Origin of the sequence: Gillisella vitis, from assembly GCF_001541345.2 — a bacterium.
In the GTDB taxonomy this organism is placed as follows: Bacteria; Pseudomonadota; Alphaproteobacteria; order Rhizobiales; family Rhizobiaceae; genus Allorhizobium; species Allorhizobium vitis.
The window spans coordinates 1-56544 of sequence record NZ_LMVL02000012.1; the positions used below are offsets into that span (position 1 = coordinate 1).

The following is a 56544-nucleotide window of genomic DNA, read 5'->3' on the forward strand; positions in this document are numbered from 1 at the left end:
ACAATACATGCATATAATTTTCTCCAATCACTATCGGCTGACAGCATCTCTTGCCGCAGTATTTGGTGATGAGCCGAAAGAGAAATATGTCGGTGACATCATTCTGTCCGTCAACGATTGTGGCGAAGGCATGCTCATCCGCTTCCTGCGCCGCTGGCCTCTGCTGATCGGCGCTCCTGACGAGGCAACAGCAAACCCGGCCATCATGACGCTGCGCCACGGATCACAAATGCTGACCTGGCAATTCGAACACCAGGATGCCGAAATTTAAGACGGACGGTCATTGAAAATGCCAGTCCGTCTTGTGGTGCATGGACGTTATCTTTCAGTCGAACGCGACATGCGATAGTATAAATCGCTCTATCGAAATAATTTTCGCAAAAACGGAAATAGCACCGGCGGCTCCTGCCCTATGGCTCCATAGCCTGACCTCGTCAGCGAAAACAGCTTATCGTCTCCCCGCTCCGACCGCGTCATATAAAGCATGTTCAATGCTTGCAGGATCGCAGGCGTCATCCCTGTCGACCAAGGCAAATCCTTCGCATTCACGTCTCGGCCTCCGGCATCGTAAAGCGTCTGCAAGATATAGTGGAGATCACCGTGCGTCATACGCCATTGTTACATGCCAGCGCTGATTTGAACAGTCGCCGGTCCCAACAGATACGCGGACAGATGGTTTGTTACAGCACTTGAACACCACCAATCCACACGCCTTGTGAAATCCGATTGCTTCTCGCCGACAGTTGATACTCACGATCCAAACCGCCTGATGCAGCATCGCAGTGATGCTACGAAAGCCATACCGGCCATGCTGGAGGATGAGTACCGTGAGATCGGAGGTCAAGGCCGCTTTATCATGTGGGGACGCTGTGTTTTATGTTGCAAGGAAGGGCGGGCGGGGCTTAGACGTCCCCCAGTTACCTCCGCAGCCGCCTCATCCAGAAGCGGCTTCCATTCAATCAACTTCACTTCCTATGACAAACCGTTATCGGTTTTATGATCAAGAATCCTTCGCGCTTTAAACTTCACGTCATCCTTTGGACTCGAATCCTTCACTTTCTGCATCACAGCACAGACAATTAACGTAAAATAAAAAAATTGAATAAATAGCGAAAAGAATATGACTTTAAGAAAATTGTCGAAAGTGAATTGCAACGACGAAAATGTGTAGACGGCGAACGAAATTATTAATAAAAACATTATAAAAAAAGCCCGAGGTGCATAGATCAATTTTTGAAAATCAAAATGCCTCTTCTCAAACTTAAATAATGAATTTATTGCATTTTTCATTTCAACCCTCTTGGCGAGATAAGCTCGAGTATTTCAATTCAAAATTGAATTACTATTTTCATTCAATTTTTAATTACATAGCTTTTACAAAACTTAACAAAACAATCCTGACAAAACGCCTCACTCGAGCTGATAAATCGAGTCTTTACATGAAAAATATACTTGATCCGCAGAGGAGACCTGGTGAAATACCGGTTCTCATCCTGCAAATGCGCCTAATCTCGCCTGGAATCGGCATCATCTCTTTGAACCCCAAAGAGGCGCTCGTACTACCAACGAGCCTTTTCCTACATTTCAGCGCGCAGCGGTCGGAATCGTAATCGACACCAAGCGTTTTGAGCGATTGACAGAAACTATTGGGAAGCCATCGATTTATTCACTTGGGAACTAAATCTGCCGCACGTTCAAAAACGTTTGGCGGAACAGGAAACAAACCAATTGCCGCACGTCAAAAATAACGGCGGAAAATCAAATATTTATATATGGGAGAAGAAGGGAATGGAGGCCTCGCCCGGAAGGCCAGAACCTCCATTAATTTAAGATTTTACCGGTCATCGGGCCACACTTTCCGGGAAAATTTTTCCGTGAAAAATCAATGCCGCTTGCCACACCCGGCCACACTAGTCAAAGCCGTAAACGGACATCGCCGAATCCTGCTTGACTTAAAAACGATCAATGCGTGTGGCGGCATTTAGGGACCGTCAGAATTATGTGCCAAGGCATTCGGCGGCACTATTTTTCGTGTACTTTTATTCTTGCCCATTCATGATTTTACGTGTACGGAAAAGCCATGAAGATAATTTGGGATGAGCCGAAGCGATTGGCCAATCTACACAAGCACGGCTTTGATTTTGCAAACGTGGTCGATTTCAGATGGGAAACAGCGATTATCGATGCAAGCCATTCTAGGCGCATGAAAGCTATTGGTTACTATGCGGACGGAACTGCTGTGGTGATTTTCGCCACGCTTGGCACGGAAGCAATGTCAATCATCAGCTTTCGTCCCGCCAGCTCCAAAGAAAGGAAGGCTCTGCATGGGCACTAAACATCCAACCAAGACTAACTTCGAGCCGGGCAATGGCTATACGCAAGAGGATTGGGAAGCAGTTGATAGTTCTGAGCTGACGGTCGAAGAAATTGCCAATATGCGGCCTGCAAAGGAGGTCCTTCCAGCCTCATTCTTTGAAGGGCTGGCTGAAGCCCGCAAAACCCGTGGACGCCCCAAAGTGGAAAAGCCCTTGGTGCCTGTCACGTTGCGGCTGGAACCGGATGTGCTGGAAGCTTTCAAGGCATCCGGCAAAGACTGGCGCGGCAAGATGAAAGAAGCCTTGCGCAAGGCGTCCGGCATCTAAAGCCTTTTCTATTTGAGCGATGGCCGCGATATGTCCCGGCCATTTATCTTTCCTATCTATGCAAGAGGCAGATCCTTCCCACCCATAACAACCACCACCCCGACATCTTTCCCATGCAACCCCGCACCATATAAGGTCGGCTCAACCGTCGCGAACTGGAAATCCTTGAACACTTCGCGGACACCCTCGCAGTCATTGAGGGAGATCAGAAACCGGCCTTTGACCGTCTTCAGGTGTTCGGCCATTTCGGTAAAGCGCTGGCGATTGAAGGCATCCCTGCCGTAGTCGCCCTTGTTTCGGAAATTGATGCGGATCGAGGTAAAACAGGGGCCGGGTCGGTCATAGAGACCGATAAACTTTGTTCAGTATGGGCACTAAACATCCAGTCAAGACCAACTTCGAGCCGAAGCAATGGCTATTTCTATTTCTGAAAGTAACCACCCAAAAAAAGTTACATCTTCCCACCGGATAAAGTTATTAATTATACATAAATATCTAACTCACAAATTGACGTCCAGGCCCAAATTATGGCAAAAATATGTCATGGCCGAAGAAGACTTAACTTAGCCCGGCCTATTGGGCCGGGGGGCCGAAACAATGAAAACCGCATCTTGGATTTTCGTGTCTTTTTTGTTTGGCTTATCTTCTTGCGGCATGGCAGTACCTGAAATTCAAGAGTTTTGGGGAGGGCCAGCCGACGCGGCGTTCAAGGTCAACGCGATTGCTGGCCAGGTTAAATGTGAATTAGGTCGCGCAGTTTCAAAAAAACTGGTTGCAGACCGAAAGCTGGAGCACAGTAAACGAAAATACGAGTGGCTGGAAAACTGGGCCGCCGCAGTCTCAATGCAATTTACCATAAATGAGAGATCGGCGATTAATCCGAGCCTTAACCTGATAAATTTGAGGTCGACCACTGAGACGTTCACTGGCGGTCTGGGAGCTGGCCTGTCATCGGAGGCCACTCGAACCGACAAACTCAGTACGACATTCTATTTCAATGAACTTGTCGACCACAACACAATAGATCTCATCTGCATTCCACCCCGAACTTGGAAGGGTGATCTCTTTGTGACGAGCGATCTCAAGATCGAACAATGGCTAGAGATCGCCTTATTTCCGCAGGAAACGAATATTATTTCCTATAAAAAGAATACTAGAGCCGATGCTATCTCACACGAGATTAAGTATGAGATAATATCAAACGGTTCAGCAAACCCATCATGGAAGCTTGTCGACATTTCGAACAACACCGGGCAAAGTTCGGTGTTTGATTTCAAGCGCGGTCGCATCCAGACCCTCACCATTACCATGGGGCCAACAGAAGGTAAGGGAGAAAACCGGACTCTAAAGCAACCGGCAAGAGACCTTCTACAATCGAATACTCTTGGTGCAGGTATAGCCGCCGCAATCGCTAACACACGCTGAAAAGGAATACAATATGTCACATTCAATGTCCGAGAAGGAAGTGAAGGCGATGGGTTGGAGTAAGATGACCAATAAGGAAATAATGAAAGACCTTGCAACAAAAGGTATCAACGGACATATAAAAACGCTTTTTGGAAAGAGGGTCATTTGCTTCAGAGACCCTGGGACCAACGAAGATACAGTCTGTTACGAATTGGAATGACAGGTGTGCCTCTCAACGGAAATTGATACCTCTCCATAGACACATGAGCGATGCGCAAGGGAATGGTATAGACTCACCTATTCCCAGAGTCGCAAGACCGCACCCACCCGTTGCCAGGTGCTATAAAAAAAGGCCGGAAGATTGATCTCCCGGCCTTTTTCTAAGTTTCGGAGCGAGGCGCTGCTCGATCTTTTAACTCGCGGTCGGCCTCTTCAATTGCCCGAGACAAGAGATAGGCCAGCATCGCTTTGCCCTCTGCCTCGGCGATGGCCAGAACCCTTCTTAACTCGGCAGCGACAAATTCAAGGTCTTCCGAGCCTCGCAAATTTTTGTTTCCCGCAATCGTTCGCCTGGATCGTTTTCCATTTGAGCCATACTTATCAGGTACGTTAGGAATATTTCACCCTCCTTTTCCGCCAACAGTTTTGCCACGTTCAAATGCTCAGCAATAATTTTGTTCATATTTATATCCCCAACCAATGGTCGAAGGATAACAAAACGATTGATGAAAACATCCCTAAATCAATAGTGGTATTGGTCACATACTAATTGAACTTAGTCACACCGCATCAGGATACACGGCAATATACTTCTTAAAAATTGCAATTTAAATTCAATATGTATTTCTAGGTTGTTTCTGAAAAATTATTATCGTACCTAATCCGGCAAAAGCACATGTTGTGATCTTCAAGCCCTACACAAACCGGGAAAACCCCACGCCGCCCCTTCCACTTATCCGCGATAAGTGATTACTCATACACGGGGATTAAATTAGGGGGCTGCCATGAGAGTTCAATATGTTGCCTTGGTCGCTTTGGCGGCCATTTCTAGCTGTGCAAAACGGCCTGATGCAATTGTTCCTGTAGACATTCCGATGGCCGCCTATACGAACATGGACTGTCAGGCGATTGCCCAGGAAATGGTGAAAGAGCAGGGCCATCTCGCTGCTATATCGAAACAACAAAATGATGCTGCAAATGGCGATGCTCTCGGCGTATTCCTTCTCGGCGTACCCGTATCAAGCACCTTCGGCGGGGACAAAGAAGGGCAAGTTGCAGTCACCAAGGGCAAGATAAACGCTATGGAATCGGCCATGCGAAGCAAGGGCTGCAACGCTCCTCCGGCCGAAAAAATTCCAACCAAACCAGTTGCCGGAAGTAAGCCGACTCCCAAGGCACCCTAACGCAGCGATTGCGTCGCCAATGGTCTATCGTTTAAATCTACACAAAGGTGGGGTTGCTATTTTGCGAGCCCCATCCCCTTTCCTTTTGAAATAACAGCATTATGTTCCACCGCACGGCGCAATCAAGCGTCTTTAAGGAGTGGGGCTTTGGGTACTTCAATTCTCATAAGCACCCTGATCACCTTCCTAGTGATCGTGCTGATTCTCTATCTCATTGGCATGCTGCCGATTGATGGCCGGGCAAAACAGATAGCCCGTCTCGTCGTAATCATCATCGGTATCCTTTCGCTGCTGAAGTACATTGCCGTGTTCTAATTTACAAAAACCCCGTCAGGATGCTGCCGGGGTTTTTTGCTTGCTCATCGCCCATAGGATGGCAGAGGCGGAACGCCGCGTTGCGCCGCCTCGATCCGCTGTAAGATTTCCCGCATAACCCGCAGATCGCCGCTTTGCCCGCTGGCCGTTATTTGCAGTTCCTTGATGGCCTGTGAGATCGAGGTGGCAGATTGTTCGGCAACTGTGACGCGGTAGGATAGATTATCCAGCTTGCGCAGCTCAACCTCGTTGACTTTGAAGCGCTCCTCGATTTTGCCATCGGAATTACCCAGGCGACCTTCAACGGCAACCCGCCAGCGCTTTAACTCGTCAATGTCACTGTTGGTTTGCGCCCAGGCATAGCCGCCGCCTGCAATGATGCTGACCAGCGTCGTGAGATTGATCCAGGTGTTGATATTGTATTTCGGCGGCTTTGCCGCTGGTTCGTCCGTCACGTCCCGCCCCCTTGCAGTGCATTGATGGTGTCGGCCTTCGCGGCATTTGTGGCGCGGCAATCGGCAAGCGCCTTTCGGTCCTGTCCCCAGAGCCGATATTCAGCTGTTCGATCTGTGCCAGCAGGAATAAACACAGGCGCATCGCAATCAGCCATGATGCTGGCCGAAGGCCGTCGCGAACATGTAAGCCAGCCACCGCAGATCGGTCATCGTGCTGGCCTGCCATGCGTCGAGAATGGCCGTGATACCATTCACCTGATTTTGCGTGAGCGCACCGCCGAACAGCGACGAGCGTATACTGGTCGGCGCCAATCTCTGTCGGTTCGAACTTTGCGCAGATCTCGGCCAAGGCTTCTGCCAGCCAGGGATATTTGAGCCGCTGGCCGGGTACCGCCTCGATAAAGCCCTGGTCGCGCCAGAGATCATAGGGCGCCTGGTCGGTATTGGCCCTATCTTCCAGCGTATCGGCAGGCGTCCAGAACCAGGTCTTTGACGCAAACCGTTCGGCATCCTTGGTACTGTCAAGCACCCAGATCAGGGTCAGCGCGGTAAAGTCCCGGGTGCGCGACAGGTCGAGGCCGCCATAGCAGGGAAAGCCCTCGGCGATCAGCCAGTCAAGATCGAGATCCTTCTGGCAGGCCATCCAGGCTTCACGCTTGATCGCCGCATTGACCGATTGCGTCCATTCGCAAAAGTGCAGCCGAGCAATGCCGTTTCGTTTGCCCGGCATCATCCGCGCCTGGTCAACGACCCCATGCAGATAGTCCGTGGTGATCGTCACATCCAGCAGCGGGTTTGCCTTCACCCAGCAGGACGGATCATTCTCCCAATCATCGCCCTCATCGAGCGAGCAGACAAAGGCGAATGTGGTATCGTCTTGGACGATGCCCGCCGCGACGTTGACCGCATGCTGATGCTCTTCCCAGCAGATCGATTTGCGGTCCGACCCGGAATTGGTTGCCATCACCAGCAACGGCTGTTTGCGGAATTTAAAACCGCGCTCCAGCATTTCGATGACATCGCGGTTGGGATGTTCATGCACCTCATCACACAGAGCACAGGACGGACGCGGACCCGATTGCGCCTTATCGGCTGAGATCGGTTTGAAGAACCGCTTGTCGCCGCCCTTGCTAATGTAAGTAAGCTGCCAGACCGGGTTCTCGCCTGATGTCGTGATCCGTTGCATAAGCTCTGGCGACTGGTCGCGCATGGCAACCGCATCACGAAACAGCACCTGCGCCTGGTCTTTTTTGGCCGCCGCCGCATAGATCTCGGCACGGGGTTCGCCATCGGCCACCATCATGCAGATGCCAATGCCTGCCAGCAATGGCGATTTGCCGTTGCCCTTGCCCTCTTCGTCATAGAAGCGCCGGAACCGCCGCAAGCCGGTATCGGCCCATTTCCAGCCGAACAGCGAACCGACCCGGAAGGCTTGGCTCGGATGCAGCCGAAACCGCCGCCCCTCGAATTGCCCGCCATTCAGGCGCAGCTTAGCGCCGAACCACTTGATCCGCTTGTTCGATGTCTCCAGATCCCAGACCAGGCCACGGGCCGGGCCGTCGATCAAATCGCGCAGGTGACGGCGGCAGGCATTGCGAACATGAGGACCGGCAATGATATCGCCACGCATCACATCCGCCGCCCAGGCGGTCACCGGATCGTCGTCATAGCTGACATCCGGGATCTCGACATCAATCGAATCCATCATCGGTCGGGAACTCAAATCCTAGCTGGCCGGTCGCCTGCAAGCCGCGTTCGGCAGACGGTGTCATGCCAAAATCACTCGCCAGCGCCCGGATCTGCCGCCACGTCTCATTCAACTGGCTGACTTCCGGGCGGCTCTTCAACTGGGTGCCGTTGCGCGTCTGGCTCTCATAGGTTTCCCCGCCTTCCCGCACATCAAGCCGCAACCGCTCATGGCGGGCTATCGTCCAGCAAAGCTGTTCGAACATGTAGACGTTGACTTCATTCAGCCGGTTCTTCCGGGGATCACACAGCGGCGGTGCGATCCGGTCCCAGATGGCCCGCACGTCAAACGGCAGGTCATCCGGCCGCAGCTCCCGCGCCTTGGCCGCCGCCCGCGCCTCGAAGTTCGCGCCCGGGCCGTCCTCGGTTTTAAGGGGCACGACGTTTTCGGAGGAGGGCTTGCGGCCTTTCATGGTGCACTCCCATTATTAACTAGCAAGAAAGCTACAGTTTAAAGCGTAATGCTAGTGGTCCTTTTAGCGTTTCTCTGCATCTTAAATGTTTCGTTAAGAATGCGATGCCTTCCCCGGGCGATATCGAGCTTATCGACAATCTAGATAAGCGATTTCATTTGAAATTCATTTCCCGCAAAGATAGTATTTAAATTGGGGGTGTATCATGATTGAAAATTTACTGATTGGCTGCTCTGCTTATTTTTTTGAGCGTAAAAAGGCTCTCACAGATAGTGCGGTGGAAAACTGGTTCGCAGAACTTCAAAGAGATGCTCAAAATGCGATGACACCTCTTTTTAAAGAAATCCGAAAGATGCATGGCGAGGTAAGATACTCTACCATCTGCTTCGCATATGATCGGCCTACGGCGTTCCTCAACAAGGATGCAGGCGTTGTAGATAGAATTCACGGTTACATGCTTATTGTCGAGCATCAAAATCATGTAGCGGTCCACAGCATTGGACTTAAATTGTCTCTTAACATCAAAAAAGATTGGCTAAAACCAGTCGCTAACAATGCGGTTAATGCAGCAATTGCTAAGGCAGGTTCCAAATTCGAGTCTATGCAGTTGCGATCAATGTCTACCTCCAACCGAGTACTTCGAAAGAAGACAATGGAAGCGGACGATTTAGAGAATGCTATGCCAATGGCGGGTGCTAGCCGTTATGTAGGACAACGATACCGACTTCGACGCGGAACTCAACGCTATACAGCGACACCATCGACAGGACGCATATCACTCAGTACTGATCGCTCTGGATTCAAGACTGCTATAAGTTGGTCTGTCGATGTAATGGCCGAGCTGGAAGTTAGTACTGGAGCATTATCTCCGTTTATTGAAAACTTTGCCCGCCCGGTAAGCCTTACCTCTATTCCACTTACGGCTAAGCCTACGAATTTTGCAATAGACGTTGCCGAATTAACGGATCGAATTTTCTCTGAATATTCTACGATTAAACTAGTCAAGAAAGATCTAAAGGGCCAATTTCGGGAGCTCAACGAAACTGAATGCCGAAAAATATTACAGATACTTGACGGAGAATTTAAGGTCGCCGGATCGCGTGACTCACTCAATATCCTCAATTTAACTGACAATTCTAAAGTAGGTACTCTCAGGTGGGGAAAAGACCGCATTGGTTTATCGACTTTCGCTCTTCAAGAAACAAAAGGGATTTACGTCGCCTCAGCTGATGATATTGATCACGGGAAAAATCGCTTGTCTCTCAAAATATATCTAGACAGCGAGAACCTGTTCATCATTCTCTTTGACACGATTAACCTAGCCTACATCAATGGAAATTTGTTCGAAGATTCAGCCATACGAGACGGTGGTCTGTTCTTCTTAAGCCACTTAATTCCATATGATTGCTTGGCGAGTGCCTCAAGTGAAAAGGGAAAATTTAAAAAAAATCAACGTAGCTTCTCGTCGAATTCTGTATTTAGTCAACTCGAAAAGGTAATTGCCGGACAGGATGACGTGCTTATTTGTGACGATTTAGGCGACGAATGGGCAGATTTTATCGGACTGAACACCCAAAGCAAACCATCTACTGTAACATTTTACCACGCCAAACACGGCGCTCTATCACTGGGAGCGTCATCGTTTCATATAAGCGTGAGCCAAGCAGAAAAAAACCTCGGCCGCCTCACTCTTGCCCAAGAGGCGCTTAGCAGCAAATTTGACAATTGGGAAAATAATCCGTACAAGAGCAATAAAAAAACCACAAAAATCGATCGTTTAATGCGTGGTGGTACCAGAGCAAAGATCGAGAATGACATCCTGAGTTTACGCTACTCGCCTGACTTAGTCAGAAGGGTCGCGATAGTGACATCCTCTTTAAGCCGCAAAGCTGTAGAAAAAGAATTTCAAGATATAAAAAACGATAGCAGTAAGCGCCCTAGCGCTCACTTCGTTCAACTTTACTGGCTCCTCACATCATTTTTCTCTGCTTGTGCTGAAGTTGGCGCTATCGGATATGTATTCTGTCAGCCATGATTGGATTTGGACCAAGCACCATCCTTTATGGATAGTCGATTATCCCTTTGGCTTTTTCCCTCCAATTTCCGCTCGCTACACAGAAATGACCAACGCCGGTGCGGGAGGCGGATCGGGTTCAAGGCTGACCCACCCCCTGCCCTCGACCATCGTCCGAGGGGTCACGTCCGGTTCGCCGGGTGTCTGGGATCGGTGGGCCAGCCATTCGCGCCAATGGCTGTCGAGAAGCCGCGATGTTCTTCCCGCTGTTTGGTCGCGTCGTGATGCTTCTTGCACAAGGTCTGGAAAGGTCCGTTCCAGAACTTCTCCGCATTGCCGCTATGACGTTCAATGTGATCGCAGATGAAGCCCTTCTTGAGCCTCCCTTGCTGCCGGCACATGCGGCAATAGGGTTCCCGCTTCAGCTGGATTGCCCGGATGGCTCGCCACCTAGTAGTGTAGTACCAAGAGCGCCAGCCCTTGGCCTCATCTGATCTCTGATCTATCGCCATATCCTAGAACGCAAAAAGGCGACCCATAGGCCGCCTTGTCATCGTTTATCTGGTCATAGCTCACGCACTGGCCCTGAATCGCATCACCTATTGGCTTGGATCAGAGCGAGGCCGGGGGAGAACATCAATCCCTTGGGAGCATCATACGCCCCGGTCATCTCGGTTGGAAAGGCGCTGTTCGCCTCTCCACGTTTCAAGCGATAATCTCAGGCCGAAATGAAGTCAATCCCCATCGTGATTTCGCTCATACCGCCGAACATCGGCACGTCAACGACCACCTGGCCACGCTTCGACAGCACCTTGCGCACTGTCACCACGAAGTCGGCAAACGGGCCAGAGCGGATCGTCACCTGCTTGCCCAGCACATCCGGCATCGGTGGAACGTCACGCCCATCCATATGTTTTCTTTCCGCTTTCTTGGCAGACAGCATCAGTTGGCGCATCAATGGTTCGGGCATCAGATGCGGCTTGCCATCCGTGCCCATCAGCCCACGAAGCTTCGATGCAAGCATGAGACCGACGAAGGCTTCATTGTTGGGAATGACCTGCACGAACAGGTAGCCTCGAAACAGCGCCCGCTGGATATCCACAGCTTGCTTGCCGCGTCTGGGAGGTAATCTCAACCGCTCGAAGGGGCACCAGCACTCGATTTCCTGCTGTTCGAGCGAATCGCGGATCGCCTCTTCCATGTCGCTCTTGCAGCTCGCCACCACCCACCGGGCTAGGCGCTCGAACTCAGGCCGGTCGCGCCGGGCCATGGCAACCTGTCGCTGGCGCTTGGCCTCGATAGCGTTGATGTAAGCCAAGCGTGAAAGCCCCTCGCCCGAGACGCCATCCAGAAGTTTCCCGTTATTCTGCATCATGGGTGCGTCCCTCGCTCAAGCTGGTTTGGAAATGGTCGAGTGCCGCCTCGACCGCCGCGTCGAGATCGGGCTGATCGGGGTCAATGGGCGGGAAATAGTTCCAGTCACGTAGGCCCTCGACGAACATCCAGCCACGGCGTTCATGCAGGCGCTTCCAGGCCGCAAACAGCGTACTGCTGCTTTCGACTTTTTCGAAGTCAGAGACCAGCGGCAGCAGGTCCACCGAGGTGACGAACGGCTCATTGCGCCGAGCAAGGTCGCGCATCCGGCTCACCAGCGGCCAGCCGTGTTCACGACGCTTTTCCCACACCAGGGCTTCTCGGCTGATCGTGCCAGAGGCCAGCCGCCGATTATCAAACGCCGTGAACACGAACTGGCCCGTCGGCTCGCAAAGCAACGTTTCCAAGCGTCTGCCCATCCAGAGCTTGCCGCAAACCTTGGCCGTAGCGTGGGTTTGGACCGCCTGGGCAACCTCAGGCATTTTTTCCCAAGCCCGGTCTCGCAGGAACACAGCGGCGAAGGTGAACGTGCCTTTGCCGATCCACTGGATGTAGGCCGGTGTTTTCTCGATGCAGGCCGCTCGCTGATCAGCCGTCAGGGCAAACCACGCCTTCCTCGCTGCCGTGTCGCTGCTCTTGTCGTAATTCGGCCACGTCGGATACCAGCGCTTGAAGGCGAGATCGATCTTTCGCAATTCCTCTCTCGAAAATTCCCCCCGCCCCGCGCCTGCGGTGGGAGAGTTGTTTGGAGAGTTAGCTGGAAGAATCTTATCTTGGTGGAGCTGCTCCACCACCTTTGTGGAACCATTTCCACCACCTTCGGGCGCCATTTCCACCACCTTTTCTGCGTAAGGCGGTGGAGCTGCTCCACCACCTTCCGGCAAAATCTCGCCCTCAAAAGGTGGTGTATCTCCTCCACCAGCTTGCGCATTTGCGACAGAACCCACAGCAGAATGGCCAGCAAGATCGCGGCCCGGCCAGCGGGCGATATACTCGTTTCGCTTCCATTTTTGACCGCGAAAGCCGTGCTGGGTGACTTCGATCCAGCCCGCCTGTTCGGCAACGTCGAGGTGCTTCAGGATTGTTTTCTTATCAAGGCCGGACAGCTCGACCAGTTCTGAGACGGGTGGATAGCAGGAACCACCCGTGGCATCCATCTTCAGGCCGAGCGTATGCAGCACCAGCCGCGTGATCGGCGGAAGGCCAGATTTGGCAACGGCATGACGCCAGGACCATGCCCGCGAGGTTGCTCCGTGATCAGGCTCCATCATGCCGCACCGCCTTTTCGCGCCACGTCCAGCATCGCCGCTCTAGCCGCACCAATGGTCAGCAACACGCTATCGCGCCAGCAGCCCTGCAGCCACGATCACAAGGGAAAGTGGTTCCTCCCAAACGAAGTACACGAGACGCCGCAACGGCCCAGCCCACCGGCTAAAAAGCCAGCACTCAACACCAGTAGGAGCGTGCTACAAGAACAATTTCCATTTATTCGCACCCACGTCACAATCAAGGATGATGGCAGCCGCATCACCCTTCCCGACCTTTCTATGCTTGCCTCCGCCCGTGCAGAGCGAGATAGAAGGGAACGCCGGAAATGATAAAGACCGAACAAATTCGTTCAGGCCCGCCTTTTTCGCCTATCGCCAGCGTCCCTCGACTCGGCCTTAACCGCGTGGAAGTAGCTGCCGCCATTGGCGTCAGTGTCGGCACTGTAGATCTGATGGTGACCGAGGGCTTCTTGCCACCGCCACGCCGTTGGCACAGCCGCAAGGTTTGGCTGGTGCAGGAAATTGCCATCGCAATGTTGGACTGGCCGGAAGACAGCAACCCTTTGACAAAGAAAGACAGTAACGCCGATGAATGGCGGGCATCTGTGTGATGGACATGACCAATATCGAATTGCCCTACATCGAGAGAAACAAGACCCGTCACGGTTCCATGCGCTATTACCTGCGCATCGCTGGCAAGCGCATCTGCCGCCTGCCCGATGACATCGAGTCAGAAGCCTTCGCAAAGGCCTACTGGAAGGCAAGGAACGCCGCTCGCCCTCCAGAGGAGGATACAGGACCAAAACCGATTTCTCGCCTTGTGAAGCCCGGTACGTTCCGATGGCTCTGCATGGAATACATGCGCAGCCATGAATTCACGACCTTGGACAACACCACGCAGACGAGGCGCCGGCACATCATCGAAGCCATGTGGCACGAACCCTTGAAAGCAGGCGACGAACGCACTTTCGCAGACATGCCCCTCCAGCACATGGACGTCAGCAATCTAGAGGTTCTGCGAGATCGCAAGAAGGAAACGCCGTTTGCGGCAGATGAGAGGCTGAAAGTGCTTCGGCAGGTGTTTGACACCACCCAGAACGGAAAACCGATCACGGCCAATATCGCGCGTATGGTGAAGCCGTTTCGCGCTCAGACCGATGGCCACCAAACGGCAACACCCGGCGACCTGGAGCGCTTCATCGCACACCATGGCACCGGGTCAAAAGCGACACTCTATCTCGCTATCCAAATGTATACGGGCTTGCGCGTCTCCGATCTCGCCGCGCTTGGGCCGACTCATCGACAAAAAGACGCCTTCCGGTTTCGGCTGTTCAAAAACCGCAACAGGACGCCAGTAGATATCAACATCACCATTCATCCGATCCTCGAAGCCGTCCTGGCAACACACAAGACAACAGGCCCCACCTATCTGGTGACGGAATTCGGAAAGCCGTTTAGCGTAAAGGGTCTGGGAAACAGGATCTCAGATTGGTGGTCGCAGGCGGGCATGCCGCACTTGACCTCCCATTCTGTTCGCAAAGGCCTGGCGACAGACGTTGCACACAACGAAGCGACCGACAGCATGTTAGAAGCAATGTTCGGCTGGCGCGACAGCAAGACATCAAAAATCTATACCCGCGACGCGGAGCGCTCTCGACTTGCTCGCCAGACCGTAGAGCGGATCAACTGGGATGGAATTGGCCCACAGTTGCTAGAGCAGAAACAAGGGAAAAGCGAATAAAACTCGCGCACACTGTTTAAAAAATGTTGTGTATCGTGACTAATCAGAATCAGTAGACTAAAAAAAGTTATCCAATAATATACAGACAGGAAAATTAGAAAATCAATACGAGAATAATACATATATTCTCGTTTTCAAAAAAATAGGGGATAAACAATGACAGACGCCTCTCAATTGACTGCAGCCGGTAAAATTGCAATGGAATATCTAAAAAAATACGATCCGAAAGTGGAAGACGTCAACTTTTTTGACGAAATACACGATTTTGGCGGCGGAACAATGGTTTTAGCTGAAGTTAAATACCCCGCGGTCGGCGCCTCAAAAGAAAAGCACGCTAGCGAGTACTTTATCTTAGTTCGAAACGGACGCGGATTCGTGTTTCAAGATTACGCCATGGCGTTGCGGGAAGGATCAAAGCCAGCAGAAATCATATCTAAAATCGCCTCACCGGACGTGGTAACGGCACTATTGACCTTCTTTCTCGTTGGGGCCTTCGTCTTTCTAACGTTCACAGAAACTGAACAGACGGACCAGACAAAAGCTCTAAGCGCGGCATTGACTACCGTACTCGGCTTCTGGTTTGGCCGACAGACGAAATAAGTTCTCGCAGACTCAAGGAAAGCGAGACTGCGCAGGAGGCGCTAAATCAGGACCACATTGCCACACCGACAAAATAACGTGGCGGAACAAATGACAAACAAGTTGCCACACTCAAGAAAACGAGGCGCAAAATCAAACACTTAATAAATCTAGAAAGAAGGTAATGGAGGCCTCGCCCGGAATCGAACCGGGGTGCAAGGATTTGCAGTCCTCTGCGTAACCACTCCGCCACGAGGCCATTCCATAACTTAAAAGCGTGTGGTGACGGGCATTTAGAACGGATCGAAAAGAAGCGCAAGAGGAATTTCCGAAAAACCCCGTTCTAAAATTTCTGAAATTATATTCGAGCCGGATTTCGCGGAAATGATGAGACGGAAAGTCTAAAATTTGTCTCCAGTTCGGTATGCTCTGTGCAGAAACGATGGAGCCACACATCATCCTTGACTCCTTACAGGCAAGAACATAACAAGAACGATATGGCGTTCCGATACGCTGAAAGTCTGCTTTCACAGGAGATCTTCGATATGTGTTCAAAGCCTGAATCGCCAGAAGCCGACCGGATTGCTCATCTTATTGAATGGCATGACGGCGATGCAAGAGCCGCCATTGCCACGCTCTTGGACGATGTGCATCATTTGCGTCAGCAATTGGCAATTGCGTCGAATGCAATCAGTCTTGGCTATACGAGAGGATGGATACCCATCGAGGAGGTGAACTGTATGAGGAATATCATCGGCGGCGCCATACCGCCCATCCCAATGGCAGATCATGAGGCGACTGCATAATTCCTTAAGCCAGTTGCGGCTTAAGGAGAAAACTATGCAGCGGATACGGAGAGTTACAGCATCCTTGTGCTTTTGCCTCAGGAAAGCCGGGCTCCGCTTTTCCCAAGTAAAATTCTAGGCCTTCAGCTTGTAACCCGTGCGGAACATCCACGTCAGTACAGCAAGGCAGAGGGTCAGGAACAGGCCGATCATCGCCAGACTGATCAGTGGATTGATATCCGCCTCCCCGAAGAAGCTCCAGCGGAAGCCGCTCACCAAGTAGAATACCGGGTTTAAGTGGCTGATCATCTGCCAGACAGGCGGCAGAGCGTTGATCGAGTAGAATGTCCCACCCAGAAAGGTCAGCGGCGGAATGACCAGCATCGGCACCATGCTCAGTTGTTCGAAATTCTTTGCCCATATGCCGATGATGAAACCCGCCATACTGAAGGACATCGCCGTTAAAGCCATGAACAGCAGCATCAAGACCGGATGATCCACCCGGATATCGACGAACAGTGTCGATGTGGCCAGAATGATCAGGCCGACAATCATCCCCTTGGTGGTCGCTGCCCCGACATAGCCCAAAAGGACCTCGCCCAAGGCAATCGGCGCAGAGAGGATTTCATAAATGGTGCCGGTGAATTTGGGAAAATAGATGCCGTTGGCACCATTGGATATGCATTGCGAAATCAACGTCAGCATGATCAGTCCCGGCGTAATGAACCCGCCATAGCCCACCTCAGTTCCGGTCTGCATTTTCGTGCCGATCGCCGCACCGAACACGATGAAATAAAGCGCGGTCGATACGACAGGAGAAATCAGGCTCTGCATCAGGGTGCGGCGCATACGCTGCATTTCGGCCCGGTAGATAGCCCAGACTGCGGTATAATTCATGATTTCCCCCCGGTCAGCGAAACGAAAATATCCTCGAGCGAAGTTTGCCTAGTGGAGATGTCGACCACAGCGATGCTGGAGGTTTCCAACGCCGTCAAAAGCGCCATCAAGGCGCCGGGCGTTGCCTGCGGCTCATAATCGTAGACGATCTGGCGACCTTCGCCAGCGAGGCTGAGGCGCCATTCGTCCAGCCGCCCCGGCAGGCTTTTCAACGGCTCGGCCAAGTCAAGGATCATCTGCTTGCGGCCAAGCTTGCGCATCAGCGCCACCTTGTCCTCCACCAGCAGCACCTCGCCCTGGTTGATGATGCCGATCCGGTCGGCGATCTCCTCGGCCTCCTCGATGTAATGGGTGGTGAGAATGATGGTGACGCCCCGGCTGCGCAGATCGCGCACCAGGTTCCACATATCGCGGCGGAGCGCGACATCGACCCCCGCCGTCGGTTCATCCAGAAACAGCACGCGCGGTTCATGGGACAGCGCCTTGGCAATCAGCACCCGGCGCTTCATGCCGCCGGAGAGCTCCCGCAGCACCGCATCGCGCTTTTCCCAGAGCGACAGGGATTTCAATATTCCCTCAAGATAGGCTGGATCGGCCTTGCGCCCATGCAGACCGCGCGAGAAGGCCACGGTATTCCACACGGTCTCGAACTGATCCGTGGTCAGTTCCTGCGGCACGAGGCCAATCAGCGCCCTGGTCTGGCGAAAATCCTGAACGACGTCATGACCATCGACAACAACCGTTCCTGATGTGGGATTGACGATGCCGCATATGATGGAAATCAGCGTGGTCTTGCCCGCGCCATTGGGGCCGAGCAGAGCGAGGATCTCGCCCTCCTCGATCTCCAGCGACACATCCTTCAATGCCGAAAAACCGGTGGAATAGGTCTTGGTGAGGGACTTGATCGATACGATAGACGCCATTCGTGCAGACATTCCTGAACGTCCGCCTCCTTGACTGTCGAGACAATGCGACAACACGGACCTTCCCATGCGCCCCACCGGTCTCCACTCCCGGAAACGGACTGTGAGCAACAGAGGCGCCTATATAGCACGCCTCCTTGCACCGGCCACCGCTATAGGAGAAATCTTTTGTAAAAGAACAAATTCACACACGTGAAAATGGTCACGTCACGCTTCAGAGGGGAGCGATACGGCCTTTGAAGGCGCAACGGAATGGTCGCAATAGACACGGTTTCGTCCGCATTGCTTGGCCAGATAGAGATATTGATCAGCCGCATGCAGATAGTTGTCGAAAACTTCGCGCCCACCCACTTCCGCCACCCCGATGGAAACCGTGACCGTCACGTTACTGGTGTTCAGCATCACCGGTCTGTGTGAGAGATCGACACGCAATCCATCGCAAAAGGCCGCAGCCTGCTGGTTGTTAAATCCCGGCAAGAGAATCCCGAATTCCTCACCGCCGAGCCGCCCCAGCAGCGTCTGAGATCCATGGGCATAGACTGTCATGCGATCCGCAATCTGTTTGAGCACCCGGTCGCCCGCTTCGTGACCATAGGTATCATTCAGCTTCTTGAAATGATCGACATCGAGGATCGCTACACTACAGGGCCGCGCATTCAGCAGGCATTGCTCAATCAGAGATGGTCCTTCACTGAAAAAATAGCGCCTATTGAAAAGGCCTGTCAGGTAGTCCTTGAAGGCGGCGGTGCGCAATTGGCGGATCTGTAACAACGCCCGCACATGCAGGTTGATCCGGCATTGCAATTCTTCGGTGACATAGGGACGGTAGACGAAATCGCTGGCCCCAGCCTTCAGGAAACTGGCCGAAAGCAGCCGATCCGCCGAGGACGAAATACCGATAACCCGCAGATCGTCACTGGAATAGATTTGCCGGATCGATCGGGTCAGATTGTAGCCGTCCATATCCGGCATATGGTAGTCGGTCAGGACAAGCGAAATGTCTTTCTCCGCTGCCAGAAGATCAAGGGCCTGCCTGCCGGTTCTGGCCTGAAATACTTGGAACCCCTGGAGTAGCAGGATATCGACCAGGCCTTGCCGTGCATAGGCGACATCATCGACCACCAGGACCTTGAAATTCCGGTTGTCGAGCAGGCGCTCGACCGATTCAAGCACCATATCCAGGGCACGCTCATTGTCCTTGACGATATAATCGGCCACGCCACGCGCCACAATCTTCTCGCGCAAGTCGAGACTGAAGGTGGCGGTAAACACCACGGCGGGAATGCCGAGAGCAACGACCCGGTCCAGCAATTCGCCATCCATCGCCCCAGGCAGATTGAGATCGACGATCGCGACATCGAAATCGCAGTTGTCCTGCGATAACACCTCATGGCATTCCCCAGCGGTGAGACAACAGATCACCTCAACCCCAAGGGAAGTGATCATCCGATGCTGCAAAAGCCGGGAAATCGACCGGGAATCCTCGATCAACAACACCCGCAGTTTTGCGGCTGCCCCAAAGGCTTCGCTCATCCCGGTGGCGATTGACTGCGCGCAAAACACCATTTGCTGCTCCATACCTTCTCCAGGATTGTCGCCTCTCCAGACGGCGGCATTCCTGCCTCCTTCACCCTGCCTGAGCTCCCTTGGAGCACGAACGTGCATTCTCTAAATTTGGGGGAGAAAAATCGATGGCACCGCAGCACACGGCGAAAATCAAAATACAGGTGGCACTCTCAGGCCACCGATAGGAAAAGGGTCGGCAAACCAAGCAGGCCGATAGCAGCGGGCAAGAAGGTGTAAAAAACCGTGTTTGCCCGAGTGCATACACTCATACGATTACGTTCAACTCTCAGAATGCCATTCTGATGCAAAGACGCGATATAAGGGTTAGAAATTTCCGCGTCATTTTAACTTCTGTCCATTCTAGCGGACCGCCCTCAACGCTCGGTTTATCAAACCAGCCATCCGTCGCGTCTAATCAGCCAAGCCCGGTCTTAATCATGTTTTGAGGGCTGGACGGTGGACGCATTCTCCCCTGCCCGGACAGCATCGCGGTTTTCCGCGATGCTGGAACACGTCAACTCTTCGGGATATTTTTCGTGAAATCTGGCGGGATTTAAGGAGCCATGCAGGAAGATCAGGCTGCGGCCTGGTTTCTCTTGCGCCCGGCGCGGATCTGCACCAGCGTATCGAGGTTTTGATTGACCCGGCAGTAGAATTCTTCGTCGATGAACGGACGCAGCATGAAATCATTGCCGCCGACCTTGAGGAAACGTGCAGATAGCAAACGGTCCGACGAGGACGACACGCCGATGATCCGCAGTTCATGCGAGCCACGCACAGCACGGATGCGCCGCGTCAGTTCAAATCCATCGATGTCAGGCATGTTGTAGTCGGTCACGACCAGACCGATATCGGCATTGCTCTTCAGGAGTTGCAGGGCAGTGGCACCGTTGTCCGCCGTGCTGACCCGGAAATTGTACCGCTTCAGGCGGCTCGACAGCAAAGCGCGCGCCGTCGGGCTATCATCGACGATCAGCACGTGGTGATTGTGATTGGTGAGAAAGCGGCAGACGGACTCGATCAGCATTTCAACCGCAAAGATATTGTCCTTGAGGATATAGTCGACGATATCCTTGGCCAAAAGCTTTTCACGGGTTTTTTCATGAAATGTGCTGGTAAAAACGATCGTCGGAATGTTCAGATCGGTCAGATATTCCAATGCTTCGCCATTTTCGGCACCTGGCAGGTTGATATTGGAGATTGCCAAGGTAACGGGCTCGTCAGAAAGCTCGTTTGCGGCCATCAGATCTTCATAGGTACGGCAGATTTCCGCATCAATATTGAAAATCTCCTTCAAACGCTGCGTGATCATAGATGTAAAGACGTTGGAGTCTTCTGCGACGATAATACGTGCGTCCGGAAATTTTTCGCCGGAATATTGCATTCCTGAAACGCCAAGATAGGTCATGACACGCCTTTGAACAAGAGATCTTGCCGCAATATAGACATGACCGATTGCTGAAATATTAATCGAAACGGGGCGTTATACCTTCTATGCTTAATAAGAACAAAAAGGCGGCCCAGAGGTGGCCGCCTTTTTGGATAGATTCAGCACGCCGTTTATCGACGGCCAGTTTCAAGCATTGCAATATGCCTAGTGTTCAGAAAACAGCAAATATTTCCAAACACCGGACCAAGCAATATTTGGCTCCAGTTTACCGCTCTCAAGCCCTGAGAGCGGCATTATCAGGATCGAAGGGGCTTTCGCCTACAACCAACGCATCATAGAGATCGCCAAGGATCTTGATCTTCAGCCTGGTGCCTTCAGTGGCATAGCCGGGTTGCAGCATGGCGAGAGCAATGGATTTGCCGATGCGCCAGCCATAGGTGCCATTGGTTGCACGCCCGACCAGATCGCCCGCTTCATTATAGATCGCCTCCGAGCCGCGCGCATCGACATCCGCGACCCCTTCGACAACCAGCGTGGCGAAATTCCATTTCAGCCCCTTCTCCTTATAGGCAACCAGAGCCTCCTTGCCGATAAAGTCCTTATCGAGCTTGATGAAACGGTCGAGCGCCGATTCATAGGCGTTGTATTCGATCGACATTTCGCGCGGGATCAGGCGGTAAGATTTTTCGACCGACATCGACAGCATGGCGCGGATGCCGAAAGGCTTGATGTCGAATTCGGCACCGGCCTCCATCAGCCTGTCGAAAATATAGGCCTGCATCTCGATGGGGTGATGCAATTCCCAGCCAAGTTCCCCGACAAAGTTGACGCGCAATGCATGGGCGCTCGCCACGCCAACCGAGATTTCCTTGCCGGTCAGCCAGGGGAAATCCTTGTTCTCAAGGCTGGTACGGGTCAGTTTCTGCAAGACCTGCCGCGACTTTGGCCCGGCCAGAACCAAGACGCCGAGCTTCTGGGTGATCTGTTGAAGCTTGACCGACCCATCGGTGGGCGCCAGCTTGCGCAGATAATCATGATCATGGGCCTCATACGCGCCAGCCGACACCAGATAGAAACGGTTCGGAGCCCATTCATAGACCGTGAATTCGGCACGGACCCCACCATGCTGGGTCAGCATGTGGCAAAGCGCGATGCGTCCACGCTTCTTCGGTATGGCATTGGCAAAAAGACTGTTCAGCCAGGCCCGGGCGCCGGGACCGGACACTTCCATCTTTGCGAAGGCCGACATGTCGAGCACGCCGACATGCTCATTGACATGCTTCACCTCGTTGCCGACATGTTCGAAATAATTCGAGCGGCGGAACGACCATTTCTCCACCACCCGGCCATCTTCGGTCGGGGCTGCGTAATTGTGGTTGGTGATGACATCGACGCCAACGCCAAGCTCGTTCTTGGGTACTTCATAGCCCTCAGGCGCAAACCAGTTGGCGCGCTCCCAGCCATAGACGGAACCGAAAACGGCACCCATCTTCTTCAGCCGGTCATAGACCGGTGTGGTTTTCAGCGGACGGGCGGCCGCGCGCTCCTCATCCGGGTAGTGCATGGTGAAGACATTGGCATAGGCTTCTTCGTTCTTGGCGATCAAATAACCTTCTGTCGCATAAGGACCGAAGCGGCGCGGATCTGCACCCATCATGTCGAGGGTCGATTCGCCATCGACGATCCATTCCGCCAATTGCCATCCAGCACCGCCAGCCGCGGTGATGCCGAAGGAATGGCCCTCGTTCAGCCAGAAATTCCTCAATCCCGGCGCCGGACCGACAATCGGATTACCGTCCGGCGTATAGGCGATGGCACCGTTATAGACTTTCTTGATGCCGACCTCGCCAAAGGCTGGCACCCGCACCATGGCCGTCTCGATATGCGGCATCAGCCGGTCCAGCTCTTCCTGGAACAGTTCGTATTCACTCTCGTCGGACGGGCCATCGACATAACAGACCGGCGCGCCCACTTCGTAAGGCCCAAGCAACAGACCACCATTTTCCTCGCGCATGTACCAGGCGCTGTCGGCCTCGCGCAGCACGCCCATTTCCGGCAGGCCCTTGGCCTTGCGTTCAACAATGGCTGGATGCGGTTCGGTAACGATATACTGGTGCTCGACCGGAATGACCGGAATATTGATGCCCACCATTTCGCCGGTCTTGCGGGCAAAATTACCGGTACAGGAGATCACGTGTTCGGCGGTGATCTCCCCCTTGTCGGTGGTGATTTTCCACAAGCCGTCTGGCTGACACTCGATGGCAGTCACCGTCGTGTTGCGATAGATGGTCGCGCCACGGTCACGGGCGCCCTTGGCCAGCGCCTGGGTCAGGTCGGCTGGCTGGATATAGCCGTCATCAGGGTGCTGGATCGCGCCAAGCAAGCCTTCCGTTTCACACAGCGGCCAGATTTCCTTGACCTGTTCAGGCGTCAGGATGTTGACCTTGACGCCAATGGTTTCGGCAATCCCGGCATAATACATAAACTCATCCCAGCGGTCCTTGCTGCGGGCGAGACGGATATTGGAGACCTTGCTGAAACCGACATTCATGCCGGTTTCTTCCTGGAGTTCCTGATAGAATTTCACCGAGTATTTGTGGATCTGGCCGACCGAATAGCTCATGTTGAACAGCGGCAGCAAACCGGCAGCATGCCATGTCGAGCCTGAGGTCAGCTCCTTGCGCTCGATCAGCACGCTATCGCTCCAGCCCTTCCTGGCCAAGTGATAGAGCGTGGAAACGCCGACGACGCCGCCACCGATCACCACAGCCCGTGCATGAGATTTGATCGACATGGAATTTCCCCTGTTCTGCTGCGAGCGCAAGGCGCAAACGACCGGATGACGCCGCAAGATTGATCCCGCGACTATGATAAAGACCCGCTCCCCTGTGCCGCCCGTTTGCGACATGGGCATGGGCTGGCGCGACCTGCGGATAAAAACTGCTGATGTCGCGATCTCTTGATCAATCGCAAATCGCCAAACGCAGAGCAAGGCCTCCTCATAAGCCCTATCACAGACACGCTTTATTGGGGGATCAGAAAGACCAGTTTGCAATCCGGGCGATCACATGGGCGGTAGTTGAACTGGCGAAATCGCAGCCTGCCCCGATCCGGGGAAAGCAGTTCACGCTCTCCGCCTTCGCGATCCAGCACCGTCTGCTCCCGCCACCCCTGGGCAAACAGCGGACTGTCGCGCTGTAGCTGTTCGATCAGTGAGCGTACGGTCGAATCGCGCAGCGAATGACTGTAATCGGCGCGAAATTCGGCCAGGAGCCGTAGTGCGCGTGTTTCCCAATCGATGATGATTTCTCGCGCGCCGGGATGAAGGAACACGTAGCGCAGCAGGTTTTTATCCTTGCTGTTGTCTCCAAGCCAGTCAGGAAACAGCGATGCCGCCGCGGAATTGAAACAGCACGCGTTCCAGTTGCGGTCAAGCGCATAGGCTGGATGCTGCACCATGCTGACAGCCGTCACCAGGGACGCCGGCACATCGTCAATGGCGTCTCCGTCTTCCTCGTCGGGGTCGCGACGGGCTGCCAGTTCAAACAGATAAGCGCGTTCGGCCCGGGTCAATTCCAAGGCGCGCGCCAGTCTCGCCAAGGCCTGCGGCGAAGCCTGCACCTGACGCCCCTGCTCTATCCAGGCGCACCATGTGGCGCTGATACCCGCTCGCTCAGCCAGCTCCTCGCGCCTCAGGCCCGGCGTGCGGCGGCGTCCGATCCGGTCCGGCACCAGTTTTTCACGGTGGGTCCGCACGAACTCACCCAGCAAACGTCTCTGTTCAACATCCAGCATGGCAGCATTTATAACAGGATAACTGCTCCTCTTGTAACAGCATATTGTTGGCGTCATGCTGTTTACACCAAGCGACATCACCATGCCCCTTGGTCTTTTTACTACAACGATCTCAAGCCCTTGGCCTATTCGGGAGACACACAATTCCACACACCGAGGATGCCTCCACATCTTCGATGCCTTGATACGATGCGGACAGCCCATGCAACGGGACCTGAGCGGATTGCCAGGCACAAAGGAAGGATGCGCTACACTCCAGACATGGAGTTGCAACGCTGAATTTCAAGCGTTTCATGATCTGAACCGGGATAAACCAGCTTAACAGGAACAGTCACATGCCAACAGCAACCAGCGAGAAAAATACAGTGAACGAAAATCACGACCACCACGTGCAGCAGAATTTCGGCCCAAAGGCCAGTGCCTATGTGGAAAGCGCCGTCCACGCTTCCGGCGCCGATCTGGTTCGCCTGGGCGACATCGCCCGCACTGCCAATGCCAGCAACGGTATTGATCTGGGCTGTGGTGGCGGCCATGTCGCCTATGCGATCGCACCGCATATGACAACCGTGACCGCCATTGATCTCTCCGCCGATATGCTGGCCGCCGTCTCGCAAACCGCAACGGAGCGCGGCTTGACGAATATTGCAACACTCAGGGCTTCAGCCGAACATTTGCCCTGTGACGATGGTCAGTTCGACTTTCTCGCCTGCCGTTTTTCCGCCCACCACTGGCACGACGTCCATGCCGGACTGCGGCAGGCACAGCGCGTGCTGAAACCGGGCGCACCGGCAATCTTCATCGATGTGGTCTCGCCGCCATCGCCATTGCTGAACACGCATCTGCAAGCAGTCGAGTTGCTGCGCGACACCTCGCATGTCAGGAACTATATGCTGAGCGAATGGACGCACATGCTGGGACAGGCTGGCTTTGCGATAACAACCTGTCAGACCAGCCGACTGCGGATGGATTTCAAGGTTTGGACGGACCGCATGAAGACACCGGATGCCATGCGCACCGCCATCCGCCTGTTGCAACAGGATGCCGCCACGGAGACAAAAGCGCATTTCAAAATCGAATCCGACGGCTCCTTCATGCTCGACGTGGCGCTATTTGAAACCCACCGGATATAACGAAACCGGCTCGTCGCAAGCTGTCTTGCCTGCGACGAGCCGGTACCTATTACGAAGCGGGTGATGGTGGCAGCGGCGCCGCTGCTGCCACGACATCTTCCGCATCAGCGGCTTCTTCCTTCAGAATCACGCCTTCAGCCTTGAATCTTTCGAAAATCCCCAGTCTCAACTCGTTGCGCACGGCAAGCCCGTTCAAGACATCGCCGACAAACACCCGGACTTCAAATTCAAGGTCCGCTCCATCAAATTTCTTGAAGACGACGACCGGTTCGGGGGTGCGCAACACGCCGGGTACATCGCTTGCCACCTCTCTCAGCATGCCCATCACATGGCGCGGATCATTGACCGCCTTGGCGGCAATCTCCATATCGATCCGACCCAGCTTGTTGCGATGCGTCCAGTTACCGACCGAGGCATTGATCAGCTGCGAATTCGGCACAATGATCGACTGGCGCTGAAAGGTTTCGATTTCCGTGGCGCGCACCGAAATACGCCGCACAAAACCTTCACTCGTGCCCGTCGCCACCCAGTCGCCGACCTTGAAGGGCCGCTCGAAGAGCAGGATCAGGCCGGAGACGAAGTTGGAAATGATATTCTGCAAGCCAAAACCGATACCGACCGACAAGGCACCGGCAACCAGCGCCAGGCTGGACAGGTTGATACCGGCCGCCGACAGCCCCATGAAACCGGCGACAATCGCACCGAAATAGCCGACGGAGGTTTTGACCGAGTTGCGCACGCCCGGATCGACCTGCGACCGCGCCATGACATTACCGTCCAGCCATTTCTCGAACCAGCGGGTCAGCACCACGCCAATCAGGAAAATGGCGATCCCGCTGAAGATGCCGACGATGGAAATACTGATGCCACCGACATTGATCTGGATGAACAGGTTATAGAACCAGGTCTGGATATCCGGCGGCTGGAACCCCCAGGACATCATGATCAAGGGAACACCGATCACGAAAACAAAGCCGTAGATCAGCAATCCGGCGGCAATACCAAACTGGTCGAGCGCGACTGGTCCAAAATTGAAACGGCGCTGCAGGAAGCGGCCAACGATCGTCTCGGCAAACCGGTCACGCTCGGATACAGCCCGACCTGAACGGATGCCGATATACATGGTGGCCGCCACGCCCCCCGTCAGGATAAGCTGGCTGGCGACAAACCGGGCCAAGCCGATATAGCCGATCAGGCTGGTGAAGATCAGCCAGACGCCGCAGACCCGAAGAGCGATGGCTGTCCGCTTCGACCAGGGACGGCCACCCGTAGCGGCTTCATCCTCGGATTTCGGCAGAAGCGGACGAATGAAGGAAACCCAGAGCAGGATGAGACCGACCAGGCTTGACGACACCATACCCTTCAACACCGAGAGCTCGACTGGCGATCCCAATGTCTGCGCAATACTGGACAGGCCATAATCGAGACCGTTGATAACAGTCATAGCCACGAAGGCCGCTACCAGCTGGCGGCTGCCCCGGTCGGACACATGCACGAGCCGCCATTTGGGCGCCCATGGATTGAACACGGCAATGGCAAGCCGCGACGAGAAAAACACCAGCCAGAATACGCCGAAAAACGACGCGATAATCGGCTCGATGTCCGGCCGCATGACGCTGAAGGTATCGAGAAAGAAATAACTGGAAATCAGAAAGAAACTGAAGGCAAAGGACGGCATGATCGTCGCCCAGAAGGCCACCGAAAACCGGCTCATATAGGAGGGGTTTTCCTCCAGCTTGCCCCGCTCGATGATCGGCCCCAGAATCCGCTGAAGAACGAGCCGTAATCCCAGCGCCATGGCTAGCGACAGAACCATGGCCGAGACCAGCGAAATTTTCTTGAAGCGCCAGGCAAAGCCCGCCCACCCCTCGAGCATATCGGTAAAGCGGCTCGCTTCCGTGCCGTAGGACAAGGCTGCATCCGTCATACTGTCAACGGAAATGTCCGTATGAGCCAGCAATTGCCGCGTGAACAATTCCCTTCGCGCGGCAGTGACCTTGATGGACAAATCGCTCGCAGACTTGCTGACTTCATCGATCCGGTTCAGGACCGAAGCAACCTGTGCTTTCTGGGCATTGAGTTTGTTTCGCTGCTGGGTCACGTCAGCGGCTTCAGCAGGCTGACCGTCCTTCGGCGGATCGCCGAGCTCTTTCAAGCGAGCGGCAATATCATCCTGACGCGGCGCGATCAGCAGCTTCATGGCCTGCAATTGGCCGACGATATCGTCCAGGCTGGATTTGGCCTCCATCAACTCGCGGTCGTTGTTTCCAGCCTTTTGCGGAATGCCGGCAAGCGAATCGATTTTCTTTTGTAACTGGTCAAGCGTCGTAGGTGCCTTGGCAACCGGATCGTCATCGGCAAAATTACTATCCTGCGCCAGTGCCGTCCCGACAAAACCATGAAGCCCGGAAGAACTCATCCCGACAGCAATCAGCAGGATGATCGGAAATAGCGCTAGAAATTTCTTCAGGCTCTGCAAATCACTGTCCCTTTGTCCGTATCGATTACAGCGCCGCGCAGATAACATGCTGCACGAAAACTGCCGTAGCACTCTCATCCTGCGGCATGATCCCTTAACCGGAATCGGCATCAGAAATAATGCAGAACAGTCTGTCAGTTTTATAGTGACCCAAACAGACCATCGTTCTTTTGTTTTCGTTTGTCTTTTCGGGAAAACCGGTTTCCGCTGATTCCCCAGACAAACTCCAGACGCCGCCATACTGGCCTGCCGCATATTTCAGGCCAATCGATGACCAAACTGCCTTATGCACAAGACAGCAACATAACCAAGCAGGACGGCAGCCCTCAATTGGCGCCATGCATGCGTTCAATACTCGATTCCCGGCACTTTCAAAACAAACAGCAAAAGCAAAAAGCCGCCGGGAAGGTTTCCGGCGGCTAAGCAAAGCTCTACGAATTTTAAAGTCACCAGATTGGCAATAACCAGCCCTATCCCGACACCACGTCCCGATACTGGGAGCGCAATTGCTCGAACTGGTCGACTTGCTCGGCGATCAAGGTCTTTTGCGCATCCCTGCGCACGAAGATCTTCAACATTGCAGCACCTTCGCCATTCATGAACCACACCGACAGGGAGCGTCTGCCATGAAACATCCGGTCGACAAAGGCGATGGAACGGCAATGGTCGATACGGATATGGCCGCCGACCGGACTGTCGCCGTGAATGTTGAACCATCCATGGCCAATGGACCCCGGCGGCAGAGCGCCGACCACTTCCAGAACGACATCTTTGGTGTGGACGATGGTCAGCACATCGCCCCAACCGGACAAATGGGTCCAGATTGGTTCGAAAGCCTCTGATGGCGCGATGGTCACACAATCTGGCGGCAGAATAGCCAGAATCTCGGCGGGCGTCACCCCCGCCTCCGCAGCAATGGTTTCCACAACGCCATCAGGTTTTTCGGCAAGCGCTGCTTTGGCAACCTCAAGCAGTGAAAGGCGGGCGGTATCGACAGCAGCCATGATCGCCTCAGGCCGCCTTGGAGCTGCGCGTACCCGTGCTGTCTTCATGAAGGATCACTTCAAACCCTTCAAAATGCGGACCGCCAAGATATTGAACCTTGCTCTGCCCGGCATTGGCATGGGCGGCGCGGAACTGCTCGGACTTTGTCCAGGCAACGAAGGTTTCATGGCTTTCCCAGACCGTATGGGACACATAAAGCGAGTGGTCCTCGCCCTTGGGGCCTTTCAACATATGAAATTCGACATAGCCCGGCACTTCCGCCAGGCGGCCCTGACGATCACGCCACTGAGCCTCGAACACGTCCTCGAAACCGGGAACGACACGAAATCGGTTCATTGCAATATACATAGTCTGCTCCACACGTTGGCTGAAAACACTATGCTGCATAATTCCTCAAACCGGAATTGATTTGAGGAATTATGCAGCGAATATAAAGCGTTACAGCATTTTTTTGCGTTTGACAAAACACACGGCGCTATCATGCACCTTGTGCTGTTGCGTCATTATGAAAACTTGTGCATTATAGTCAAGTTAAAATCCAGCCCGTTGTTGTTCGTCGTCATTCGTCATGTGAAGACCGGACCCGACGCCCGCGAAGGGGCTCGATTACTATACACAATCCAGCTCTGAAAACGCATGAAATGGCGTTGCCTGAGCAACCTTCAGGACGATACCTTGATGAGACCTTCTTCTCTTCTGACCGCGCTTGCACTTTTCGGTATTGTTACCTTCTTGCCTCCCCTCCCTTGGACCATGACGCCAGCGGCCTTCGCGGCGGACAGCTTTCCCCAGGCCAGCCGCATCGTCTCGATTGGCGGGACGGTCACCGAAATTCTCTATGACCTGGGTGCCGGGGAACGCATCGTTGCGGTCGATTCCACCAGCCTTTATCCTCCTGAAGCATCGTCAAAGCCAAATGTTGGCTATATGCGCCGCCTTTCCGCCGAGGGCATACTGGCCCATAAGCCCGATCTCATCCTGACGGAGGCGGGCTCCGGCCCGCCCGATACCCTAGCGGTGCTGGCGCAAAGCGGGGTCGCGCTGGTGAATATCTCTCAACAGCCTTCGGCGGAAACCGTCGCTCCCCGTATCCGTGCCATCGGCGCGGCAATCGGCAAGGGTCCGCAGGCAGAGGCATTGGCGAGCCGGTTCGAGACGCAATTGGATAAGCTAAAGACTGATCTCGCCCACCTTCCAGCCCAGAAAAAGCGGGTCCTGTTCGTGCTGTCCATCGCCAATGGTCGCATCATGGCCGCTGGCAAAGACACAGCCGCCGATGCGATGATCCGGCTTGCCGGCGCCACCAATGCGGTGGCCGACAGCACAGGCTACAAACCACTCAGCGATGAAGCCGTGATTGCCGCAGCACCCGAGATTATTCTCACCATGGACCATGGAGCAGCGCAGATATCCGCTAAGGAAATCTTCGCCTTGCCTGCCCTTGCCACAAGTCCGGCGGCCAAGACGCAAGGCTTTCTCAGCATGGATGGGCTTTACCTGCTAGGCTTTGGACCGCGCACCGCCGACGCAGCCCGGGAACTGGCGTCCAAGCTGTACCCAGAGGCGACCATCCAGTGACGATTGTCGCAACCTCATCATCAGAGCCACTTGCACCCAGGGGCGACCGCTCGCGCCGTGGGATGGCAGCCGTGCTTGTATTGGCGGCATTGCTTGTAACCGCATGCTTCATCTCTCTGGTCAACGGGCCAACCGGGGTTGGCTGGAGCGACCTTGTCAACTATCTCTCCGGAAAAGGCGTGCTGGCGCAGCAGGACCGTGTCGTGTTGGAGGCGGTGCGCTTGCCGCGCACCTTGCTGGGTATTCTGGTGGGCGCGGGCCTTGGGCTTTCCGGGGCGATGATGCAGGGCCTGTTTCGCAATCCGTTGGCCGATCCCGGCATTGTCGGCGTCACCTCCGGGGCAAGCCTTGCCGCAGTGGCGGCCATTGTGCTTGGCCCCGGTCTGCTTTTACCTCTGCAAACGGTACTTGGAGATGAACTCCTGCCGGTCATGGCCTTTTCCGGCGCCCTGCTCAACACCGCCCTGCTCTATGCCATCGCCACTCGCGGCGGCCAAACCTCGACCATTGCCCTGGTCCTATCAGGCATTGCCATCGGCGCACTTAGCATGGCCGCAACGGGCCTGATGATCTTCATGGCCGACGACCGGGCCTTGCGTGACATCACCTTCTGGAGCCTGGGATCACTGGGTGGAGCGACTTATGCCAAGGCAATGTCAATCGCCCCCTTCGTTCTGGGTGCCCTTGCTACCGTGCCCTTCATCGCGCGTGGACTGGACGCACTCGTGCTTGGCGATGCCGCTGCTTTTCACATGGGAATTCCAGTGGAGCGGTTGAAACGCGTCAGCGTGCTGATCGTTGCCGCCGCCTGCGGGGCCGCTGTGGCCGTGGCCGGTTCGATAGCCTTTATCGGCATCATCGTCCCACACCTGCTGCGCATGGCCATCGGCCCATCGCACCGTTTCCTTTTACCGGCCTCCGCGCTGGGCGGCGCAAGCCTGCTGCTTCTGGCTGACAGCCTTGCCCGCACCATTGTTGCACCGGCGGAACTGCCAATCGGCATCGTCACCGCACTGATCGGCGCGCCGGTTTTTCTGCTCTTGCTGCTCGGTAAAAGCGGACGCGGGATGGTGCAAGACTAGAACCTGCTCAATGAGAATGCCTGGGGATACGCACCATGATAACCGCAGAAAATCTGACATTGCACCGGCACGGACGCTTGCTGCTGGACAGGATCAGCCTACGTCTTCAGCCAGGTCGCTTCACCGTCATTATCGGTCCAAACGGCGCAGGCAAATCAACCTTGCTGAAACTGCTCTGCGGCGACCTAAAAGCTGATGAAGGCAGGATCACGTATGACAGTCAGGATATTACCCGGCTGAAGCCGCAATACCTAGCCCGCAGGCGTGGGGTGCTACCGCAAAACACGAGCCTTTCGTTCCCGTTTACTGCCCTGGAAGTGGTTCGGATGGGCGCCATGGCCTCTGGAAGCCTCAAGCCAATGCAAGTCGCAAAACAGGCGTTGGCCCGCGTGGCTCTATCAGCATTTGAAGCGCGGCCCTACCATGCCCTGTCCGGCGGCGAGCAACAGAGGGTGCAGCTTGCCCGCGTCCTGGCGCAACTGCCGACAGCGGTGGATGATACTGGCCCACGCGCCCTGTTTCTCGATGAGCCAACCTCAAGCCTCGATCTTGCCCACCAGATTTCCGTCCTGGAAATCGCCCGCACCTTTGCCGCTGACGGCGGCGTAGTCCTTGCGGTTCTGCACGACCTCAACCTAGCCGCGGAATTCGCCGACAGTCTGATCGTGCTGAATGGTGGTCGGTTGATTGCCGAGGGTCCGCCGCAAACGGTCATCCGAGACGACATCATCGCCTCCGTCTATGGACTGAGTGGAACGGTCAGCCGCGCCCCTGCCCATCTCCCCTTCGTCCTGCCGCAATCCAGGCTGAACATCCCGGCTTAATCAGCCGGAACCAGACATTCCCGATAAAAGTTATCCACAGGAATCCACAGCTATTTTTGGATGAATACAAGGAATAAATGTGAACAAAACGAGAAAAACAATCGCTACATGAGAACATAAGCGGATCATAGATTTTTTCAGAAAAATCGTTTGTACGAGCTTGTCTGCGTCCGTCAGATGTCGTTTGACGAAGTAAAAACCAAGAGCACCGCCTCATACCCGAGGCTAATGAGTTCACAACTGAACTTGAATAAAAAGATAATGGTGGGTGATGTAGGGTTCGAACCTACGACCCGCTGATTAAGAGTCAGCTGCTCTACCAACTGAGCTAATCACCCGCCTGCAGCGCTTCGTTTGTGCTTCATCGCTGCCGTGAGCGGGGATATAAAGGGGTTGCCTCCCCTTGTCCAGCGCCGTTTTGAAAAAAATGACATGAAACAGCAAAAAAAATCAAAACTCGAAAAAACCAAGGAAAATCAAATGTCGAGCATGCCGGAAGCGATGCGGACGGCGGTGCCGCCGATGCGGGCGCGGAAAACTTTGCCTTCCTTGGTGTCGATATGCAGATGGATGAAGGAGGGGCGCCCCATTTCCACACCCTGCTCGATCAGCAGCGGATGGTGGCCGTCCGGGAGCGCGTCAAAATGCTGGATAGCCCCTGAAAGCGCCGCCACCGCCGAGCCTGTGGCCGGGTCCTCGGCTATGCCCATATCGGGGGAAAACATCCGGGCGTGAAAGTCAGCCGCGTGGTGAACGCCACCACGGCAATAGACATAGGCCGAGGTCAGTGCGCCGTCACAGAAAGGCGCGGCCCGCTCCCAGAGTTGCGGATCGAACTCGATGCTTTCGACATCCCCCAGACTGCTGACCGGAATGAGCAGGAAAGGCACGCCAGCCGACCAGATAGACGGCAGGTGGTTTTCGAAAAGCAATTGGTTCGGCTTCAGGCCAAGCGCATCGGCGATGCCCTGGCGGTCGAGCGGAAGTTGTATCTGGGTGGAGGTTTTCGGCAGATCGAATTCGGCAAAACTCGCCTCACCCGGCCTCAGGCTTACGGCACAGCGCACCGGGCCGATCTTTTCATCGATCACCGAAACCAGATCGAGCGGCCCTTCACGATCCTGATGAGCTTTTTCCGCCAGACCGATCGCCGTGCCAACCGTCGGGTGGCCGGCAAAGGGAAGCTCACGACCGGGGGTGAAAATCCGGATACGCGCCACATGCGCGACATTGACGGAGGGGAAAACGAAAACCGTTTCCGAAAGATTGAATTCCCTCGCTATCGCCTGCAACGCATCGTCATCGAGATCCTCGCAATCGAACACGATTGCCAAAGGATTGCCGCACAGCTTCTTGTCGGTGAAGACGTCGTAAATGCAATAGTGTCGAGCCAAACAAGCCTCCAGTCGCCGTTACAATGCCAGCAAACTGCACGAGCAGCGCCAGCCATGCAAGACGAACCAGCCACTTAGCCGGGAAAAATCCAATCCAACAGGGGATACATGTCTGGCGTGTAATCATGCGCATTGCGATCCGCCGAGCGAATAGCCACGGCGCGGGCAATTTCCTGTTCTTCATCGACAGCCATATGGGCTGCGATTCGCTCAAAAATCGCCTCAGTCGTCAGGGCCAGGCGAAACACCCGAAACAACGTGACCCGACGGCCCCGGCGATATCCCCGCAATTGCGGATCGATCACCGCATCATCTACCGACAGTCCGGTTTCTTCCTGCACCTCGCGACGCATATTGGCATCGACATCGACCATCGCATCGATAATATCGGATGCATCGAGCGAGCCCGCCGGACAATAGACCCGGCCTGCATTGGCGGTGTGAGCGGCCATTTCCACCGCGATCAAGGCGCCATCAGCCGAAATCAGCACCGGAAACCCGAACAGGTGATAGCCGCTCTGCGGTTCCGCCTGGCGGCGCCAAAACAAAAAGGCCGAATAAGGGATAAGATGCCCCGCGCCAGTCACCGCTCCCTGCCCGATCTGCAAGTCATCGAACAACACCATGGCGCCATCGAAAAGAGCGGGATTGGCCGCCGACTCGGCCTGCCAATTTCGGTGAATTGCATCGCGATGCGCGCTATGAAACGGATGCTCCCCAGACTTCACCCGCAATTCCAGCCGATTCACATCGAATATTTCTCCATCCGCAGGCCAGGACAGATGATCGTCAGCGGCTTGCGGCAGAATGGCTTTTGCGTGGGACAGCATGGATGAAACTTTCTTTTCCAGTCTCTGGTTTTTGCAGTTCACGGCTCTCGCAGGTCTGAAATACACCAGATCACTGTTTATTCGCTGTGATCGAGTGACTTTGTAAAGGTATCGCAGCGCAAAAAGATGACGGTCTCGTCACGTCTTTGCGTTTTGCCCATGTTTAGACCAGAAAGCACATCCCAGGACAGCGCAAAAAAAGCGCCGCACGCATGGAGCGCACGACGCTTATTGAAGACCAATACGCGATTTTATGGTCAGGCGGCGCGAGAATAGGTTGACGAGGAGCCAGACGGAGCCGTCTTGAACTGAGCGACCATCTGGAACAAATCGTCGACATCCTTGGCAAGCGAGAAAGCCGCTGCCGTTGTCTCCTCGACCATGGCTGCATTCTTCTGGGTAGATTGGTCGATGACATTGACGGAACTGTTGATTTCCCGCAGCGCGGTGGTCTGTTCCTTGGAGCCTTGGACGATTGCCGTGACATTGGTATCGATGGCGCGGATCTGATTGAGAATATTGTCCAGTGCCGTGCCGGTCTGGGCGACAAGGTCTACGCCACGGCCAACCTGCTTGCCGGACGTGCTGATCAACTGCCGGATTTCCTTGGCTGACGAAGCCGAACGCTGGGCCAGTTCGCGGACTTCCTGGGCCACGACCGCAAAACCCTTACCAGCTTCACCGGCGCGGGCGGCTTCGACACCGGCATTCAGTGCCAGAAGATTGGTCTGGAAGGCAATCTCGTCGATCACACCCAGGATGCTGGAGATCTGTCCCGAAGACTGCTCAATCTCGTTCATGGCAACCACGGCATCCCTGACGATAACACTGGATTGCTCGGTATTCAGCCGGGTCTGCTCCATCAACCGTCCAACTTCCTCGGCCCGCTTGGCGGAGTCGGCAACCGTTGTCGTCACCTCTTCCAGTGATGCGGCTGATTCCTCCACGGACGCTGCCTGTGCTTCGGTACGGCGCGACAGATCGTTGGCGGCCTCCTTGATTTCATTGGTGCTCGACGCGATGGACCTGGCGCTCAGGGCGACACCGTCCATTGTCGTGCGCAAATGGCTGAGAGCTTCGTTGAAATCGACACGCAGTTTTTCCATGGTCGGCACGAACGTGTTGTTCAGCGTGCCGGTGAGATCGCCGCCCGCCAAGGCCTTCAACGCGGCACCCAGATGGGAAATAGCATCCATCCGGTTCGACACATCGGTTGCAAACTTCACCACCTTATAGACTTTGCCGCGCGCATCGAAGATCGGATTATAGGACGCCTGTATCCAGACATCGTGGCCATCCTTGGCGATGCGCCGGAACTCATTGGCCAAGGTCCGTCCAGCCGCCAGATCGCGCCAGAAGGATGTGTAGTCAGCGGAAGATGCATAAGCCTTTTCACAAAACAGACTGTGATGGCGCCCGACAAGTTCCGTCAGACTATAGCCCATCGCTTTGCAGAAATTTTCATTGGCGGTGATGATCTTGCCATCCGGGGTAAACTCGATGACCGCCATCGACGTCGAAATCGCCTTCAGCTTGGCATCGTCCTCCATCGCATGCAATTTAACGCTGGTGATATCCGTGGCGTATTTGACGACCTTATACGGCTTATCACCCTTCATAACCGGATTGTATGAGGCTTCGATCCACACATCCCGACCATCCTTGGCAATACGGCGATATTGGGCGCGCTGGAATTTACCCTGCCGCAACCCTTCCCAAAAATTCCGGTAATCGCTGGTCTCAACCTCGCTGGCATCGACGAACATGCGGTGGTGCTTGCCTTTGATTTCAGCCAGACTGTAGCCAAGCGCTCGGCAGAAATTGTCATTGGCATCCAAAATGATGCCATCAAGGCTGAATTCTATGACGGCCTGCGACTTGCGAAGAGCCGAAATTTCCGATTTGGCATCAGCACCCAGTCCAAAAATAGTCATGCCTGAATCCTTCAACCTTTAGCCTGCAAGCGCGTCCTATTGCGCATCTGATGACATCAGTGTCACACAGAAAAATATACAATCAATTTCTAAATTAGAAATTATCGCTCAAAGATGTATATTATGCAAACCAAGTAAATATCGGGTTATCCTGACGACTTAAATTCCCCTAAATTCTAATGGTAAAATCACTAAGTATTTAAAAAAAAACAGAAATAGTCAACGCACAGAAGAAAATCCGCCAGTCCTGCACAGGGCATGCAGCCCCTCTGGCATCGACAAAATTGTCGTCTCCGCGCTGGGGAAGGCACTCTGTCGATTATCCAAACATAGACAGAAAGTCGATTTGCAATCTCATCGGCCATTCCGTATATTATTTGCAACTACAATAAAAATTAAGGCGACGAGCTATGAAGGAGACGTATTCGCTTCGTGAAGTCGTGAACGAGACCGGCCTGACGAAGCTGGTCCTGCATGCTTGGGAGCGCCGCTATGCAGCAATCGTACCCAAACGCACCGACACTGGCCGCCGCATCTACCGGCATGAGGATCTTGTCCGCTTGCAACTGCTGAAGGCCTGCGTCGACAACGGACAACGGATCGGCTCCATTATCCATTTATCGAACGAAGAGCTGAAACGATCCGTGATGAACCAGGAGCGTTTGGACGACCTGGAGCCTATTTTTAGAGCCGTGGAAAACCTTGACGGAGAAACATTGGACCAGCTGTTGAGCACCCGCTTCATCGCGCTGGGGCCTATCGATTTTTCAAAGCACGTCGTCCTGCCATTCATGGCGGACATCGGCCGGCGCTGGGCGGAGGGCCACCTGTCCATCGCGTCAGAACATCTCGCCTCGTCTTCGGTCAGGGTGCTGTTGAACGGCGCGTTCAAACTCATGGCATCGCCGCGCAGTTCTCAAAGAATAGTCTTCACCACGCTTGAAGGCGAGTTGCATGATATCGGCGGGCTAGTGGCGGCGCTGATCGCCCGCAGCCATGGCATCCACACCACCTATCTCGGCGCGCAGCTTCCGGCCAAGGATTTCGTCGCAATGACAAGGCAAACCGGCTCGACCGTGGTGTGCATCAGCGGTGCCTTCAAACGCATCCGCAATTTTGAGCTAGAGATCAAGGAGATCCGAAAGGCCTTACCGTTGGATATCCCGCTCTGGCTGGGCGGAGCGGCCTTCATGAACCTACCTCCCCTTGAGGGCGTGTGCTATTTTCAACAGATGGAACAGTTTGAAGAGGCCGTCATCGCCCTGCAAGGCGAAAACCTCTGACACGATAAAGCGCCGCATGTCGGCTGACATCGGCGCTTTATCGTTTCGGTGCGGGCCTTATAACCAGCTGGTTCTTGGCGATCCCCCCGCGATGCCGAAGGCACGCAGACAAGAAAGCTTGGATCGCCAAGAGCATTCGAGGTTAGTTAGTTGCGAGCCTTGTCAACCAACTGGTTCTTGGCGATCCAAGGCATCATGCCGCGCAGCTTTGCGCCGACTTCTTCGATCTGGTGCTTGTCGTTCATGCGGCGAATGCCCTTGAAGCGAGCGGCACCGGCGCGGTATTCCTGCATCCAGTCCGAGGTGAACTTGCCGGTCTGAATGTCGTGCAGAACGCGCTTCATTTCAGCCTTGGTTTCAGCGGTGATGATGCGCGGACCGGTGACGTATTCGCCCCATTCAGCAGTGTTGGAGATCGAGTAGTTCATGTTGGCGATACCGCCTTCATAGATCAGGTCTACGATCAGCTTTACTTCGTGCAGGCACTCGAAATAGGCCATTTCAGGCGCATAGCCGCCTTCAACCAGCGTTTCAAAGCCAGCGCGGATCAACTCAACCAGACCGCCGCACAGAACGACCTGCTCGCCGAACAGGTCGGTTTCGCATTCTTCCTGGAAGGTGGTTTCGATAATGCCCGAACGGCCACCGCCAACGCCACAAGCGTAGGACAGAGCCACTTCAAGGGCGTTGCCCGATGCATTCTGGTGAATAGCAACGAGGCAAGGTACGCCGCCGCCCTTCTGGTATTCGCCGCGAACCGTGTGGCCAGGGCCCTTCGGTGCGATCATCACAACGTCAACGGTGTTCTTTGGCTCGATCAGGCCGAAGTGAACGTTCAGGCCGTGGGCGAAAGCGATTGCTGCGCCATCACGGATGTTGCCGGCGATATCAGCCTTGTAGATGTCAGCCTGCAATTCGTCAGGTGTTGCCATCATCATCAGGTCTGCCCAGGCAGCCGCTTCGGCAACGGTCATGACCTTGAAGCCATCGGCTTCAGCCTTGGCAATGGTGGCAGACCCTGCCTTGAGAGCGATCACGACGTTCTGTGCGCCCGAATCCTTGAGGTTCAGCGCGTGCGCGCGGCCCTGGGAGCCGTAGCCAATGATGGCGACTTTCTTCGCCTTGATGAGGTTCAAATCGGCATCACGATCATAATAGACGCGCATTGTGTTATCCTTCCCTATGCTGTGTCTGATGTTGAGTGTTTTATCTCTCGCCAGGATTTACGCTGACGATGTCTTGTCCGTGCCGTGCAACACAAGAAAGGCGGACACCGCCTTGTGTGCGCGGGCGTCGAATTTTCGTGGCTCGGGTTTTTCACCCAGAAGCAGGCGAACATGAAGATCGGAAACGATCAGGCCGTAAAGCGTGCGATAGGCATCCTCGCCGTCTTCAAACCGCAACAGCCCATCGCGTCGTCCGGCATCCAGCAGCGCCCTCGCCCGGCGGTCGATCTGGCGGCGGCCACGCTCCAGCAGCATTTGCCCCAGTTTCGAGCCGTCGCGACTGGTCTGGCCAATGGCAAGACGGTTCAGCGCCAGCGAGATTTCACCAGACAAGACATCCAGCAAATCGCGGGCAAAAACCTGCAAATGATCGGCCAGCATCTGCGGCGTCAGGCGCTCGCCGGCCCGCTCGAAGGTGCGCACTTTGCTCGCCTGGTAGGAAATCATCGCTGACAGCAAACCGTCGCGATCCCCAAACCATTTATAGAGGCTTTCCTTGGAGCAATTGGCCGCGCGCGCCAAACCGGCCGTGGTCAATGCCTTGTCACCGCCTTCGACCAACAGGCGCAGGGCCTCCGCCAGAACCGCGCTCTGGCGTGCAGAGAATTCTGCTGTTGGCATGGCATTGCTCGACACGTGAAAGCCCTTCAATCTAAGTACCGTACGGTACGGTTCTTGTTAACGCGCTTCGCAATGCTCGTCAAGCGCAGAGTGATTGATAAGGCTGAAGAATGCCGCGATGACATGAAAAAGGGGGAATTTCAGGCGAAAGCGCCAAGCGATTTTGGCAGCCGGAAGACTTTGAAAACGGAGAGAAGGAGCATTTCCGCGTTTCACTGAAAAGCGGAAATGCTTAATGATCTCAAGGCAAGACGCTGAGAGAAAAATCGAGAAACTGCCGCCTTCAAAATGCGGAATGTCTTTAAACGGCGGTTATGCCACGGCCTGACGTTTCGGCAGTTTCCAATTTGGCCGCGGAAAATGGCAGGTATAGCCGTTTGGAATGCGCTCAAGATAATCCTGATGCTCCGGTTCGGCCTGCCAGAAATCGCCCACAGGCGCAAGTTCGGTCACCACCTTGCCAGGCCAGATGCCGGAAGCATCCACGTCGGCAATGGTGTCCGCGGCAATCTTTTTCTGCTCTTCACTCGTGTAGAAGATCGCGGAACGATAGCTGACGCCGACATCATTTCCCTGTCGATTGGGCGTGCTTGGATCATGGATCTGGAAGAAGAACTCCAGGAGATCGCGAAAGCTCACCTTTGATGGATCGAAGATAATTTCAATCGCCTCGGCATGCGTTCCATGATTGCGATAGGTCGCGTTCGCGACATCGCCGCCGGAATATCCCACTCGGGTAGAGATTACCCCGGGACGCTTGCGGATCAGGTCCTGCATGCCCCAGAAGCAACCGCCTGCCAACACTGCGCGCTCACTCGTCATGGACGTATCTCCTATGGTTGGAATGCAATCTATGTAGGAACTATAACACCCTGTTTCCAGCGGCCAATCGGCATAGTAACGGCCTTGATGCCCATGGCGGCAGAATAATCCACCCGCCCCTGCCCGACAAAAAGTGGAAAGTCATCTCCTCATGTAGCTTTTTGTACCGTTATCGGTAAGGCAGAACCGCCCACCCCGGGGACCAACGCAAAAGCTGCCGGAACGGCATGAGCAAGATTCTTCCGAAGATGGGGCCGAAGATGGGGCCAAAAATGGAGCCATGGGCGGTGTCAGGTTGAACGCAGGACCATCCGTCCGACCTTCCGTTCCCTCCATAAATCTCGAGCATGACTTCTTGCTGGCGCTGATTGAGCCATCATTACAGACAAAAAGATCGCCGCGACACATTGCGATGCCCGCCTTACGACCACTACAGGGGAGATTTTCAGCGTGTAAAAAGGTTGGCATCACACAAACTACTGCCGAAAAAACCGCCAATCTCATGAAAAGGCCAGTCCGGTCTATGGGTCGAGAACACCTTCGTCGGGGCGCAGGTCCAGAATATCCATAAACGGCGTTCAGGTCGCGCCGCCACCGACGGTCCCATTCCCGGCCTAAATCAGCTCTATATCCCATGAAAATGGCCACCCTGATCCCAAGGTGGCCATAATATCGTATTTAAGTGGAATTTCACATAACATACGTCATGGAAATCTTGCCTCGCGAATGCCTGGGACGATTAATCCTTATGCGCAGGCATGTCCTTCAGCTGATCCTTCGTCCATGTGGTGACGGCATGGACGTCGCCATCTTCATCCCGCATGAATTGGAGATCCGACAAGGGAACGCCGACCGGCTTTGCGCCGATACCCAGGAAGCCGCCGACATCGATGATCGCAGTGCCGCTGGCACCCAGACCATGGACGTGATCCAGCTTGCCGACCTTGTGATCGTCAGCACCATAAATGGTTGCACCTTCGAGCACGGCAGGGGTGAGTTCAGCAGTGGTGAGACGAACGTGATTGGTATGATCCATTGGGTTATCCTCCTTGTTTGTACTGTAGAGGTAACCAACGGGGCAGAGGTTTGTTCCCTGCTTAACAAACCAAAGCGTGTACAGAGAGTCAGGATCGAATCTCCGGCACTTCTTCGCACCCTATCTGGCAGAGCCATCGCATAACGCGACCATTGCACAATTTTGCATCACATCCGTGTCTTCCAAACGCTGTTCCGCATCAAAAGGAAGTGAGACTGCCGAGAGCAGACTGCCCAAGGCGAAAATCCGTGGAGATAGCACAATTAATAGGCTGATTTTGCTAGATTTTTGCAACCATAACTCGACAAGAGGCACCAACGCATGCCTGCAATGCCTTTTCGGTCAGGCGCGCGCCGTTGCAAAGCGCAGCAAAAGCGCCCAGATTCCAGGCATCGAACCGAAGAGTTCGACTTAATTTTATCCACTTGTAAAGTTGGAGAGATCCATGAAGACCTTTATCGCAACAGTCGTGTTCGCAAGCCTGATCGGTGCATCGGCATCGTTTGCCGCAACCACGACAAAGACCACCACCCAGCCTGCCCAGACCACTGCGTCCACGCAGACGGCTGCGCAACTGAACTCGAGCGACAGCAGCCAGCAGTCTTCCAGCAGCGAATGGCAGTTCAAGGCTCCCACAAAGAAGCCGCATCACCGCAACGAATTTAACGGCTGATTGCCGCGACCATCCCTGTCGGGACTCATCAGTAAGCGAAGCGCCGGTCTTTCGGCGTTTCGCCTGTTGTCACACAGCATAATCCACCGGCACCGCAGAACCGCTTTTCATCGTCTCCATCGAGATCGAGGCGGACACATCGAAAAGCTCGATACGCCGCACCAGCCGACGATAGACAACGTCGTAATGCTCGACCCGTGGCAGGACAATCTTCAAGATATAATCATGATGGCCGGTCAGGCGATGCGCCTCGACAATTTCGGCGATATCGGTGATCGCCCGGCGAAATTCCTCAGTCCATTCATCGGTATGATGGGCGGTTTTTACCAAGGCATACACGGTTGTCGGCACGCCCACCTTGTCGCGATTAAGCACGGCGATCCGTCGCTCGATATACCCACCCTCTTCCAGCTTCTGAATCCGGCGCGAACAGGCCGAAACCGAAAGAGCAACCTTATCAGCCAGATCGCTCACGGCAATGGCGGCATCTCGTTGCAGCAGGTCCAGAATCTTTCTGTCTCTCTCATCAATCACGCCTTAATTCTCCGCTCTTCAGGATAGACACGCAAACTACACGCGCATTTCCAACCTTTCTCGCAATTTTCATGCAGAGCCTAACCCGATTTTCGAGAAATTTGCAAATCAACCGCTTCAATCCACTGGCATAGTTCTGTTCATCACCACCAAAGACACTAGGGGAACACGACTATGCGGATGATCGGCTTGATTGGCGGAATGAGTTTTGAAAGCTCGGCGGTTTACTATCGGCTTATCAACGAAGCGGTTCGCCATCAGTTGGGCGGTTTGGCATCGGCTGAAATCGTCATGCGGTCAGTCGATTTTTCGCAGATCGTTGGCTACCAGAAGGCAGGCCGTTGGGATCTGGCGGAAAAGGTGCTGGGCGATGCCGCTGCGGCCCTGGAGCGCGCCGGTGCCGAATGCGTGCTGATCTGCACCAACACCATGCATCTGATTGCCGATGCCGTGGCAGCGCGTGTTTCCGTGCCGCTTATTCATATTGTAGATGCAACAGCCCAGGCCATCAAAGACGCTGGCTTCAAACGGCCCCTGCTGCTCGCCACCCGCTACACGATGGAGCATGGCTTTTACACCGATCGCATGCGCGCCCTCGGCCTGCTGCCCATGGTGCCATGCTCAGAGGATCGCGGCACTGTCCATGATGTGATTTTCGACGAACTCTGCGCTGGCCGGGTCGAACAACAATCGCGGGCGGCCTATCAGTCGATCATAGAAAAGGCCAAGGCAGACGGTGCCGATTGCGTCATTCTCGGCTGCACCGAGATTTGCCTTTTGCTCAATCCAAACGATCTTTGCCTGCCGGGCTTTGATTCCACCGCCATTCATTGTGGGTCTGCGGTAGAGTTTTCGCTTACTCCGCAAGAGGTTAAGAAGATCGCCTGAACGCATTGACTGCGGTTTGTTGATCGCAGTCAATTTTTTGCTTGATTTGGAAACGATCATTTCCTATTGTATGACCATGATGAACCAGCCAACAAAATCCGGCAGACCAGCGGGTCGCCCTCGGGAATTCGACACGGACGTGGCGCTGGACGCTGCCTTGGTGGTGTTTTCCGAACGCGGCTATCAGGCCGCCTCGATCAGTGAACTTGCCGAAGCCATGGGGTTAACGGCAGGCAGTATCTACAAAGCGTTCGGCGACAAGCGCGGCGTTTTTCTGGCCGCCTTCGACCGCTATTGGTCGGTACGCCATGCGATGATCCTGAAGCGCATGGCACCGCTTAAGACCGGGCGGGAAAAGCTATTTGCCCTTTTGCAGCATTATGCCGAACACGCCCATGGCGCGGCAGGCAAGCGTGGCTGCCTCGTCGTCGGCGGCGCCAATGATCTGGCCTTGCTGGATGCGGAAGCCTCCGCCCGGGTCGAACAGGCGTTTACCGCCAACCAGCAACGCTTGAAGGACCAGATTGTCACCGGACAGGCCGATGGCTCGATCCGAGCCGATCTTAATGCCGATGTCATCTCCAGCGCCCTGCTCTGCCTGACGATGGGCATGCGCGTGGTCGGCAAGACAGGCCGGACAGAAGACGAGATGCAGGCCGTGGCGCAAGCGGCACTGCGGCTTTTGGACTGAACAGGATTTCATCCGTTACCGCATTGCGCAGCAGCATGGTGCGGTGAGGTTAGCCGTAACACTTTCTATTCGCTGAACCATTCAACAGGCACTCACTCACACCAGTCCCCGCTCACACCAGTACCATGGTGTCCTCCCAAAACCATGGCGCCCCAAGCCGAGAAGCAACCACCATGACCCTTTCCAGCCCGCTTTTGCGGCATGACGCAGAACACGCTCTATCACCAGTCCTGACCTTTATCTTCGCCCTGGCCTGCGGGCTTATCGCCGCCAATCTCTATTACGGCCAGCCGCTGGCCGGGCCGATCAGCGCGGATTTGGGGTTCTCGCCCCAGGCAACGGGCCTGATCGTCACCCTCACCCAACTCGGTTACTGTCTCGGCCTGCTGCTGCTGGTGCCGCTGGGTGATCTGATCGAAAACCGCAAGCTGGTGATCATCCTGATTGGTCTTGCCGCGCTGGCCCTGCTGGGCGGTGCGCTTTCGACCTCACCGGGCCTTTTTCTGCTGGCCTGCCTTGGTATTGGCCTTGCCTCCGCAGCCGCCCAGGTTCTGGTTCCCTTTGCCGCCAGCATGGCGCCGGATGCCTCGCGCGGACGGGTTGTCGGCAATGTCATGAGCGGGCTGCTCTGCGGCATCATGCTGGCGCGGCCCATTGCCAGCTTCATCGCCGAGGCATCCTCCTGGCATGTCATCTACGTCCTTTCGGCGGTCGCGATGCTCGGACTGATGGTGGTGCTCGGCATGACCCTGCCCCGTCGCCAACCCCATGCGCAGATCGGCTATGGCGCCCTTTTGTCCTCCATGGCCCACATGGCGCTGACCAACCGCGTGCTCCAGCGCCGGGCGCTTTATCAGGCCGGCATGTTCGGTGCCTTCAGCCTGTTCTGGACCACGACGCCGCTGCTGCTGTCTGGCCCGCATTTTGGCCTGAGCCAAAATGGTATCGCGCTGTTTGCACTCGCCGGGGCATCTGGTGCCATTGCCTCCCCCATTGCCGGACGGATGGCCGATCGCGGCCTGACCCGGCAGATTTCCATCGGTGCCATGGTCATGGGCATCGCTGCGTTCCTGCTTGGCCGTTATGCTATTGAAACCTCGCCGATCACCGGCGTGATCTGCCTGACACTCGCCGCCATTACCCTGGATTTCGGTGTGCAAGCCAATCTGATCAGCGGCCAGCGCATCATCTATTCGATGACAGCCGCCCACCGCAGCCGGCTCAACGGCATCTATATGGCGACATTCTTTCTTGGCGGAGCGCTTGGCTCAGCCATCGGCGGCTGGGCCTATGCGACAGGCGGATGGTCGCTGACCGCCTGGATCGGCCTTTGCTTTCCCGCCGCCTCGCTTGTGCTGCTGCTGACGGAACACCAGCAAACGGCCTAAAATCTAAAGAGCCTAATAGGAAGCGCCGTGCGTTTTATAAAACGCACGGCGCTGCAACGGTTTAAATTTACTCAGTTTTTAAAACTCGCTCCAGCCGCCGGATTGAGATGCGACAGAACCCGCCACCTTCGACATCAACTCTCGTGCGGGCGATGTCGTGGGCCGATGTGCTGACGTCGCCGCGCCAAGCTGGCGTGACGAAGGCCTCATGCCGGTTCCACCCAGCTGGAACTTTTCAATCAACTCACGCAGACGCGCCGTTTCCTGGGCAAGCGATGCGCTGGCCGCATTTGTCTCTTCCACCATCGCCGCGTTTTGTTGTGTCACCTGATCCATCTGGTTGACGGCCGCATTGACTTCGGAAAGCCCGGTGGCCTGCTCGCGAGCCGAACTGGTAATGGCTTCCATATGTTCATTGACCGCAACGATATTCTGCTGGATCGTCCGAAGCGCCTCGCCCGTTTCGCTCACCAGTCTTACCCCGGTGCTGACCTCGTTTGAAGAATTGCGGATCAGTTCCTTGATTTCCTTGGCGGCCTGAGCGGATCTTTGCGCCAGTTCGCGAACCTCTTGTGCGACCACGGCGAAGCCCTTGCCTGCTTCACCGGCACGAGCCGCCTCGACACCGGCATTCAGCGCCAGCAGATTAGTCTGGAAAGCGATTTCGTCGATCACCCCAATGATATTGGAAATCTGATTGGACGAATTTTCAATGCGCGACATCGCGCCAACCGCATCCTCAACCACCTTTGAAGAGCGCACCGCATTGTCGCTGGCTGTCGATGCCGAATGACGGGCTTCTTCTGCACGTTTTGATGCATTCGAGACATTGACGGTAATTTCGTCAAGCGCCGCAGCGGTCTCTTCCAGGGAGGCGGCCTGCTGCTCGGTCCGCTTGGACAGATCTTCTGCGCTCTGGCTGATTTCGCGCGTGCCATTGTCGATCTGACTGGTTGAATGCGCCACCGCGCCAAGCGTGTTGCGCATCTGGAGCAACGCATCATTCATCGTGCGGCGCAGTTCTTCAAAATCCGGCGCAAACGGGTTGTCCAGAGTGAAGGTCAAATCACCCTGCGCCAGCCGCGTCAGGGCAGTGCCAATCGCATTGACCGCATTCACTCTTTCTGTCACGTCAGTGGCAAACTTGACCACCTTTGTAACCTTGCCCTTGGCATCAAGGATCGGGTTATAGGCGGCATTGATCACCACCTTCTTTCCATTCCTGCCGTAGCGAATGAACTCTGCCGATTGAACTTCACCGCGGCGCAAGCCAGCCCAGAACTCCTGGTAAGCGGTGGATTTTGCGTATTCGGGGTCAACCAGCATGCTGTGGTGGCGACCCTTTATGTCGTCCAGTTTATAATCAATCGCTTTGAGAAAGTTTTCGTTGGCGGTGACGATCTCACCTTCCGTGGTAAACTCGATAATGCCTTGAGAACGGCTGATCGCCATCATCTGCCCCTGGTAATCCAGGTTCTGCAATCGCTCCTTGGCATTGGCCCACTCGACAACAAAGCCAGTTGTCTTTCCACTTTCGCGCAGCGGCGTGACGATGAGATCGAATGCGCGGTGACCAACCCAAATCGTCGCCCGGTGCTGCGTTTTGAGAGCAGCCAGCATATTGCGCTGATGGGAAGGGTTTTTGTGAAAAATATCGATATTGCTGCCAATCAGCTTATTGAAATCAAAGCGTGGAAGTTCCTTCTTGAGGTCGGATTCGGCTTCCTTAAGCAGTTCCATGACGGATTCGTTCATATAGCGAATATTAAGATCAGCGTCCGAGATCATAATATTGGCGGTAATCAGCTTCAAAGATTGAGTCTGCATCCGAGCGGCACTAGAAATTCCAAACATTACGTGTAGTCCCTTTCCGACGAAGTGAGGAAGGCGCGAGAACAGGCTCTGTTCTGTCTAGAGCGTCGCGGATACCAACCAAAATGACATTGCCAGCATGAAGTGTAGCCGCAATCCCCCTATAATCTATTAATAAATTAGCTAATTCAAAATCTACAACACGTGAAAAAATTTCAAAAATTATAAAATTAAATCAAATACTTAAATAATATATCCTTGATAAAACGCAGGACGCGGTGCCATTCGACCATGCATGATGGTTGGCTTTTTTTAGTCCAGAACCAGTCTGGCTCGCGTCAATGTCTGGCGTTATCAAAGAACCAATTCGGTATGGTCTGGTCGTGCGCCATAGATGGCGCACGGCGCTCTCGCTCTTTATATATGTGGGATAATTTTCTCCTTAAATCCACGCCGATTTAGGAAACTATGCAGGCGTTCAGTCTCAAACATTCTGCATATCGAACCGAGCGCGAGCCTCGACCACGCGGCCATGATTGTCGATGGCAAATTCCACTAGGTGTTTGAGTGAAAATACCAGCTGCTCACCCATCTCCGTCAGACCATATTCTACGCTGGGCGGCTTGGTGGGAAAAACCCGCCGGTGGACATAACCATCGCGTTGCAGGTCTCTCAGGGTCTGGGTCAGCATACGCTGCGAAATATCCGGCACCAGGCGTCGAAGCTCACCGAAGCGATAGGGTTTCTCGGCAAGCGAACCTAGAATGAGCGTCGACCATTTGTCGCCGACATGGGAAATAACCGAGCGCACCGGGCAATTGTCTTCCGCCCGCTTGCTTTTGCTTACCCCCCTCGCCGTTGTCTGCGAGAGCGCGCGCTGCGTGACATCGTTCATGATGGTACCCTTTCTGTAACCAAAGGTGCTAAAACTGCCTTCTTTACAGCAGTTTCAAAAGACTGATTATAGTGCTGGTCTCAAATTGAGAGCAACAAGATAATAGGGTATAGAGTTTTACAGTCCGTGCGTTTTATAAAACGTGGAGACAGCTCTGTAACACTTTATATCCGCTGGATAATTTTCCCTTCAACCAATTCCGGTTCAGGGAATTATGCAGGAGCTGGGATAGAGAAATATGACCAAAATACTGATTACCGGAGCGTCTGGAAAGCTTGGAAGACTTGTCATCAACCATCTGCTGGAAAGCCAGAATATTGCCGCTGCTGATATCGTCGCTGCCAGCCGCAACCCGTCGGGCTTGGCGGATCTTACCGCGAAGGGCATCGAAACGCGACGAGCCGACTTCACCGATCCGGCATCGCTTGACCAGGCCTTTTCAGGCATCGACCGGCTGTTGATCATTTCCACCGACGCCATTGGTTCGCGCGTCGAGCAACACAAGGCAGCGATTGCCGCCGCGGCCAATGCCAAAGTCGGCCGGATTTTCTACACATCCATGCCAAATCCGGACACATCCAAGATCCTGTTTGCCCCCGAACATGCGCAGACCGAACAGGCCATCAAGGCTTCGGGCCTCGCCTATACGATTTTGCGCAACAACTGGTACATGGAAAATCTGTTTCTGACGCTGCCATCGGCTCTGGCCAGCGGCCAGTGGCATACATCCGCCGGAGAGGGCAAGACCGCCTATATCGCCCGAGAGGACATTGCCCGCGCCATTGCCAGCGCTCTGGCCAAGCCTGTGGCCGAAAACATCATCTATACGCTCAGCGGCAGCCGCGCCTATAGTAACAGAGAGATTGCCGCTCTCGCCGAAAAAGCCACGGGCAAGCCGCTTGCCGTGGTCGACATCACCGACCAGCAGTTGGAAGACGGCATGGTCGCTGCCGGCGTTCCCAAACCCGTAGCGCCGGTGTTCGCCTCAATCGATACGGCCATCCGCGCCGGTGACCTGGATGTGATAACCGATGACGCGCAAAGCTTGTCGGGTCATCCATTGCTGTCGCTAGAGGCCTTCATCGAAGCAAACAAGACCTCCCTCATCGGCTGATCGATCCATATCGACCACCGAGACAGGCTCCCGTGACCTCAGAATGACGCCAAGCAATCTCTGCTCAGCATGGCGTCATTCTGGATGGCCCATCTGGAATTTCTGGATAAATGGCACGCGGACTTCAAACCAGCTCGCCACAGGCCCGGCGAAAACGCCGAACGGTTTCGGCCATGCCGAATTCCAGCGCGTCCGCCGTCAGCGCATGACCGATAGACACCTCGGCCAGGAACGGAATTCGCTCCGCCAGCGCAGGGAGGTTGGCGACTGTCAGGTCATGACCGCCATTGACGCCCATGCCCTGAGCATGCGCCGCATCAGCGGTTGCCCCCAGAAGCGAAAGTTCCCGAGCCGCTTTTTCCGGCGCGTCGTAGCAGCCGCCATACGGCCCGGTGTAAAGCTCGATCCGGTCGGCGCCGGTCGCCTTGGCCGTGGCAACCGCCTGTGCATTCCCATCGCCATCAGCAAACAGGGAAACCCGCATGCCTGCCGCCTTCAATCGCGCAACGACATCTGTCAAAAACACTTGATGCGCGGCGAAATCCCAGCCATGATCAGATGTAGCCTGAGACGGGTCATCCGGGACCAAAGTCACCTGCTCCGGCTGCGCTTCTTCGCAAAGCTGTAGAAAATCTTCGCTGGGATAACCCTCGATATTGAACTCGGCCTTTGGAAACTCGTCATCGATCAACGCCCGCAGCAGCGGCAGGTCGCTGAACCGGACATGTCGCTGGTCGGGCCGCGGATGAACCGTCAGGCCTTGGGCACCAGCCTGAAGCGCCAGGCGACCGAAATGCCGGACATCCGGCCAGGGAAGATCGCGCCGGTTCCGCAGCATGGCGATGGCATTCAAATTGACGGATAATTTTGCTGGCATTGGCGAAACCCGTTTTCTTGCTGCGGCGCTCCAAGTCCGCACCCCGACGGTCATCGCCGTCCATCCACTTCTGTAAAACCTTGACGCAGAAAAGACCAACGAGATTATGCAATAAATCGATGGAAATTGATGATCGGTCGCCAGAAATTACCGGATAAAATGGGGACTTGCTTTGCTGCCCCCTGTTTTGGGCCAACCGAACCGTAAATCCATCTGGGGTGAACAGCACTGGCAAGCGTGAAAGCGTGTTCGAATCTTGATGTCCGAAAAATGACCGCGAAGAAAACATCCGAAGCCCTAAAAACCATGGGTTTGAATTTTAGTAAAACTGATGATAATATTACAAACAAGTGTTTAGATCGAACACCTTCAGATCGGACATCATCACGTTTTGGAAATTCTTTAGCGGGGGCTTCAAGTATTTCCAGGTTTCGAGAACAAAGCGACCACCTCTCCAGGGTAGTAAAATAGAATACCGCAACCACCGGAGAGATCAACCGAGAACGATATTGGAACGAAATGAAAATATTTCCCGACATTATCGGGACAAGGGGGACTTATCGCATGGCAGGCCAGCCCGACTTTCTTGACGTTACCGAATCCATCACTCCCATCCTGAAAGCAGGTCTTGCCATGATGCCGGATCTGCCTTTGCCCGAAGATCTACCACCGGAGCCGGTGGCAATTTCCGACATGGCCAATCTGTTTGGTGTCACCCACAGAACCCTGCATTTCTATGAGGAAAAAAATCTCCTCTCCTCAAGCCGCATGGGGCTGATGCGGGTCTATTATCATCGAGACATTATCCGCATGGCGCTGATCAACACCTGCCGGGAGATCGGCATGCCGATAGCCGCCATTCAGGATCTTTTTGCCGAGTTGAACGGCACCCTCTCTCAGGCGCAGGCCAATGAGCTTCTCAACGCAGCGCTGGAGGCCCGAAAACGGGAATTGATTGCATCGCAATCCATGATGTTTCGCCAGATCGAGCAGATCAACAGCCTTCTCACCCGCGAAGAAGACCAGGACGAAACAGAGATGCCGGTACTGCGCCACGGCATAGATCTAACCGAACTGGAGCATCACTGCCTGTCGTTGATGGCGGAAGGCTATACCCAGGTGCGGGTGGCACGAACCATGCAAATGACCTTCGAAGCCGTGATTGCGCTGGAAGCCAGCATCATGCGCAAGGTCCAAGCGACAAACCGGTTCCAGGCGGTGGCAAAAGCGGTTCTGCTGGGCATCGTCGCCAATTAGACAAGGCGACCAGAAAACCTGATAGCGCCCTTACCGCCCGCTTTATCGCACAATGGTCAGTGTCTCTGCCGCACGGGTCACTGCGGTATAGAGCCAACGCTCGCGCGTATCACGAAACGCCCAGCTTTCATCAAACAGCACGACATTGTTCCACTGCGAGCCCTGGGCCTTATGCACCGTCAGCGCATAGCCATAATCAAACTCGTCATAACGCTTGCGCGTCGTCCAGGGAATTTCAGTCTCGACGTCTTCGAAGGCCGCTTTCAGCAGCTTGATCTTGGCCGCGCCGCGATCCATGTCGTCGTCTTCCGGCTTGATCAGCAGGTTCATGCCGGGTTTCACCGTCTCTCGCGAAGAGGTCATCACCTGCCAAAGCGAGCCGTTCAACAGGCCCTTGACCTGATCATTGCGCAGGCAGACCAGTTTGTCGCCGGATTGCGGGTAATCGGCGGTAAAGCCCTTCAATTCGCGCAGCCGCTTGTTATAGCGCCGCCGCGTTTTGTTGGTGCCGACCAGAACCTGGTCGCAATTCAGCACCAGATCCTGCGTCACCTCGTTCTTGGAAATCACCCGCGCCGTACTGCCGTAATCGCCATGCATGATTTCCTTGCCTTCGCGAATCTGCATGGCCAGCTGGATGATCGGATTGTCTCGTGCCTGGCGATGAATATCCGTCAGCAGATAGTCCGGTTCCTGCTCGGTAAAGAACCCGCCGCCTGTCACTGGCGGCAACTGGCCTGGATCGCCCAGAACCAGAATGGGCGTGCCGAAGCTCATCAAGTCACGGCCAAGCTGCTCATCGACCATTGAGCATTCGTCGATGACGATCAGGGCGGCCTTGGCCACCGGGCTTTGACGGTTGACGGAAAACATCGGTGTCATCGAGGTCTTGCCGGTTTCCTCGTCCGACACTTCCTCTTCGCCTCGCGGACGGTAAATCAGCGAGTGAATAGTGCGCGCCGTCGTCGCGCCGCGTGAGCGCAAGACCTGCGCCGCCTTGCCGGTAAAGGCCGCAAACAACACATCCCCATCGACATTCTCGGCAAAATGTCGGGCAAGCGTGGTCTTGCCGGTCCCGGCATAGCCGAACAGACGGAAAACCGGGGTCTTTCCCTCCTTCAGCCATTTGGCAACGGCCTTGAGAGCTTCATCCTGTTGAGGTGCAAATTCCATGGCTAGGAAATGCGCGGATTCGCGGGGCAAAAGCAAGGACAAAGCGCTTTATGCCAGCATAGGCCACAGGCTTACGACCAGCAGCAGATTATGTCGGTAACATCCATTGCCGTTTCCAACTTGCCCGTCCCAGCCACGCTGTTATCCTGACCGGACAATTTGGAGCAAGAGCATGAACGATAGCCTTCCCACGATTACCTTACCTTCCGGCCAGATCCTGCCAGCTCTTGGCCTCGGCACATGGATGATGGGCGAGGTTTCAGATGCGGCGACAGATGAAATCGCCGCCGTGAACCATGCGCTCGATCTCGGCATGACGGTGATCGACACCGCTGAAATTTACGCAGATGGGGGTTCAGAGCACATCGCCGGCCAAGCCTTGAAAACCCGCAGAAACGAAGCTTACCTCGTCTCGAAGGTCGCACCGTGGAATGCCAGTCGTGACGGTACAATCAGTGCCTGCGAAGGAAGCCTCAAGCGGCTCGACACTGATTGCCTCGATCTCTATCTGCTGCACTGGCGCGGCGAACACCCGTTGACAGACACAGTCGATGCCTTTGAGACACTAAAACGTCAGGGCAAGATCAAAGCCTGGGGCGTCTCGAATTTCGACGTCGATGATATGGAGGAGCTGTTTGCCGTGGAGAACGGCGCAAACTGCCAAGCCAACCAGATCCTCTACAATCTGAGCCGCCGTGGCGTGGAATACGATCTTATTCCCTGGTGTCAGGAACACGGCATCGCCATTATGGCCTATTCGCCGATCGAACAGGGACGACTACTCCGTCACCCCGAATTGATCCATGTGGCGAAGGCCAATCAGGCTACGCCTGCTCAGGTGGCGCTCGCTTTTCTGCTTGAGCGCGACAACGTGTTGCCGATCCCGAAGACTACAGCCACAACCCGCATCGAAGAAAACCGTGGATCGGTCGATCTAGAACTAACGGAAGACGATCTGGCGCGGCTCGATGCTGCATTTCCACCGCCGCAACGAAAGCAGCCTCTGGAAATGCTGTGATCGAAACAGCTATACGCCATCAGCCCTTCAAACAGGCCTGCAGGCTTGCCTGGCTAGCCGCCTCACCATCCGCACCATAGGCATCGTAGCAATCCAGCGCCCATTCACTCGACCCGTCATCGCCTAGAGCGCTCTGCTCGTCATGCGGCGGTTCGTGCTCAAGGGGAAGGCGCGAGGTTTTAGGTAGCTTGACCTCGGAAAATGGAGAATCAATCACCGGTGACGCGCTGACAAAAGACGCCGAAGGTATTTGGCGTTCAACAAGTCCCTTTGCCGCAAGACCAGCCGGAAGAGACAAGGATGCGATAAGTATTACGACTGTTGCTGCTTTCATGGCAGGCTCCCGTGTTTGGTAAGCCGTTAACGCGCCATTAGCACTTTTGTTCAAACCAGGGCGCAAAGCGAAAATCACAAGCCCGTGTAGTGCAGCCTACTTGTCAAGAGGTACGAGCGAACAGCTCTGGGGAAAACAAAGGGCGCATCCGGATTAAAGCTGGGTGCGCCCTCGAGTAGTTCAGCAGCAACAGGGTAGCAATCACATACCCTGCGAACCACGGTTCATGGCGGCGATGCCAGTGCGGCAGACTTCGTTCAGCCCCAGCGGCTTCATGATCGATACGAACTGGTCGATCTTCGATGATTTCCCCGTCAACTCGAAAATGAAGTGATCGACCGTGGCATCCACCACCTTGGCGTGGAAGGCATCGGCCAGCCGTAGCGTTTCAGCCCGCATTTCGCCTGTTGAAACCACCTTCACCAGCGCCACTTCCCGCTCAATTGGCCGTTCCTGGCCAAGCTGGCGAGCGCGCACGGTCAAATCCAGAACCCGGTGCACAGGAATAATCCGCTCCAGCTGCGCTTTGATCTGCTCCAGCACCAGTGGCGTACCACGGGTGACGATGGTAATGCGCGACAGATGCGCCTCATGCTCGGTTTCAGAGACGGTCAGGCTTTCGATATTGTAGCCGCGCCCGGAAAACAGGCCGATGACACGGGCGAGAACGCCCGGCTCGTTATCGACCAGCACCGAAAGCGTGTGGTTCTCGACGGCCGCCGTTTCCGGGGAGATGAAATAAGCCGAACCGGTCGGTTGTAGATGTGCGTTCATAACTCTTGCTCCTCCTGGTGTTAAACGAGCTGACGGCCCTTGGCATCGATGGCCGTTGCCACCGCATCGTCCGTCGCCTCGTCCGGCAACAGCATTTCGTTATGCGCCTTGCCCGATGGGATCATCGGGAAGCAATTGGCGAGGTTCGCCACCCGGCAGTCGAAGATGACAGGCTTCTTGACGTTGATCATCTCCAGGATCGCATCATCCAGTTGATCCGGCTTTTCGCAGCGAATGCCGACCGCGCCATAGGCTTCCGCCAGCTTGACGAAATCAGGCATGGCTTCGGTGTAGGAGTTGGACAGCCGGTTGCCGTGCAGCAATTGCTGCCATTGGCGCACCATGCCCATGTATTGGTTGTTGAGAATGAAGATCTTCACCGGCGCGTTATATTGCACGGCGCAGGACATTTCCTGGATGCACATCTGGATCGAGGCATCGCCGGCGATATCGATGACCAGGCTTTCCGGATGAGCGATCTGCACGCCGATCGCCGCCGGGAAACCATAGCCCATCGTGCCGAGGCCACCCGAGGTCATCCAGCGGTTCGGCTGTTCGAAACCGAAATACTGAGCCGCCCACATCTGGTGCTGGCCAACTTCGGTGGTGATATAAGTGTCATGCCCCAATGTCAGCGCCGACAACCGCTCGATGGCGTATTGCGGCATGATCACATCCTTGGACGGCGTATAGGAGAAGGACTTGCGGGCCTTCCAACCGGCAACGCTGGCCTTCCATTCCGCCGTCTGCGCCGCATCCGGCTTTTTCGCCAGCGCCCGCCATTGACGCACCATGTCTTCCAGAACATGGGCGATGTCGCCGGTGATCGGAATATCGACACGCACCGTCTTGTTGATCGAGGACGGATCGATATCGATATGGATCTTCTTGGAATTCGGCGAAAACGCATTGAGACGACCGGTGATGCGGTCATCGAACCGCGCGCCGATACAGACCATCACGTCGCAATCATGCATGGCCATATTGGCTTCATAGGAGCCGTGCATGCCCAACATGCCCAGCCAGTTCTCACCCGAAGCTGGATAGCTGCCCAGGCCCATCAGGGTCGAGGTGATCGGAAAATCGGTGAGGCTGACCAGTTCGCGCAGCAGCTTGGAGGCTTCCGGCCCGGAATTGACGACGCCGCCACCCGAATAGA

General features: G+C 54.8%; 55 protein-coding genes and 2 tRNA genes (1 of these 57 only partly in view). 24 read left to right on the plus strand and 33 right to left on the minus strand.

Features of this window, described 5'->3' with window-relative positions; genetic code table 11:
• From ASB66_RS26385 to ASB66_RS24995, 3 genes are all read left to right on the plus strand, one after another.
• Positions 1-271 (plus strand): hypothetical protein (locus ASB66_RS26385; RefSeq protein ID WP_158544237.1); only part of this gene is annotated, 271 nt, incomplete at its 5' end.
• 1809 nt (positions 272-2080) lie between these two features.
• Positions 2081-2335, plus strand: coding sequence for a BrnT family toxin (locus ASB66_RS24990; RefSeq protein ID WP_060717886.1), 255 nt, complete (start codon positions 2081-2083; stop codon positions 2333-2335).
• Positions 2325-2642: a BrnA antitoxin family protein gene (locus ASB66_RS24995; protein ID WP_060717885.1), complete on the plus strand. Its 318-nt coding sequence runs from the start codon at positions 2325-2327 to the stop codon at positions 2640-2642. The genes ASB66_RS24990 and ASB66_RS24995 overlap by 11 nt, the downstream gene beginning before the upstream one ends.
• 56 nt (positions 2643-2698) lie before the next feature.
• Here the strand turns inward: ASB66_RS24995 and ASB66_RS25000 are convergent, their stop codons facing one another.
• Positions 2699-2887 carry a hypothetical protein gene (locus tag ASB66_RS25000; RefSeq protein WP_060717884.1) on the minus strand — a complete coding sequence of 63 codons (189 nt, stop codon included), beginning with the start codon at positions 2885-2887 and terminating at the stop codon, positions 2699-2701.
• A 352-nt stretch (positions 2888-3239) separates the two neighbouring features.
• On the opposite strand from ASB66_RS25000, the gene ASB66_RS25005 reads away from it, so the two are divergent.
• The gene (locus tag ASB66_RS25005; RefSeq protein WP_060717883.1) at positions 3240-4067 is read left to right on the plus strand and encodes a hypothetical protein; all 828 of its coding nucleotides are present in this window, start codon (positions 3240-3242) and stop codon (positions 4065-4067) included.
• A gap of 484 nt (positions 4068-4551) precedes the next feature.
• On the opposite strand, the gene ASB66_RS25010 is transcribed toward ASB66_RS25005, so the two are convergent.
• Positions 4552-4731: a hypothetical protein gene (locus tag ASB66_RS25010; protein ID WP_060717882.1), complete on the minus strand. Its 180-nt coding sequence runs from the start codon at positions 4729-4731 to the stop codon at positions 4552-4554.
• Between the two features lie 322 nt (positions 4732-5053).
• Between ASB66_RS25010 and ASB66_RS25015 the strand changes: the two genes are divergently transcribed.
• Positions 5054-5452, plus strand: coding sequence for a hypothetical protein (locus ASB66_RS25015; RefSeq protein ID WP_060717881.1), 399 nt, complete (start codon positions 5054-5056; stop codon positions 5450-5452).
• 147 nt (positions 5453-5599) lie between these two features.
• On the plus strand, positions 5600-5767 hold the full coding sequence (locus ASB66_RS26390) for a Thivi_2564 family membrane protein (protein ID WP_158544238.1): 168 nt from the start codon (positions 5600-5602) through the stop codon (positions 5765-5767).
• 44 nt (positions 5768-5811) lie between these two features.
• Here the strand turns inward: ASB66_RS26390 and ASB66_RS25020 are convergent, their stop codons facing one another.
• From ASB66_RS25020 to ASB66_RS25030, 3 genes are read right to left on the minus strand one after another with little or no spacing between them, the layout of a single operon-like run.
• Positions 5812-6222 carry a hypothetical protein gene (locus tag ASB66_RS25020; RefSeq protein ID WP_060717880.1) on the minus strand — a complete coding sequence of 137 codons (411 nt, stop codon included), beginning with the start codon at positions 6220-6222 and terminating at the stop codon, positions 5812-5814.
• Positions 6104-7930 carry a terminase large subunit gene (locus ASB66_RS25025; RefSeq protein WP_234613540.1) on the minus strand — a complete coding sequence of 609 codons (1827 nt, stop codon included), beginning with the start codon at positions 7928-7930 and terminating at the stop codon, positions 6104-6106. Before ASB66_RS25025 ends, ASB66_RS25020 begins: the two co-directional genes overlap by 119 nt.
• Positions 7914-8381, minus strand: coding sequence for a P27 family phage terminase small subunit (locus ASB66_RS25030; RefSeq protein ID WP_060717879.1), 468 nt, complete (start codon positions 8379-8381; stop codon positions 7914-7916). Before ASB66_RS25030 ends, ASB66_RS25025 begins: the two co-directional genes overlap by 17 nt.
• A 205-nt stretch (positions 8382-8586) precedes the next feature.
• Here ASB66_RS25030 and ASB66_RS25035 point away from each other — a divergent pair, with 205 nt between their 5' ends.
• The gene (locus ASB66_RS25035; protein WP_060717878.1) at positions 8587-10416 is read left to right on the plus strand and encodes a hypothetical protein; all 1830 of its coding nucleotides are present in this window, start codon (positions 8587-8589) and stop codon (positions 10414-10416) included.
• A gap of 697 nt (positions 10417-11113) precedes the next feature.
• Here ASB66_RS25035 and ASB66_RS25045 read toward each other — a convergent pair.
• On the minus strand, positions 11114-11770 hold the full coding sequence (locus ASB66_RS25045) for a transcription termination/antitermination NusG family protein (protein ID WP_081089012.1): 657 nt from the start codon (positions 11768-11770) through the stop codon (positions 11114-11116).
• Positions 11757-13040 (minus strand): helix-turn-helix domain-containing protein, encoded by a 1284-nt coding sequence (locus ASB66_RS25050; protein ID WP_081089011.1) that lies wholly within the window; start codon positions 13038-13040, stop codon positions 11757-11759. The genes ASB66_RS25045 and ASB66_RS25050 overlap by 14 nt, the downstream gene beginning before the upstream one ends.
• 323 nt (positions 13041-13363) lie before the next feature.
• Between ASB66_RS25050 and ASB66_RS25055 the strand changes: the two genes are divergently transcribed.
• The 3 genes from ASB66_RS25055 to ASB66_RS25065 all read left to right on the plus strand — a co-directional run bounded on the left by ASB66_RS25055 (position 13364) and on the right by ASB66_RS25065 (position 15378).
• Entirely contained in the window at positions 13364-13648 is a 285-nt protein-coding gene (locus tag ASB66_RS25055; RefSeq protein WP_060717875.1) for a MerR family transcriptional regulator, read from the plus strand.
• 5 nt (positions 13649-13653) lie between these two features.
• The gene (locus ASB66_RS25060; RefSeq protein WP_158544239.1) at positions 13654-14778 is read left to right on the plus strand and encodes a tyrosine-type recombinase/integrase; all 1125 of its coding nucleotides are present in this window, start codon (positions 13654-13656) and stop codon (positions 14776-14778) included.
• 156 nt (positions 14779-14934) lie between these two features.
• A complete protein-coding gene (locus tag ASB66_RS25065) occupies positions 14935-15378 on the plus strand; it encodes a hypothetical protein (protein ID WP_060717873.1) in 444 nt (147 codons plus the stop codon).
• 164 nt (positions 15379-15542) lie between these two features.
• Here ASB66_RS25065 and ASB66_RS25070 read toward each other — a convergent pair.
• Positions 15543-15616: transfer RNA gene (locus tag ASB66_RS25070), tRNA-Cys, on the minus strand.
• Positions 15617-15902: 286 nt separating this feature from the next.
• Between ASB66_RS25070 and ASB66_RS25075 the strand changes: the two genes are divergently transcribed.
• Positions 15903-16163: a hypothetical protein gene (locus ASB66_RS25075; protein WP_070150477.1), complete on the plus strand. Its 261-nt coding sequence runs from the start codon at positions 15903-15905 to the stop codon at positions 16161-16163.
• 114 nt (positions 16164-16277) lie between these two features.
• Here the strand turns inward: ASB66_RS25075 and ASB66_RS25080 are convergent, their stop codons facing one another.
• The 6 genes from ASB66_RS25080 to ASB66_RS25105 all read right to left on the minus strand — a co-directional run bounded on the left by ASB66_RS25080 (position 16278) and on the right by ASB66_RS25105 (position 24713).
• Entirely contained in the window at positions 16278-17039 is a 762-nt protein-coding gene (locus ASB66_RS25080; protein WP_060717872.1) for an ABC transporter permease, read from the minus strand.
• Entirely contained in the window at positions 17036-17962 is a 927-nt protein-coding gene (locus ASB66_RS25085) for an ABC transporter ATP-binding protein (protein WP_060717871.1), read from the minus strand. The genes ASB66_RS25080 and ASB66_RS25085 overlap by 4 nt, the downstream gene beginning before the upstream one ends.
• A gap of 207 nt (positions 17963-18169) precedes the next feature.
• Entirely contained in the window at positions 18170-19495 is a 1326-nt protein-coding gene (locus ASB66_RS25090; protein WP_060717896.1) for a GGDEF domain-containing response regulator, read from the minus strand.
• A gap of 607 nt (positions 19496-20102) precedes the next feature.
• Positions 20103-20936: a response regulator gene (locus ASB66_RS25095; RefSeq protein WP_060717870.1), complete on the minus strand. Its 834-nt coding sequence runs from the start codon at positions 20934-20936 to the stop codon at positions 20103-20105.
• 256 nt (positions 20937-21192) lie between these two features.
• Positions 21193-23706, minus strand: a complete 2514-nt coding sequence (locus ASB66_RS25100) for a GcvT family protein (RefSeq protein WP_060717895.1) — start codon at positions 23704-23706, stop codon at positions 21193-21195.
• Between the two features lie 236 nt (positions 23707-23942).
• Positions 23943-24713: a helix-turn-helix transcriptional regulator gene (locus ASB66_RS25105; protein ID WP_060717869.1), complete on the minus strand. Its 771-nt coding sequence runs from the start codon at positions 24711-24713 to the stop codon at positions 23943-23945.
• Positions 24714-25048: 335 nt separating this feature from the next.
• Here ASB66_RS25105 and ASB66_RS25110 point away from each other — a divergent pair, with 335 nt between their 5' ends.
• Complete coding sequence (locus tag ASB66_RS25110) at positions 25049-25843, plus strand: class I SAM-dependent methyltransferase (RefSeq protein WP_060717868.1); 795 nt, start codon at positions 25049-25051, stop codon at positions 25841-25843.
• Positions 25844-25892: 49 nt separating this feature from the next.
• On the opposite strand, the gene ASB66_RS25115 is transcribed toward ASB66_RS25110, so the two are convergent.
• Positions 25893-28322: a mechanosensitive ion channel domain-containing protein gene (locus ASB66_RS25115; RefSeq protein ID WP_234613548.1), complete on the minus strand. Its 2430-nt coding sequence runs from the start codon at positions 28320-28322 to the stop codon at positions 25893-25895.
• 270 nt (positions 28323-28592) lie between these two features.
• Here ASB66_RS25115 and ASB66_RS26395 point away from each other — a divergent pair, with 270 nt between their 5' ends.
• Positions 28593-28745: a hypothetical protein gene (locus ASB66_RS26395; protein ID WP_156545310.1), complete on the plus strand. Its 153-nt coding sequence runs from the start codon at positions 28593-28595 to the stop codon at positions 28743-28745.
• Between the two features lie 47 nt (positions 28746-28792).
• Here ASB66_RS26395 and hutX read toward each other — a convergent pair whose 3' ends face one another.
• Both hutX and hmuQ read right to left on the minus strand, forming a co-directional pair.
• Positions 28793-29326, minus strand: a complete 534-nt coding sequence (gene hutX / locus ASB66_RS25125; RefSeq protein ID WP_060717865.1) for a heme utilization cystosolic carrier protein HutX — start codon at positions 29324-29326, stop codon at positions 28793-28795.
• A 7-nt stretch (positions 29327-29333) separates the two neighbouring features.
• Positions 29334-29675, minus strand: coding sequence for a heme-degrading protein HmuQ (hmuQ, locus tag ASB66_RS25130; RefSeq protein ID WP_060717864.1), 342 nt, complete (start codon positions 29673-29675; stop codon positions 29334-29336).
• 330 nt (positions 29676-30005) lie between these two features.
• Between hmuQ and ASB66_RS25135 the strand changes: the two genes are divergently transcribed.
• Genes ASB66_RS25135 through ASB66_RS25145 form a run of 3 tightly spaced genes read left to right on the plus strand, consistent with a single transcriptional unit; the run spans position 30006 to position 32811 of the window.
• The gene (locus tag ASB66_RS25135) at positions 30006-30905 is read left to right on the plus strand and encodes a heme/hemin ABC transporter substrate-binding protein (RefSeq protein ID WP_234613560.1); all 900 of its coding nucleotides are present in this window, start codon (positions 30006-30008) and stop codon (positions 30903-30905) included.
• A complete protein-coding gene (locus tag ASB66_RS25140; protein WP_060717862.1) occupies positions 30902-31987 on the plus strand; it encodes a FecCD family ABC transporter permease in 1086 nt (361 codons plus the stop codon). The genes ASB66_RS25135 and ASB66_RS25140 overlap by 4 nt, the downstream gene beginning before the upstream one ends.
• Before the next feature lie 35 nt (positions 31988-32022).
• Positions 32023-32811, plus strand: a complete 789-nt coding sequence (locus tag ASB66_RS25145; protein WP_060717861.1) for a heme ABC transporter ATP-binding protein — start codon at positions 32023-32025, stop codon at positions 32809-32811.
• A gap of 262 nt (positions 32812-33073) precedes the next feature.
• Here the strand turns inward: ASB66_RS25145 and ASB66_RS25150 are convergent.
• The 4 genes from ASB66_RS25150 to ASB66_RS25165 form a co-directional block, all read right to left on the minus strand.
• Positions 33074-33149 (minus strand) — tRNA-Lys (locus tag ASB66_RS25150).
• 138 nt (positions 33150-33287) lie between these two features.
• Positions 33288-34205, minus strand: a complete 918-nt coding sequence (locus tag ASB66_RS25155; RefSeq protein WP_015916420.1) for a PhzF family phenazine biosynthesis protein — start codon at positions 34203-34205, stop codon at positions 33288-33290.
• A 74-nt stretch (positions 34206-34279) separates the two neighbouring features.
• Positions 34280-35035, minus strand: coding sequence for an NUDIX hydrolase (locus ASB66_RS25160; protein ID WP_060717860.1), 756 nt, complete (start codon positions 35033-35035; stop codon positions 34280-34282).
• A gap of 257 nt (positions 35036-35292) precedes the next feature.
• Positions 35293-36969, minus strand: coding sequence for a methyl-accepting chemotaxis protein (locus ASB66_RS25165; protein WP_060717859.1), 1677 nt, complete (start codon positions 36967-36969; stop codon positions 35293-35295).
• A 410-nt stretch (positions 36970-37379) separates the two neighbouring features.
• On the opposite strand from ASB66_RS25165, the gene ASB66_RS25170 reads away from it, so the two are divergent.
• A complete protein-coding gene (locus ASB66_RS25170; protein ID WP_060717858.1) occupies positions 37380-38252 on the plus strand; it encodes a MerR family transcriptional regulator in 873 nt (290 codons plus the stop codon).
• Positions 38253-38398: 146 nt separating this feature from the next.
• Here ASB66_RS25170 and ilvC read toward each other — a convergent pair whose 3' ends face one another.
• The 4 genes from ilvC to ASB66_RS25200 form a co-directional block, all read right to left on the minus strand.
• On the minus strand, positions 38399-39418 hold the full coding sequence (ilvC, locus tag ASB66_RS25175; RefSeq protein WP_015916424.1) for a ketol-acid reductoisomerase: 1020 nt from the start codon (positions 39416-39418) through the stop codon (positions 38399-38401).
• Positions 39419-39475: 57 nt separating this feature from the next.
• Positions 39476-40099: a TetR/AcrR family transcriptional regulator C-terminal domain-containing protein gene (locus ASB66_RS25180; RefSeq protein WP_041698078.1), complete on the minus strand. Its 624-nt coding sequence runs from the start codon at positions 40097-40099 to the stop codon at positions 39476-39478.
• 312 nt (positions 40100-40411) lie between these two features.
• Positions 40412-40921 carry a peptide-methionine (S)-S-oxide reductase MsrA gene (gene msrA, locus ASB66_RS25190; protein ID WP_060717856.1) on the minus strand — a complete coding sequence of 170 codons (510 nt, stop codon included), beginning with the start codon at positions 40919-40921 and terminating at the stop codon, positions 40412-40414.
• A 739-nt stretch (positions 40922-41660) separates the two neighbouring features.
• The gene (locus tag ASB66_RS25200) at positions 41661-41957 is read right to left on the minus strand and encodes a PRC-barrel domain-containing protein (protein ID WP_060717855.1); all 297 of its coding nucleotides are present in this window, start codon (positions 41955-41957) and stop codon (positions 41661-41663) included.
• A 445-nt stretch (positions 41958-42402) separates the two neighbouring features.
• On the opposite strand from ASB66_RS25200, the gene ASB66_RS25205 reads away from it, so the two are divergent.
• Positions 42403-42630, plus strand: coding sequence for a hypothetical protein (locus ASB66_RS25205; RefSeq protein WP_060717854.1), 228 nt, complete (start codon positions 42403-42405; stop codon positions 42628-42630).
• Between the two features lie 69 nt (positions 42631-42699).
• On the opposite strand, the gene ASB66_RS25210 is transcribed toward ASB66_RS25205, so the two are convergent.
• Entirely contained in the window at positions 42700-43164 is a 465-nt protein-coding gene (locus ASB66_RS25210) for an Lrp/AsnC family transcriptional regulator (RefSeq protein ID WP_060717853.1), read from the minus strand.
• A 174-nt stretch (positions 43165-43338) separates the two neighbouring features.
• Here ASB66_RS25210 and ASB66_RS25215 point away from each other — a divergent pair, with 174 nt between their 5' ends.
• The 3 genes from ASB66_RS25215 to ASB66_RS25225 all read left to right on the plus strand — a co-directional run bounded on the left by ASB66_RS25215 (position 43339) and on the right by ASB66_RS25225 (position 46131).
• Positions 43339-44052 (plus strand): aspartate/glutamate racemase family protein, encoded by a 714-nt coding sequence (locus ASB66_RS25215; RefSeq protein ID WP_060717852.1) that lies wholly within the window; start codon positions 43339-43341, stop codon positions 44050-44052.
• A 70-nt stretch (positions 44053-44122) separates the two neighbouring features.
• Positions 44123-44743 (plus strand): TetR/AcrR family transcriptional regulator, encoded by a 621-nt coding sequence (locus ASB66_RS25220; RefSeq protein ID WP_114387027.1) that lies wholly within the window; start codon positions 44123-44125, stop codon positions 44741-44743.
• A 173-nt stretch (positions 44744-44916) separates the two neighbouring features.
• Positions 44917-46131 carry an MFS transporter gene (locus ASB66_RS25225; protein ID WP_060717851.1) on the plus strand — a complete coding sequence of 405 codons (1215 nt, stop codon included), beginning with the start codon at positions 44917-44919 and terminating at the stop codon, positions 46129-46131.
• A gap of 78 nt (positions 46132-46209) precedes the next feature.
• On the opposite strand, the gene ASB66_RS25230 is transcribed toward ASB66_RS25225, so the two are convergent.
• Together ASB66_RS25230 and ASB66_RS25235 are read right to left on the minus strand one after the other, a co-directional pair.
• Positions 46210-47985 carry a methyl-accepting chemotaxis protein gene (locus tag ASB66_RS25230; protein ID WP_060717850.1) on the minus strand — a complete coding sequence of 592 codons (1776 nt, stop codon included), beginning with the start codon at positions 47983-47985 and terminating at the stop codon, positions 46210-46212.
• Between the two features lie 442 nt (positions 47986-48427).
• On the minus strand, positions 48428-48838 hold the full coding sequence (locus ASB66_RS25235; protein WP_060717849.1) for a winged helix-turn-helix transcriptional regulator: 411 nt from the start codon (positions 48836-48838) through the stop codon (positions 48428-48430).
• Between the two features lie 238 nt (positions 48839-49076).
• Here ASB66_RS25235 and ASB66_RS25240 point away from each other — a divergent pair, with 238 nt between their 5' ends.
• A complete protein-coding gene (locus tag ASB66_RS25240) occupies positions 49077-49952 on the plus strand; it encodes an SDR family oxidoreductase (protein WP_060717848.1) in 876 nt (291 codons plus the stop codon).
• A gap of 124 nt (positions 49953-50076) precedes the next feature.
• On the opposite strand, the gene ASB66_RS25245 is transcribed toward ASB66_RS25240, so the two are convergent.
• On the minus strand, positions 50077-50829 hold the full coding sequence (locus tag ASB66_RS25245) for a pyridoxine 5'-phosphate synthase (RefSeq protein WP_060717847.1): 753 nt from the start codon (positions 50827-50829) through the stop codon (positions 50077-50079).
• Between the two features lie 564 nt (positions 50830-51393).
• Here ASB66_RS25245 and ASB66_RS25250 point away from each other — a divergent pair.
• Positions 51394-52086 (plus strand): MerR family transcriptional regulator, encoded by a 693-nt coding sequence (locus tag ASB66_RS25250; RefSeq protein ID WP_060717893.1) that lies wholly within the window; start codon positions 51394-51396, stop codon positions 52084-52086.
• A gap of 42 nt (positions 52087-52128) precedes the next feature.
• On the opposite strand, the gene ASB66_RS25255 is transcribed toward ASB66_RS25250, so the two are convergent.
• Positions 52129-53259, minus strand: coding sequence for an ATP-dependent DNA helicase (locus ASB66_RS25255; protein ID WP_060717892.1), 1131 nt, complete (start codon positions 53257-53259; stop codon positions 52129-52131).
• A gap of 172 nt (positions 53260-53431) precedes the next feature.
• Between ASB66_RS25255 and ASB66_RS25260 the strand changes: the two genes are divergently transcribed.
• Positions 53432-54277, plus strand: a complete 846-nt coding sequence (locus tag ASB66_RS25260; RefSeq protein WP_060717846.1) for an aldo/keto reductase — start codon at positions 53432-53434, stop codon at positions 54275-54277.
• Positions 54278-54296: 19 nt separating this feature from the next.
• On the opposite strand, the gene ASB66_RS25265 is transcribed toward ASB66_RS25260, so the two are convergent.
• The 3 genes from ASB66_RS25265 to ASB66_RS25275 all read right to left on the minus strand — a co-directional run.
• Positions 54297-54611 carry a hypothetical protein gene (locus ASB66_RS25265; RefSeq protein ID WP_141748763.1) on the minus strand — a complete coding sequence of 105 codons (315 nt, stop codon included), beginning with the start codon at positions 54609-54611 and terminating at the stop codon, positions 54297-54299.
• A 201-nt stretch (positions 54612-54812) separates the two neighbouring features.
• Positions 54813-55385 carry an acetolactate synthase small subunit gene (ilvN, locus tag ASB66_RS25270; RefSeq protein ID WP_060717844.1) on the minus strand — a complete coding sequence of 191 codons (573 nt, stop codon included), beginning with the start codon at positions 55383-55385 and terminating at the stop codon, positions 54813-54815.
• A gap of 20 nt (positions 55386-55405) precedes the next feature.
• A protein-coding gene (locus ASB66_RS25275; protein WP_156540950.1) for an acetolactate synthase 3 large subunit crosses the window boundary here: on the minus strand, positions 55406-56544 show its 3' portion. 640 nt of this gene lie beyond the right edge of the window; the window shows 1139 of its 1779 coding nt (coding positions 641-1779); its start codon lies off the right edge, out of view — the gene reads right to left on this strand; it ends in the stop codon at positions 55406-55408.

Bases quoted from the DNA above. Each gene is read 5' to 3' on its own strand.
- ASB66_RS24990 (WP_060717886.1), top strand. From the start codon at position 2,081: ATGAAGATAATTTGGGATGAGCCGAAGCGATTGGCCAATCTACACAAG.
- ASB66_RS24995 (WP_060717885.1), top strand. From the start codon at position 2,325: ATGGGCACTAAACATCCAACCAAGACTAACTTCGAGCCGGGCAATGGC.
- ASB66_RS25000 (WP_060717884.1), bottom strand. From the start codon at position 2,887: ATGGCCGAACACCTGAAGACGGTCAAAGGCCGGTTTCTGATCTCCCTC.
- ASB66_RS25005 (WP_060717883.1), top strand. From the start codon at position 3,240: ATGAAAACCGCATCTTGGATTTTCGTGTCTTTTTTGTTTGGCTTATCT.
- ASB66_RS25010 (WP_060717882.1), bottom strand. From the start codon at position 4,731: ATGAACAAAATTATTGCTGAGCATTTGAACGTGGCAAAACTGTTGGCG.
- ASB66_RS25015 (WP_060717881.1), top strand. From the start codon at position 5,054: ATGAGAGTTCAATATGTTGCCTTGGTCGCTTTGGCGGCCATTTCTAGC.
- ASB66_RS25025 (WP_234613540.1), bottom strand. From the start codon at position 7,930: ATGATGGATTCGATTGATGTCGAGATCCCGGATGTCAGCTATGACGAC.
- ASB66_RS25030 (WP_060717879.1), bottom strand. From the start codon at position 8,381: ATGAAAGGCCGCAAGCCCTCCTCCGAAAACGTCGTGCCCCTTAAAACC.
- ASB66_RS25035 (WP_060717878.1), top strand. From the start codon at position 8,587: ATGATTGAAAATTTACTGATTGGCTGCTCTGCTTATTTTTTTGAGCGT.
- ASB66_RS25045 (WP_081089012.1), bottom strand. From the start codon at position 11,770: ATGATGCAGAATAACGGGAAACTTCTGGATGGCGTCTCGGGCGAGGGG.
- ASB66_RS25050 (WP_081089011.1), bottom strand. From the start codon at position 13,040: ATGATGGAGCCTGATCACGGAGCAACCTCGCGGGCATGGTCCTGGCGT.
- ASB66_RS25055 (WP_060717875.1), top strand. From the start codon at position 13,364: ATGATAAAGACCGAACAAATTCGTTCAGGCCCGCCTTTTTCGCCTATC.
- ASB66_RS25060 (WP_158544239.1), top strand. From the start codon at position 13,654: ATGACCAATATCGAATTGCCCTACATCGAGAGAAACAAGACCCGTCAC.
- ASB66_RS25065 (WP_060717873.1), top strand. From the start codon at position 14,935: ATGACAGACGCCTCTCAATTGACTGCAGCCGGTAAAATTGCAATGGAA.
- ASB66_RS25075 (WP_070150477.1), top strand. From the start codon at position 15,903: ATGTGTTCAAAGCCTGAATCGCCAGAAGCCGACCGGATTGCTCATCTT.
- ASB66_RS25080 (WP_060717872.1), bottom strand. From the start codon at position 17,039: ATGAATTATACCGCAGTCTGGGCTATCTACCGGGCCGAAATGCAGCGT.
- ASB66_RS25085 (WP_060717871.1), bottom strand. From the start codon at position 17,962: ATGGCGTCTATCGTATCGATCAAGTCCCTCACCAAGACCTATTCCACC.
- ASB66_RS25090 (WP_060717896.1), bottom strand. From the start codon at position 19,495: ATGAGCGAAGCCTTTGGGGCAGCCGCAAAACTGCGGGTGTTGTTGATC.
- ASB66_RS25095 (WP_060717870.1), bottom strand. From the start codon at position 20,936: ATGACCTATCTTGGCGTTTCAGGAATGCAATATTCCGGCGAAAAATTT.
- ASB66_RS25105 (WP_060717869.1), bottom strand. From the start codon at position 24,713: ATGCTGGATGTTGAACAGAGACGTTTGCTGGGTGAGTTCGTGCGGACC.
- ASB66_RS25110 (WP_060717868.1), top strand. From the start codon at position 25,049: ATGCCAACAGCAACCAGCGAGAAAAATACAGTGAACGAAAATCACGAC.
- ASB66_RS26395 (WP_156545310.1), top strand. From the start codon at position 28,593: ATGACCAAACTGCCTTATGCACAAGACAGCAACATAACCAAGCAGGAC.
- hutX (WP_060717865.1), bottom strand. From the start codon at position 29,326: ATGGCTGCTGTCGATACCGCCCGCCTTTCACTGCTTGAGGTTGCCAAA.
- hmuQ (WP_060717864.1), bottom strand. From the start codon at position 29,675: ATGTATATTGCAATGAACCGATTTCGTGTCGTTCCCGGTTTCGAGGAC.
- ASB66_RS25135 (WP_234613560.1), top strand. From the start codon at position 30,006: ATGAGACCTTCTTCTCTTCTGACCGCGCTTGCACTTTTCGGTATTGTT.
- ASB66_RS25145 (WP_060717861.1), top strand. From the start codon at position 32,023: ATGATAACCGCAGAAAATCTGACATTGCACCGGCACGGACGCTTGCTG.
- ASB66_RS25160 (WP_060717860.1), bottom strand. From the start codon at position 35,035: ATGCTGTCCCACGCAAAAGCCATTCTGCCGCAAGCCGCTGACGATCAT.
- ASB66_RS25165 (WP_060717859.1), bottom strand. From the start codon at position 36,969: ATGACTATTTTTGGACTGGGTGCTGATGCCAAATCGGAAATTTCGGCT.
- ASB66_RS25170 (WP_060717858.1), top strand. From the start codon at position 37,380: ATGAAGGAGACGTATTCGCTTCGTGAAGTCGTGAACGAGACCGGCCTG.
- ilvC (WP_015916424.1), bottom strand. From the start codon at position 39,418: ATGCGCGTCTATTATGATCGTGATGCCGATTTGAACCTCATCAAGGCG.
- ASB66_RS25180 (WP_041698078.1), bottom strand. From the start codon at position 40,099: ATGCCAACAGCAGAATTCTCTGCACGCCAGAGCGCGGTTCTGGCGGAG.
- msrA (WP_060717856.1), bottom strand. From the start codon at position 40,921: ATGACGAGTGAGCGCGCAGTGTTGGCAGGCGGTTGCTTCTGGGGCATG.
- ASB66_RS25200 (WP_060717855.1), bottom strand. From the start codon at position 41,957: ATGGATCATACCAATCACGTTCGTCTCACCACTGCTGAACTCACCCCT.
- ASB66_RS25205 (WP_060717854.1), top strand. From the start codon at position 42,403: ATGAAGACCTTTATCGCAACAGTCGTGTTCGCAAGCCTGATCGGTGCA.
- ASB66_RS25215 (WP_060717852.1), top strand. From the start codon at position 43,339: ATGCGGATGATCGGCTTGATTGGCGGAATGAGTTTTGAAAGCTCGGCG.
- ASB66_RS25220 (WP_114387027.1), top strand. From the start codon at position 44,123: ATGACCATGATGAACCAGCCAACAAAATCCGGCAGACCAGCGGGTCGC.
- ASB66_RS25225 (WP_060717851.1), top strand. From the start codon at position 44,917: ATGACCCTTTCCAGCCCGCTTTTGCGGCATGACGCAGAACACGCTCTA.
- ASB66_RS25230 (WP_060717850.1), bottom strand. From the start codon at position 47,985: ATGTTTGGAATTTCTAGTGCCGCTCGGATGCAGACTCAATCTTTGAAG.
- ASB66_RS25235 (WP_060717849.1), bottom strand. From the start codon at position 48,838: ATGAACGATGTCACGCAGCGCGCGCTCTCGCAGACAACGGCGAGGGGG.
- ASB66_RS25240 (WP_060717848.1), top strand. From the start codon at position 49,077: ATGACCAAAATACTGATTACCGGAGCGTCTGGAAAGCTTGGAAGACTT.
- ASB66_RS25245 (WP_060717847.1), bottom strand. From the start codon at position 50,829: ATGCCAGCAAAATTATCCGTCAATTTGAATGCCATCGCCATGCTGCGG.
- ASB66_RS25250 (WP_060717893.1), top strand. From the start codon at position 51,394: ATGGCAGGCCAGCCCGACTTTCTTGACGTTACCGAATCCATCACTCCC.
- ASB66_RS25255 (WP_060717892.1), bottom strand. From the start codon at position 53,259: ATGGAATTTGCACCTCAACAGGATGAAGCTCTCAAGGCCGTTGCCAAA.
- ASB66_RS25260 (WP_060717846.1), top strand. From the start codon at position 53,432: ATGAACGATAGCCTTCCCACGATTACCTTACCTTCCGGCCAGATCCTG.
- ASB66_RS25265 (WP_141748763.1), bottom strand. From the start codon at position 54,611: ATGAAAGCAGCAACAGTCGTAATACTTATCGCATCCTTGTCTCTTCCG.
- ilvN (WP_060717844.1), bottom strand. From the start codon at position 55,385: ATGAACGCACATCTACAACCGACCGGTTCGGCTTATTTCATCTCCCCG.